The sequence below is a fragment of the Vibrio hepatarius genome, from assembly GCF_018860525.1.
Lineage (GTDB): Bacteria > Pseudomonadota > Gammaproteobacteria > Enterobacterales > Vibrionaceae > Vibrio > Vibrio hepatarius_B.
In genome coordinates this window covers 57,672-115,342 of the sequence record NZ_JAHKPM010000004.1, presented here as the reverse complement: position 1 = coordinate 115,342, position 57,671 = coordinate 57,672, and the positions used below count along the sequence as shown (strand labels likewise).

General features: G+C 39.8%; 51 protein-coding genes (2 of these 51 cut by a window edge). 30 read left to right on the top strand and 21 right to left on the bottom strand.

Annotation, left to right across the window (positions count from 1 at the left end; genetic code table 11):
* Window positions 1-531: the 5' portion of a hypothetical protein gene (locus KO511_RS00665; RefSeq protein ID WP_215985595.1), read on the bottom strand. 309 nt of this gene lie to the left of the window's left edge; only the first 531 of its 840 coding nucleotides appear in the window; it begins with the start codon at window positions 529-531; its stop codon lies beyond the left edge, outside the window.
* Between the two features lie 101 nt (window positions 532-632).
* Here KO511_RS00665 and KO511_RS00660 point away from each other — a divergent pair, with 101 nt between their 5' ends.
* The 9 genes from KO511_RS00660 to KO511_RS00620 all read left to right on the top strand — a co-directional run bounded on the left by KO511_RS00660 (window position 633) and on the right by KO511_RS00620 (window position 11,651).
* Complete coding sequence (locus KO511_RS00660; protein WP_215985594.1) at window positions 633-2,522, top strand: PAS domain-containing sensor histidine kinase; 1,890 nt, start codon at window positions 633-635, stop codon at window positions 2,520-2,522.
* A gap of 76 nt (window positions 2,523-2,598) precedes the next feature.
* The gene (locus tag KO511_RS00655; RefSeq protein ID WP_215985593.1) at window positions 2,599-3,453 is read left to right on the top strand and encodes a hypothetical protein; all 855 of its coding nucleotides are present in this window, start codon (window positions 2,599-2,601) and stop codon (window positions 3,451-3,453) included.
* A 736-nt stretch (window positions 3,454-4,189) separates the two neighbouring features.
* A complete protein-coding gene (locus KO511_RS00650; protein WP_215985592.1) occupies window positions 4,190-5,209 on the top strand; it encodes a BspA family leucine-rich repeat surface protein in 1,020 nt (339 codons plus the stop codon).
* A 332-nt stretch (window positions 5,210-5,541) separates the two neighbouring features.
* Window positions 5,542-6,657, top strand: coding sequence for a BspA family leucine-rich repeat surface protein (locus KO511_RS00645; RefSeq protein ID WP_215985591.1), 1,116 nt, complete (start codon window positions 5,542-5,544; stop codon window positions 6,655-6,657).
* Window positions 6,658-7,013: 356 nt separating this feature from the next.
* Window positions 7,014-7,451 carry a BspA family leucine-rich repeat surface protein gene (locus KO511_RS00640; protein WP_215985590.1) on the top strand — a complete coding sequence of 146 codons (438 nt, stop codon included), beginning with the start codon at window positions 7,014-7,016 and terminating at the stop codon, window positions 7,449-7,451.
* Window positions 7,452-7,489: 38 nt separating this feature from the next.
* Window positions 7,490-8,905: a BspA family leucine-rich repeat surface protein gene (locus KO511_RS00635; RefSeq protein ID WP_215985589.1), complete on the top strand. Its 1,416-nt coding sequence runs from the start codon at window positions 7,490-7,492 to the stop codon at window positions 8,903-8,905.
* A 225-nt stretch (window positions 8,906-9,130) separates the two neighbouring features.
* Window positions 9,131-10,312, top strand: a complete 1,182-nt coding sequence (locus KO511_RS00630; protein WP_215985588.1) for an amino acid aminotransferase — start codon at window positions 9,131-9,133, stop codon at window positions 10,310-10,312.
* A gap of 71 nt (window positions 10,313-10,383) precedes the next feature.
* A complete protein-coding gene (locus KO511_RS00625) occupies window positions 10,384-11,019 on the top strand; it encodes an ATP-dependent zinc protease family protein (RefSeq protein WP_215985587.1) in 636 nt (211 codons plus the stop codon).
* Window positions 11,020-11,240: 221 nt separating this feature from the next.
* Window positions 11,241-11,651 carry an NUDIX hydrolase gene (locus KO511_RS00620; protein WP_215985586.1) on the top strand — a complete coding sequence of 137 codons (411 nt, stop codon included), beginning with the start codon at window positions 11,241-11,243 and terminating at the stop codon, window positions 11,649-11,651.
* A gap of 77 nt (window positions 11,652-11,728) precedes the next feature.
* Here the strand turns inward: KO511_RS00620 and KO511_RS00615 are convergent, their stop codons facing one another.
* Window positions 11,729-12,202, bottom strand: coding sequence for an FKBP-type peptidyl-prolyl cis-trans isomerase (locus tag KO511_RS00615; RefSeq protein ID WP_215985585.1), 474 nt, complete (start codon window positions 12,200-12,202; stop codon window positions 11,729-11,731).
* Between the two features lie 18 nt (window positions 12,203-12,220).
* The gene (locus KO511_RS00610) at window positions 12,221-12,841 is read right to left on the bottom strand and encodes a thiol:disulfide interchange protein DsbA/DsbL (protein ID WP_215985584.1); all 621 of its coding nucleotides are present in this window, start codon (window positions 12,839-12,841) and stop codon (window positions 12,221-12,223) included.
* A 189-nt stretch (window positions 12,842-13,030) separates the two neighbouring features.
* Here KO511_RS00610 and KO511_RS00605 point away from each other — a divergent pair, with 189 nt between their 5' ends.
* The 4 genes from KO511_RS00605 to glpK all read left to right on the top strand — a co-directional run bounded on the left by KO511_RS00605 (window position 13,031) and on the right by glpK (window position 17,351).
* A complete protein-coding gene (locus tag KO511_RS00605; protein WP_215985583.1) occupies window positions 13,031-13,654 on the top strand; it encodes an OmpA family protein in 624 nt (207 codons plus the stop codon).
* Window positions 13,655-13,734: 80 nt separating this feature from the next.
* Window positions 13,735-14,508, top strand: coding sequence for a substrate-binding periplasmic protein (locus tag KO511_RS00600; protein WP_215985582.1), 774 nt, complete (start codon window positions 13,735-13,737; stop codon window positions 14,506-14,508).
* 428 nt (window positions 14,509-14,936) lie between these two features.
* Window positions 14,937-15,788 (top strand): MIP/aquaporin family protein, encoded by an 852-nt coding sequence (locus KO511_RS00595; RefSeq protein ID WP_125323067.1) that lies wholly within the window; start codon window positions 14,937-14,939, stop codon window positions 15,786-15,788.
* 45 nt (window positions 15,789-15,833) lie between these two features.
* The gene (gene glpK / locus KO511_RS00590) at window positions 15,834-17,351 is read left to right on the top strand and encodes a glycerol kinase GlpK (RefSeq protein WP_215985581.1); all 1,518 of its coding nucleotides are present in this window, start codon (window positions 15,834-15,836) and stop codon (window positions 17,349-17,351) included.
* Between the two features lie 67 nt (window positions 17,352-17,418).
* Here the strand turns inward: glpK and KO511_RS00585 are convergent, their stop codons facing one another.
* Window positions 17,419-17,742 carry a DUF496 family protein gene (locus KO511_RS00585; RefSeq protein ID WP_125323065.1) on the bottom strand — a complete coding sequence of 108 codons (324 nt, stop codon included), beginning with the start codon at window positions 17,740-17,742 and terminating at the stop codon, window positions 17,419-17,421.
* A 191-nt stretch (window positions 17,743-17,933) separates the two neighbouring features.
* Here KO511_RS00585 and KO511_RS00580 point away from each other — a divergent pair, with 191 nt between their 5' ends.
* The 6 genes from KO511_RS00580 (at window position 17,934) to luxQ (ending at window position 24,295) form a co-directional block, all read left to right on the top strand.
* Window positions 17,934-18,128 carry a hypothetical protein gene (locus KO511_RS00580; protein WP_171360727.1) on the top strand — a complete coding sequence of 65 codons (195 nt, stop codon included), beginning with the start codon at window positions 17,934-17,936 and terminating at the stop codon, window positions 18,126-18,128.
* A gap of 29 nt (window positions 18,129-18,157) precedes the next feature.
* Window positions 18,158-18,817 (top strand): YceH family protein, encoded by a 660-nt coding sequence (locus KO511_RS00575; RefSeq protein ID WP_215985580.1) that lies wholly within the window; start codon window positions 18,158-18,160, stop codon window positions 18,815-18,817.
* Window positions 18,818-19,141: a GIY-YIG nuclease family protein gene (locus tag KO511_RS00570; protein WP_171360725.1), complete on the top strand. Its 324-nt coding sequence runs from the start codon at window positions 18,818-18,820 to the stop codon at window positions 19,139-19,141.
* A 171-nt stretch (window positions 19,142-19,312) separates the two neighbouring features.
* Window positions 19,313-20,452 carry a conjugal transfer protein TraF gene (locus tag KO511_RS00565; protein WP_215985579.1) on the top strand — a complete coding sequence of 380 codons (1,140 nt, stop codon included), beginning with the start codon at window positions 19,313-19,315 and terminating at the stop codon, window positions 20,450-20,452.
* A gap of 178 nt (window positions 20,453-20,630) precedes the next feature.
* Entirely contained in the window at window positions 20,631-21,725 is a 1,095-nt protein-coding gene (locus KO511_RS00560; protein WP_215985578.1) for an autoinducer 2-binding periplasmic protein LuxP, read from the top strand.
* Between the two features lie 2 nt (window positions 21,726-21,727).
* Window positions 21,728-24,295, top strand: a complete 2,568-nt coding sequence (gene luxQ, locus KO511_RS00555) for a quorum-sensing autoinducer 2 sensor kinase/phosphatase LuxQ (RefSeq protein ID WP_215985577.1) — start codon at window positions 21,728-21,730, stop codon at window positions 24,293-24,295.
* 68 nt (window positions 24,296-24,363) lie between these two features.
* On the opposite strand, the gene glpD is transcribed toward luxQ, so the two are convergent.
* From glpD to yccS, 5 genes are all read right to left on the bottom strand, one after another.
* The gene (gene glpD, locus KO511_RS00550; protein ID WP_215985576.1) at window positions 24,364-25,896 is read right to left on the bottom strand and encodes a glycerol-3-phosphate dehydrogenase; all 1,533 of its coding nucleotides are present in this window, start codon (window positions 25,894-25,896) and stop codon (window positions 24,364-24,366) included.
* Window positions 25,897-26,193: 297 nt separating this feature from the next.
* A complete protein-coding gene (locus KO511_RS00545; RefSeq protein WP_215985575.1) occupies window positions 26,194-27,459 on the bottom strand; it encodes a hydroxymethylglutaryl-CoA reductase in 1,266 nt (421 codons plus the stop codon).
* An 88-nt stretch (window positions 27,460-27,547) separates the two neighbouring features.
* Complete coding sequence (locus KO511_RS00540) at window positions 27,548-27,826, bottom strand: hypothetical protein (protein WP_215985574.1); 279 nt, start codon at window positions 27,824-27,826, stop codon at window positions 27,548-27,550.
* Between the two features lie 58 nt (window positions 27,827-27,884).
* Complete coding sequence (locus tag KO511_RS00535; protein ID WP_215985573.1) at window positions 27,885-28,046, bottom strand: hypothetical protein; 162 nt, start codon at window positions 28,044-28,046, stop codon at window positions 27,885-27,887.
* Window positions 28,047-28,254: 208 nt separating this feature from the next.
* Window positions 28,255-30,411 carry a YccS family putative transporter gene (gene yccS / locus KO511_RS00530; RefSeq protein WP_215985572.1) on the bottom strand — a complete coding sequence of 719 codons (2,157 nt, stop codon included), beginning with the start codon at window positions 30,409-30,411 and terminating at the stop codon, window positions 28,255-28,257.
* A gap of 196 nt (window positions 30,412-30,607) precedes the next feature.
* Between yccS and helD the strand changes: the two genes are divergently transcribed.
* Window positions 30,608-32,683 (top strand): DNA helicase IV, encoded by a 2,076-nt coding sequence (gene helD, locus KO511_RS00525; protein ID WP_215985571.1) that lies wholly within the window; start codon window positions 30,608-30,610, stop codon window positions 32,681-32,683.
* A 191-nt stretch (window positions 32,684-32,874) separates the two neighbouring features.
* On the opposite strand, the gene KO511_RS00520 is transcribed toward helD, so the two are convergent.
* Entirely contained in the window at window positions 32,875-33,510 is a 636-nt protein-coding gene (locus KO511_RS00520; protein ID WP_215985570.1) for a DUF2238 domain-containing protein, read from the bottom strand.
* A gap of 233 nt (window positions 33,511-33,743) precedes the next feature.
* Here KO511_RS00520 and KO511_RS00515 point away from each other — a divergent pair, with 233 nt between their 5' ends.
* Both KO511_RS00515 and KO511_RS00510 read left to right on the top strand, forming a co-directional pair.
* A complete protein-coding gene (locus KO511_RS00515; protein ID WP_215985569.1) occupies window positions 33,744-34,583 on the top strand; it encodes an isopenicillin N synthase family dioxygenase in 840 nt (279 codons plus the stop codon).
* Between the two features lie 129 nt (window positions 34,584-34,712).
* On the top strand, window positions 34,713-35,330 hold the full coding sequence (locus tag KO511_RS00510; protein ID WP_215985568.1) for a DNA-J related domain-containing protein: 618 nt from the start codon (window positions 34,713-34,715) through the stop codon (window positions 35,328-35,330).
* A gap of 55 nt (window positions 35,331-35,385) precedes the next feature.
* On the opposite strand, the gene KO511_RS00505 is transcribed toward KO511_RS00510, so the two are convergent.
* The 3 genes from KO511_RS00505 to KO511_RS00495 all read right to left on the bottom strand — a co-directional run bounded on the left by KO511_RS00505 (window position 35,386) and on the right by KO511_RS00495 (window position 39,906).
* On the bottom strand, window positions 35,386-37,041 hold the full coding sequence (locus KO511_RS00505) for an ABC-ATPase domain-containing protein (protein ID WP_215985567.1): 1,656 nt from the start codon (window positions 37,039-37,041) through the stop codon (window positions 35,386-35,388).
* 96 nt (window positions 37,042-37,137) lie between these two features.
* Window positions 37,138-39,015, bottom strand: coding sequence for a bifunctional diguanylate cyclase/phosphodiesterase (locus tag KO511_RS00500; RefSeq protein ID WP_215985566.1), 1,878 nt, complete (start codon window positions 39,013-39,015; stop codon window positions 37,138-37,140).
* Between the two features lie 291 nt (window positions 39,016-39,306).
* Window positions 39,307-39,906 carry an arylesterase gene (locus KO511_RS00495; protein ID WP_215985565.1) on the bottom strand — a complete coding sequence of 200 codons (600 nt, stop codon included), beginning with the start codon at window positions 39,904-39,906 and terminating at the stop codon, window positions 39,307-39,309.
* On the opposite strand from KO511_RS00495, the gene KO511_RS00490 reads away from it, so the two are divergent.
* From KO511_RS00490 to KO511_RS00480, 3 genes are all read left to right on the top strand, one after another.
* Entirely contained in the window at window positions 39,905-40,579 is a 675-nt protein-coding gene (locus KO511_RS00490) for an ABC transporter ATP-binding protein (RefSeq protein WP_215985564.1), read from the top strand. The genes KO511_RS00495 and KO511_RS00490 overlap by 2 nt on opposite strands.
* Window positions 40,576-43,020 carry an ABC transporter permease gene (locus KO511_RS00485; protein WP_215985563.1) on the top strand — a complete coding sequence of 815 codons (2,445 nt, stop codon included), beginning with the start codon at window positions 40,576-40,578 and terminating at the stop codon, window positions 43,018-43,020. Before KO511_RS00490 ends, KO511_RS00485 begins: the two co-directional genes overlap by 4 nt.
* A gap of 268 nt (window positions 43,021-43,288) precedes the next feature.
* Window positions 43,289-44,749, top strand: coding sequence for an FAD-dependent oxidoreductase (locus KO511_RS00480; protein WP_215985607.1), 1,461 nt, complete (start codon window positions 43,289-43,291; stop codon window positions 44,747-44,749).
* Between the two features lie 91 nt (window positions 44,750-44,840).
* On the opposite strand, the gene KO511_RS00475 is transcribed toward KO511_RS00480, so the two are convergent.
* Genes KO511_RS00475 through KO511_RS00465 form a run of 3 tightly spaced genes read right to left on the bottom strand, consistent with a single transcriptional unit; the run spans window position 44,841 to window position 47,222 of the window.
* Complete coding sequence (locus KO511_RS00475; protein WP_215985562.1) at window positions 44,841-45,773, bottom strand: biotin-dependent carboxyltransferase family protein; 933 nt, start codon at window positions 45,771-45,773, stop codon at window positions 44,841-44,843.
* Window positions 45,770-46,477, bottom strand: coding sequence for a 5-oxoprolinase subunit B family protein (locus tag KO511_RS00470; RefSeq protein ID WP_215985561.1), 708 nt, complete (start codon window positions 46,475-46,477; stop codon window positions 45,770-45,772). The genes KO511_RS00475 and KO511_RS00470 overlap by 4 nt, the downstream gene beginning before the upstream one ends.
* A 10-nt stretch (window positions 46,478-46,487) precedes the next feature.
* Window positions 46,488-47,222: a 5-oxoprolinase subunit PxpA gene (locus tag KO511_RS00465; protein ID WP_215985560.1), complete on the bottom strand. Its 735-nt coding sequence runs from the start codon at window positions 47,220-47,222 to the stop codon at window positions 46,488-46,490.
* Window positions 47,223-47,446: 224 nt separating this feature from the next.
* On the opposite strand from KO511_RS00465, the gene galE reads away from it, so the two are divergent.
* Window positions 47,447-48,460: a UDP-glucose 4-epimerase GalE gene (gene galE, locus KO511_RS00460; RefSeq protein WP_215985559.1), complete on the top strand. Its 1,014-nt coding sequence runs from the start codon at window positions 47,447-47,449 to the stop codon at window positions 48,458-48,460.
* 155 nt (window positions 48,461-48,615) lie between these two features.
* Here the strand turns inward: galE and KO511_RS00455 are convergent, their stop codons facing one another.
* Complete coding sequence (locus tag KO511_RS00455; RefSeq protein ID WP_215985558.1) at window positions 48,616-49,251, bottom strand: hypothetical protein; 636 nt, start codon at window positions 49,249-49,251, stop codon at window positions 48,616-48,618.
* Between the two features lie 389 nt (window positions 49,252-49,640).
* Between KO511_RS00455 and KO511_RS00450 the strand changes: the two genes are divergently transcribed.
* The gene (locus tag KO511_RS00450; protein ID WP_215985557.1) at window positions 49,641-50,180 is read left to right on the top strand and encodes a cytochrome b; all 540 of its coding nucleotides are present in this window, start codon (window positions 49,641-49,643) and stop codon (window positions 50,178-50,180) included.
* Window positions 50,177-50,749, top strand: a complete 573-nt coding sequence (locus KO511_RS00445) for a YceI family protein (RefSeq protein ID WP_215985556.1) — start codon at window positions 50,177-50,179, stop codon at window positions 50,747-50,749. The genes KO511_RS00450 and KO511_RS00445 overlap by 4 nt, the downstream gene beginning before the upstream one ends.
* A 92-nt stretch (window positions 50,750-50,841) precedes the next feature.
* On the opposite strand, the gene KO511_RS00440 is transcribed toward KO511_RS00445, so the two are convergent.
* Entirely contained in the window at window positions 50,842-52,473 is a 1,632-nt protein-coding gene (locus KO511_RS00440) for an ATP-dependent endonuclease (RefSeq protein WP_215985555.1), read from the bottom strand.
* Between the two features lie 202 nt (window positions 52,474-52,675).
* Here KO511_RS00440 and KO511_RS00435 point away from each other — a divergent pair, with 202 nt between their 5' ends.
* Both KO511_RS00435 and KO511_RS00430 read left to right on the top strand, forming a co-directional pair.
* Complete coding sequence (locus tag KO511_RS00435) at window positions 52,676-54,421, top strand: bifunctional metallophosphatase/5'-nucleotidase (protein ID WP_215985554.1); 1,746 nt, start codon at window positions 52,676-52,678, stop codon at window positions 54,419-54,421.
* A gap of 543 nt (window positions 54,422-54,964) precedes the next feature.
* Entirely contained in the window at window positions 54,965-55,153 is a 189-nt protein-coding gene (locus KO511_RS00430) for a hypothetical protein (protein WP_215985553.1), read from the top strand.
* Window positions 55,154-55,234: 81 nt separating this feature from the next.
* Here KO511_RS00430 and KO511_RS00425 read toward each other — a convergent pair whose 3' ends face one another.
* The 3 genes from KO511_RS00425 to moeB form a co-directional block, all read right to left on the bottom strand.
* Window positions 55,235-55,948: a riboflavin synthase subunit alpha gene (locus KO511_RS00425; protein WP_215985552.1), complete on the bottom strand. Its 714-nt coding sequence runs from the start codon at window positions 55,946-55,948 to the stop codon at window positions 55,235-55,237.
* 96 nt (window positions 55,949-56,044) lie between these two features.
* Complete coding sequence (locus tag KO511_RS00420) at window positions 56,045-56,878, bottom strand: sulfurtransferase (protein WP_215985551.1); 834 nt, start codon at window positions 56,876-56,878, stop codon at window positions 56,045-56,047.
* Window positions 56,879-56,943: 65 nt separating this feature from the next.
* Window positions 56,944-57,671, bottom strand: the 3' portion of a protein-coding gene (gene moeB / locus KO511_RS00415; protein ID WP_215985550.1) for a molybdopterin-synthase adenylyltransferase MoeB. The gene runs 34 nt beyond the window's last position; only the last 728 of its 762 coding nucleotides appear in the window; the start codon falls outside the window, past its right edge; it ends in the stop codon at window positions 56,944-56,946.

Sequence of the window (57,671 nt, the reverse complement as noted above, 5' to 3'; positions counted from 1 at the left end):
ATGAACTTCTGTTGCGCCTAGTGGGAACAAATCGAACCGTTTCCCTCCGACCATTTTGATTAAAATTTCGATACGTGGCGCAGTGGTCACCTGAAGTCCTGCTGCTTCTAATATTCGTATATCTCCCCAGCCTTGACCTTGGCCTATAACGAACTGACTCAATTGTGATATATCTTTTACATTTCTAACTTTAGTTTGAGTATCTTGATGAATGATAAATAGTCTCCACCCTGTGAGACCTAAATCGATAGGGAGGTAAATGGGCTTAAATCTGCCATCGAGCGTTTCATCAAAACCAGTATCAAAAATGTCAAGTTGCCCATTTTCAACTAATTGCCGAACTCGGTTTTGGTTGACTTCATTAGAGTCAACAATAGCCGTCATATTGGCTTCTGATTTTTCAATCGCTAATTTGAGCATAGCAAGCCCAATAGATTGTTGGCCAATTCCGTCAAGGTTGGGATAACGTACTTCTCTAGCATATAGGGTACTTGAAAGGCTAAACAGTAGCATCAGGAAATACACTTTCATAATGAGTTCTCAGCGTATGAATATGAATTTTAGTATAGTTATTTGTTAGTAACCCTCCAGTTGACACTATAATTTATACACGGATTTGTAGAGATAGTTTGATGAGCAAAGGGCAGGTCAGTAGAATTGGCCGTCGTGTACTCCTTATATTGGTCGCGGTCAGCAGTATTATAACCCTAACAACAACAGGGTTGCAGTTATACTGGGACTATGATCGTGAGTTTAGCGATGTTGAGTCAACACATAGAGAGATCAGGCAGGTTTATTCTGGATTGCTTGCGACGTCTTTGTGGTTTTATGATATTCCTTCATTGCAGAAAAGGCTTGAAGAGCTGACTATGCTGCCCAAAGTCGACTACCTTGAAGTTCGCCTAGACGGTGAGGTGATTTCATCTGGTATAAAGCCTGAAGGGAGTTATGTCACTAGTGAGTTCAACATTCAATACTTAGATCAAAATACCCAGTTAGAAGCGGTGGTCGGGGAGCTTGCCGTTATGTCTAACTCAGAAAAAATCTACCATTTTTTAATTCATCAGTTTTTTATTAGTCTTTTGCTAAATACGATAAGAACCTTTTTAGTGTGTAGCATTTTATTTTGGGTTTTTCATAAGAGCATAAACAACAGAGTTATCAACATTGTCAGGCATTTACGCCATTACTCTCCTCGTTACGCCACGACCAGTTTACAAATGAATGATAAGCACTGGACAATCGAAGACAGAGATGAATTGAGTTGGGTTGCTGATGAAATCAATAAGCTTACCTGCACTTTTACCAAGTTATATCAAAGCATCAAATCTGAGCAAGAAAAGCTGCAAGATTTCACTTATGTCTCTTCAGATTGGTTATGGGAAACGGATCAAACGCATAGGCTGAGTTTTTGTTCTGAACCAATGAGAATTGCACTTGGAATTAGTGGCGATCAAATGCCGGTGGTGCATAAGATCGAAGGGTTTAAGAAGTCATCAAAACTAATTGAAAAACTTGAACAAAAGAAAAGTTTTTCAATGTGTCAAGATGAGATTGAGTTTGATGGTAAAGCTTACTATTTCGTGTTTCAGGCAATCGCCAAGCACAGTGATAATACTTTTATTGGCTTTAGAGGTACGGCAATTAATGTCACAGAACTTAAGCAAGCTCAGTTTGAGTTAGAAAAGCTTAATCATACGTTAGAAGACACAATTGCAGCGCGAACCCAAGCGTTACAAGAAAGCTTGAGAGAACTTGAGAGCACGCAAGAAAAGCTTGTTGAATCGGAAAAAATGGCAGCATTGGGTGGTTTAGTTGCAGGGGTAGCTCACGAAGTGAATACACCACTTGGCATTGCGGTCACTGCTACTTCACTAGTCGAAGACAGCTTGAATAAACTCAGTAGCAGCTTTGACAATCAGACACTAACCACAACAGAGTTTACCAGCGAAAGCCAAGTTATGGATAAAGGGCTGTCTATGCTTAAAGCAAATCTAGAACGTGCCTCTGTACTAATTAAAGACTTTAAGCGTACCGCAGTAGATCAAATTTCAGAAAACCAGACTGAATTTAATGTCCACCAGTTACTGGACACACTTTTGATTAGCCTCAAACCTGAGACAGAAACTTTCCCTGTCAATATTGACCTAGTTGGTAAACAAAATCTTATGATGGATAGTCTTCCTGGTGTTTTGACTCAGGTTATGACCAATTTGGTCCTCAACAGTATTTATCATGCTTTTGAGCAAAGTAGAGAGCTAGCAAATATTATGATCAGTTACCAGCAATCTGAGCACCAAGTCATTTTTGTTTATCAAGATAATGGTAAAGGTATCGCTCTTGATCAACAGCAAAAAGTCTTTGAACCCTTTTATACCACTAGACGTGGAAGTGGGGGATCTGGTTTAGGTTTGACTATGGTATACAATTTGGTTAACCAGAAACTAAAAGGGGAGATCCGACTGGAATCTGACATTGGCCAAGGAGTTCGCTATGTCATAACTGTGCCTATGCGGCTATAGTTTTTTGTTAGTAGATGAAAATAGGCTCTTCTGACTAAACTTAACAGTTCATACCTTAGAGAAGGAAAGCTAAATTATGATTCAGTATATATACCGAGTTGGCTTGACATTAATGCTTTGTTTAACCAGCACATTTGCTTTTGGACAAGAAATTAAATATCCCAATATTGATGGAATCGGTAAAGAATCGATAGGATTGGCTGTGCTTGAATTAGCGCTGAGTAAGTCGGGGACCAATTATTCGGTTACCGTCGATAAAAGAAGCGTAAACCAGAATCGAGCCAGAAGCATGGTTGAGTCTCGTGAGTTAGATGTCTTTGATACTGGATTTCAAAAAGATCTTGAACAGAGATTCTTACCGATTTATCTCCCTCTTGAAATGGGTTTACTCGGTTGGAGGGTGCCTATTGTTCACCGCGATACTGAAGCTAAACTGAGTAATGTAGAAAATTTAAATCAACTTACTCAATTTAGTGTTGGTCAAGGCCAAGGGTGGGGAGATATTCCTATATTAGAGAATGCTGGTTTTAAGGTGGTGACAGCGTCTAAGATAGAAAAGTTAATCAAAATGGTTGATGGGCAACGCTTTGATTTATTCCCTTTAGGTGCGACAGAAGTCTATCAATTTTTGGAAAAATTTGGTGCTGGGAGTAAAAACTTAATTGTGGATTCAAATGTGACTATTGTTTATCCCTACGGTCGATTTTTCTATGTCACCAAAGATCACCTTAAATTAGCAGATGCAATAACAACGGGGATGGAAAATGCTCTGGCTGACGGCAGTTTAGTGAATTTGTTGAAGCAACATCCATTTTCAAAGGACGCGTTTGATAAGGCAGGTCTAACTAATCGTACTAGGATTGACATAGAAAGCCCAGATACGAATGAAAGCTTTAGCCAAATCGATAGTCGGTGGTGGTATACACCCTAATTAATTAAAATTATCGTCAATACAGCAGCGAGAGGTAAGTGTATTTTTGCCTCTTGTTGCAAAGGTTACCTGTGTCAAGGTCTCTTTCCTCGCCATATTTAAATCAATCACTTCATCTTTGTGCCTACGCAAGGTGTTATTTTTATGGAAATATATAAAAAGTTGCGCTGAATAACCCCTTTCCTGTCAATTGATTGAACAATCTATCGTGATCTAACCCCACCTTTTAGTCCCCAACTGTGACAAATGTGAAATAGGACTTTTTAGCAGATTGCAAAGTTATAAATGATTGATTTATAATTAAAAACATCAATTTAACAATAATGAAACAAAAATATATTAATTTACATTGTTGCTACTAGTTCATATGTTCTAATAGATGCATAAAAGAAAGAACTGCCCTCCAACCACAAACTACCTTGTTCGGCTTAAACATAACAACTGTAGTTTGTTGCTGTGGCGCAATGGACTCTAAATTGTCCCGACAATAATAATCATAACTGCACCAATGGTGTGTAGTAGTCAGGTCACAAACATAAGTGGCTTATTCATAAAAGACAGGTTTTTAGTCAGAGCACTTCTCACCTTATGACCAATATAAAACGCACGTTTTCTGGTGCGACTCGCGTGAACAGAATTTACGACGTGTGCTGCTTAATTATTGGCGCATTGGGTGGTTTGCTTGATCCACATCCTCGTATTTTCTCAACAACGTCGATACGTACTAGGAAAAAAAATGATAAATACAATAACGTCAGTTATATTTGGCGCAGCTGCGCTTGCTAGTCACAGTGTTTACTCGATTGATATCGCCATAAAATGTCCAGACGAACCGATCAATTCTATGATGTTAGTAAACGATCAGGTGTACGTTGTGGTTGATAACGACATTATACGCAATAAAGCTTTACTGGTTAATCTGGAGCAAGGAAATATTCGATTCTGTACAACCCAAGTCACCAGTATGAAGTCTTTATTTAAAGGTCGTAAACAGTTTAATGCCAGTATTGGTGATTGGGATACGTCAAATGTAACTGATATGTCCTCAATGTTTTATTGGGCTGAAGCGTTTAACCAAGATATTGGCCATTGGGACACATCAAAAGTAACAACCATGCAAGAAATGTTTTACGGATCAAGATCGTTTAACCAAATTATTGGCCATTGGGATACATCAAAAGTGACCAATATGGACTCGATGTTTTTTTGGGCGAGTATATTTAATCAAGATATTGGCTATTGGGACACATCTAGCGTGGGAACAATGGCTTGGATGTTTTTTGGGGCAAAAAGGTTTAATCAAGATATTGGCTACTGGGATACGTCTAAAGTAAGATGGATGCATTCAATGTTTGGCGGGGCAGAGACGTTTAATCAAAATATTGGCCGCTGGGATACCTCACATGTACTTAATATGTATGAAATGTTCTATAAAGCTCAAAAGTTTAACCAAGACATCAGCCGATGGAATACCTCTAACGTGTCTTCCATGTATCGAATGTTTGTTGGTGCTGGTTCGTTTAACCAAGATATTGGTCGCTGGGATACGTCAAATGTTACTCATATGAAACAAATGTTTGATCATGCGGTTAGTTTTTCGCAAGACTTAAGCCAATGGAACGTCGCTAGGGTGAGTAATTACAGCCAATTTTCAACTGGTAGTTCATTAGCGCCAGTACAAAAACCTCACTTTATTGATTCATCTTGGCTGGATAATAAAGAGCCGGAGCCGAGATATTATACTCATAATCATTAAGAGATTTACGATTCTTCCATCATAACAGCTTCACCAATGTGAGGCTGTTTATTGTTTAAAACAAAATTCATTATATGGCATTAATAAAAACACATAAATAAATCGCCACTATTTAAATTTATAATAACAGATAACATAGTCATTATGTTCGTGTTTTGATGAGGCATAAGTTTACTTTTTTGAATAGTTAAAATTAAATGTAATAAAAAATGTATTTTTAACGGTTATAATCGATATAAATGTTTAATGATTTATATGTAATTGAAAAAAGACTTATTTAGTAGCTTTCTTCTTAATTTTCCAACAGCGTCTATTCAAACTAGGAAATAATAATGACAAAAAAAACCAATTCTTTATTTATAGGCTTATTAATTCTTATCAGTCAATATGCTTTCGCCATAGACATTGCGGTAAAGTGCCCGGATAAGCAGGTTAATTCAGTGCTAATCGAAAAAGGGCAAATGTATGTTGTCGTGGATAACGCGCTTATTCGTAACCAAACCATGCTGGACAAACTTGAGCAAGGGCACGTAGGCTTTTGCACTACCCAAGTGACTAATATGGATATGGTATTCTATGATAGAAAAACGTTTAATGCGGATATAAGCGACTGGGATACCTCTAATGTTACCAGTATGCACTCGATGTTTTTATATGCAGAAGCGTTTAATCAAGATATTGGCTTTTGGGATACGGCTAATGTTACCAATATGCTGCAAATGTTTTCTTTCGCCAAAGCCTTCAATCAAAATATAGGCCACTGGGATACCGCCAGTGTCACAGACATGCAGTCTATGTTTCATAAAGCCCAAGCTTTCAATCAAGATATCGGTCATTGGGATACATCCAAAGTGACCAATATGTTTGGCATGTTTTATCAAGCGGATGCTTTTAATCAAGATATCAGTCATTGGGGCACCGCCAATGTAACGAACATGAATAACATGTTTCAAGGCGCTGGCGTATTCAACGCGAATATTGGCAGTTGGGATACCTCCAAAGTCACTACTATGGACTACATGTTTAATGGTGCAGAAGCGTTTAACCAAGATATAGGCCACTGGAACACCTCCCAAGTCACCAGTATGCAAGGAATGTTTATGGTAGCTTATCGCTTTAACCAAGATATTGGTCATTGGGATATGTCGAAGGTGACGAATATAAACCGAATGTTTCTGGGCGGCTATGCGTTTAATCAAGATATAGGTCACTGGGATACCTCCAAGGTGACCGATATGTCAGGTGCCTTCAACGCGGCGCTTTTATTTAACCAAGATATTGGCCATTGGGATACCTCCAATGTGGTCAATATGAAAGAGATGTTCTCTCAAGCCACTCGGTTTTCACAAGACCTAAGCAATTGGAATGTTAGCCAAGTGACTGAGCATACGGATTTTGCCAAAGACAGTATATTAACTGAGGAGCAGCTGCCGATATTTACCCAGTAGTTGATAATTTTCTACGCATTATTATTTTTGCCTAAAGCCTCACATTCATGAGGCTTTGTTATTTAAATCTGTCATAGAGTAAAAAATATAAATGAGGAGCAATGTAGGAGCTAAAAGCCATAGGGGTAATAAGGTGTTCGATTAAATGTAAACTTTTAGAATGTCAATATAGTTTTCATTAAGATTATCAATTTAATGATTCATCATAATGACTTAAATAACATTAAATTACATCCCATGCGTGACATTAATATCATTATTATATTGGGAATGCATCAAGATAAAAAATAGTTTTAACTTTAATTATTTACGGCAATATAATGTTGCTACTCATTATAATAAATAATATATCAATCATGAAATTAACGTCTATTATTCTAGCCTGCATGGCTTTGGGTAGTGCAGCCAGCTTTGCCGAAGAAGATCATTCCATTCGTTGTGATGCCAATCCTCCGGGTAGTGTGGTGATAATTGATGAGCGCTTATATGTGGTGGTCGATAATGGGCTATTGCGCCAAGAAGATTACTGGCAAAACTTTATCCACGGTAAGATAGAGTTGTGCACAAGTCATGTCACTGATATGAGCGATTTATTTGCTCAATCACCCTATTTTAATTACGACATCAGTCAATGGGATACGCGCCGCGTGACCAATATGGATCGCATGTTTAAAGGAGCAAAGCGCTTTAAGCAAGATTTATCCAATTGGTCGGTGGAAAAGGTCACTCGCCATCAAGATTTCGCCCTGCAAAGCGGCCTACCTGATTATTACCTGCCGCAATTTCAATCCTAATTTCTGTTAATAATGTCTATTCAACCTAGGAACTAACCATGAAAAAAAACCTTCTGTCACTGCTTGTCGGGGCAGCAGCACTTGCCAGCCAACAGGCGCACGCCATCGATATTTCAGTCAAATGCCCAGATCAGCCCGTCAATTCCGTGCTACTGGAAAATGGTAAAGTGTATGTGGTGGTCGACAACGACCTGATTAAAAACCAAACCCTGCTCGACAACCTAGAAAAAGGCCATATTGGCTTTTGTACCACCCAAGTCACCAAGATGAATAGCGTGTTCTACGAAAGAACCACCTTTAATGCCGATATCAGCGATTGGGACACCTCTAATGTCACCTCTATGAATAGTGTGTTTTATAAAGCGAAAGCCTTTAATCAAGATATCGGTCACTGGGATACCTCAAATGTCACCTCAATGGGTTGGATGTTTTTAGCAGCGAAAGCCTTTAATCAAGATATCGGCAACTGGAACACCTCTAATGTGACTAGCATGAAGTCCATGTTTGATGGCGCAGATGCTTTTAATCAAAATATAGGTCATTGGAATACCTCTGTTGTGACTAATATGGCGCGTATGTTTTATTTGGCAAAGGCTTTTAATCAAGATATAGGTCACTGGGATACCTCTAACGTCACTGATATGGCTGCCATGTTTCATTTTGCAAAGGCTTTTAATCAAGATATAGGTCATTGGGATACGTCTAATGTGCTTAATATGCGTTATATGTTTAAAGACGCGAAAGCTTTTAATCAAGATATAGGTCATTGGGATACCTCTAACGTGACTAATATGTGGTCCATGTTTTATTTGGCAAGGGCTTTTAATCAAGATATCGGTCACTGGGATACCTCTAATGTAACTGGTATGGGGTCCATGTTTTATGGTGCAGATGCTTTTAATCAAGATATCGGTCATTGGGATACCTCTAAAGTGAGGTATATGGATCGCATGTTTACAGGGGCAAATTCATTTAATCAAGATATCGGTCACTGGGACACCTCTAATGTGACTGATATGAGGCACATGTTTCTTTCGGCAGATGCTTTTAATCAAAATATAGGGCACTGGGATACCTCTAACGTGACTAATATGGGGTCCATGTTTTATGGTGCAGATGCTTTTAATCAAGATATCGGTTATTGGGATACGTCTAATGTGACTAATATGGGGAACATGTTTTCTAGGACAAAAGCTTTTGACCAGGATATAGGTAACTGGGATACATCTAATGTAACTGATATGACAAAGATGTTTGAAAAAGCAAAAGCTTTTAACCAAGATATCGGCAATTTGGATACGTCAAGTGTCGCCAATATGAAAGAGATGTTTAAAGACAATGCCATCTTTTCACAAGACTTAAGCAATTGGAATGTTAGCCAAGTGACTGAGCATACCGATTTTGCTAAAGACAGCATATTGACTGAGGAACAGCTGCCGATATTTACCCAGTAGCGGCTTACACTATTAGATCTACTACTTAGCTTTGAGCCTCGCACAAGCGGGGCTTTTTACTTAAGGTCAGAGAAAGGGAGAATGCTTAACTGATAACCTTCATTGTACCTTGGCGGTGATTTTTCCTCGGTAATGTGAGTCGAGGTTAAAATTTTATTTCGACATTTTTAGGTTCGATGCTAAGTTGAGCGTTGCAATCAACATAGCAAAGGATTATTTCGTCACATGTTTTCTCATCTACCGACACCCGCTTTAGACCCTATTCTTTCATTATCTGGTATTTTTCGCAGTGATCCTCGCGAACACAAGGTGGATTTAGGGGTTGGCGTGTATAAAAACAGCGCTGGCCAAACCCCGATAATGCAGGCTATTTCTCAAGCGCAAGATATTGTTGTCGCATCGCAAACAACCAAAGCGTATGTTGGCCTGGCGGGATGTGAGGAGTTTAATCAAGGTATGATTGACCTGCTTTTGTCGGGTACTTCTGCTACGGAGAGAGTGGCGGCCATACAGACTCCTGGCGCAAGTGGAGCGCTAAGAATGCTGGGCGATCTAATCAAAGTTGCTCAGCCTGATACTTGTGTGTGGCTGTCTAACCCAAGTTATGTCAATCACAGACCGGTAATGGAAGCGGCGGGCTTGAAGGTTAAACAATACACCTACTTTAGCCCGCAAACCAAGCAAGTTGATACAAGTCATATGCTGGAAGAGTTGGCTCAGGCTGGTCCAAATGATGTAGTGTTATTGCATGGCTGCTGCCATAACCCAACGGGCGCAGATATTGATTTTGCTACGTGGCAAGCCATCACTGAGCTTGCACAAAAAAATGGCTTTGTGCCGTTTGTCGATGTGGCTTATCAAGGCTTTGGTGATGGCTTAGAGCAAGATGTTCAGGGGCTGCGCTTTATGTCTGATAATGTTGAAGAAATGCTGATTACCACCTCTTGCTCGAAAAACTTCGGCCTCTATAGAGAGCGAACTGGTGCCGCGTTTGTGATTGGTAAGTCGCTACAAGACGTAGGTAATGCTAAAGGAAGATTGCTGACGCTAGCTCGCGCGACATACACAACGCCGCCAGATCATGGTGCTGCGTTGGTGAAAACTGTGTTACAAAACCAAGAGTTGACTAAGCTATGGAAACAAGAACTCAGCGAGATGCAACAGCGATTGGCCAGTTTGAGACAGACCTTGTGTCAAGAGCTTCGTAATACCCATAACACGTCACAGTTTGATTTTATCGAGAGCCACAAAGGCATGTTTACTATGCTAGGATTTAGCCAGCAGCAGATGGTACAACTGCGTGAAGACTATGGCATTTATGGTGTGACGGATGGTCGAATTAATATCGCTGGTTTGGCAGAAAAAGACATTGCTTATGTCGCTGATGCGATAGTGAAGGTCTCTTAGATTTTGTGCCAAAGCCCACATTGACGTGGGCCCTTTGTTATAAATATGGTGTTAGAAAGTTAGGTGATAAAATGGATAAAATGTCAAAGGCTTTGGTAGCCATGTTATTAAGTGGAGGGTTAATGGCTTGTTCCACCACAAGTCAGCAGCCGAAAGAGCCACAAACTAAACCCGCTGTCGAGCAGCCTAAAGGCGAATCTGATAGCTCTAAAGCCGATAAAAATAGCCAAGTGGCGGAAAAACCTAAACCCGTTAAACCTAAACCTCAGCCGAAAAAAACCGCCGATGGTAAGTTGATTTTAGGCCAGCAGGAATGGGTGTATGTGCCTGGGTTTGAAGAGAATTTTAAAGCCCGTATTGATACAGGTGCTACCACTTCTTCAATAAGTGCGACTGATGTAGTTGAGTTTGAACGTGACGGGCAAGATTGGGTTAAATTTAACATTGAGCATGATGGGACAAAGAGCAAACAGATGGCATTGCCCGTTGTGCGCTGGGTTAAGGTTCGTCAGTCCAGCTCGGAAAAATCTCAGCGCCGCGCTGTGGTGGAATCTTGGGTTCAACTGGGCGATTTGAAAGAAAAAACTGAGTTTACCCTTGCCGATCGTACCCATCTCAAATATCCCTTGTTACTGGGAAGAAGCTTTGTCACGGATGTGGCGATTGTGGATGTGAGTAAAGAGTTTGTGCAGAAAAAGCACAAGTAAGCGGTTTAAAAGTAAAAGTCATCATTTAACGGCACCTCAAGGTGCCGTTTTTGTTATGGATATCGTGTTTTTTGAAGGCAGTATCAGAACTCAGTGAACTATTCCGCTAACCTTGCGGCTTGGATAACGGTGTAACATCGCAAGGGCAGCCTATTACTCGTCGTTTGTCCCCGTTTTTGTCGCTCAGCCGATAATGTCTGCTTATTCTCAAGGAGTCTTTAATGAAGTATTTATCGATGGCGGTGGTCATCAAACAAGGTAAGGTTTTGATCCAAGAACGTTATCGCTCGAACCAAGGTATGGTGTTTGAGTTCCCCGGCGGGGAAGTAGAAACCAATGAGTCGGGTACTGACGCTGCTATCCGCGAGCTATACGAAGAAACGTATATGAGCGGTTTATCTCACGTTGCAACCTATAGCGATATTAATGAATACGGTGGCCGTATCTATTATGTGGTGCTACATGCCAGTGCAGCTGATGAGCCAAGAGCGCAAGACTCAAGCCGCCAGCAGACTTTTCATTGGCTCTCTCTAGGTAATTTACCAATCGATGATTTTTATAAAGCGGACGTTAGCTTCATTCGCAAGTATTTAGCTAAACATTTACAGCGAGAAGTTGGAGAGGTGGCCTGATAAGATTTATTGCTGCCTTGATGGCCTAAATATGCCCCTTTCATATCCTTAATATGTATGAAAGGGGCATATTATCATTATTGTATCTCTATTAGCTCAACATCAAAGATCAATGTTGATGAAGGTGGGATCGGGCCTGAGCCATTTTTCCCATAAGCCAATGTACTAGGGATGAAAAGGCGAAATTTATCCCCTTCAACCATATATGTTAAGCCTTCTTGCCAACCTTTGATAACTTGGTTTAACCCAAACGAAATTGGCTCTCCGCGCTCAACTGAGCTATCAAATACGCTTCCGTCGAGTAGAGTGCCATGGTAATGCACTTTGACCTTGCTTTTTGGGCTTGGATTCAATGTACCTTCACCTTTTGACAGTACCTTATATTGCAGCCCACTCTCTGTGGTAATAATGCCGTCTTGCTTGCCATTTTCGAGCAGAAATGCTTGGCCGGCAGCAAAATTTTCCTCCCCCGCCTTACCTGTGACCAGAGTACGGTAAATCATAAAACCCGCGAGAACCAAGATGACGATAGGAATAATAATTTTAGACATGGGACCTTTCCATAATTGTTAGGGTTGTTGTATTAGATAGTTGATGGTGTTAGCAATGCCATCGAGATCTTTATGCCCAGCAAGTAGTACCATGTATTTACCTTTGACGATAAAGGCGGGTACGGCATTAATCTGGCCTTTTTGCGAGATCTGAGCGGCTTTCTGCATTTCCGTGAACAAGGCTTTTTGCTGCGATTCACCTAATTGCTCAGGACTGGATAGCCCTTGTTGTTTAAACACCTTATTGATGGCTTGTTTTTGTTGCTGAGCGGTTGAACCATTACCCATTTGCACGGCATCAAATATAGCTTTCATCATCTCATGGCTTGGTGTTGTCCCTAGCTGAATTTGTGCGCTGTAATAAATCATGGCACTGACTTGTGCGCTTTGATCAAATATGACATGCAGTTTGCCGAAAGTTTGATCGGTCATTGATTCAAGTTGCGGTAGAGCTGATTCCATATTCGCACAATGTCCACAGTTAAGTGAAAAAACTTCAGTAACGACGGGGAGCTGATATTCGGACAAATCAGCGGGTAAACGCTCAAACTGCTTTCCTTCTTGAGGAAGGTCACTCTTACTGCAGCCCACCAGTAGGGCCATCAAGCTAAAGCCAATAAAGGCCAGTATTTTTTTCATAGTGGGTACTCTTTACCATCAAGTGAGATGTATAAGTCTGAAGTGGTTGATTCTACCTTGTCATGACAGGGAAAAAAACAGTCGGTGAATAGACTTTGTGTCAAAAACAAAGTCTGCATTTATAATTAAAGTATTTCCCAATTCGCCGATATAAATGTTGTATCGAAACAAAAAAGAAATGGTGGATCGATGAGATACCTTGCTTTGCCTCTTCTCTTGTTGCTCACAGGTTGTGGGAACCTTGCAAAAGAAATGCGTTATTTGTCCGATGACATGTTAGAAACTGCGCCCAAATCAGACATGCAGGTTCGATATCCGACTTGGGGAGATGCGCCAAAAATAGTTTCACAGAGCGGTGTTATGGGACCAATGGGGCGAAGCCGAGCTGTAAGTGACAGCGATTTACAGAGCTTTTTGATGAAAAATGGTGTTGATCATGAAGTGCTACCAGGCGACCATCTGATGGTTAAGCTAACTGATACGATTAAATTTAATACTGGGTCTTCGATGGTCAAGCCCAGCTCAGCCTATTGGATTAATAAAATGGCTAGTTATTTAGCCACCCAACCAGGGATTGACATTGTAATTGATGGCCATACCGATAATACGGGTCCGCCGTCTCGTAATGACGTTTTATCGATGAAACGAGCCAAAGCGGTCAAAAAACAGCTCATTCGTAACAATGTCGCAATGGATGCTATTTTTACTCGTGGTTATGGTGAGTACCTCCCTGCATGCTCAAATAACACCAGAGCGGGGAAAGCTTGTAACCGCCGTGTTGAAGTATTGTTCATTGTCTCTAATCAGAGATAAATTCGCGCTTCATTAAAGCCACAGCTAAACTTTAATTTGTAAGCTTTAGCAACTCCTTTAGTGATTTATATGGGAAGCGGATGCCTGACTATTTAGAAAATATAATTAAATCTTTTTTGCTTCTTTTTCTACTACTTTTTTCATCTTCAGTAGTTGTCGCTAAGCCACTGATTATCACAGTCAGTGAATACCCTCCTTATCACTCAAAAGATTTGCCTGGTTTTGGCATTAATGCACAAATTGTAAGCGCAGCGTTTGAAAGCCAAAAAGTGGCGATTGAGTACCAGCAAATGAACACATGGAAGGAAGCCTTCGATTATGCAGCAGAGGGTAAAGCAGATGCTGCCGCGTTATGGGAGTACAACCAAGCACACAAGAATGATTTTTTGATCAGTGACTCTGTGTATAAAATAAATGCTCATTTTTTTTATAACAATAAACGTGAGTTTAGCTGGCGCAAAGTCAGCGATCTTAAGGGATACACTATCAGTGCTTTAATTGGTGGTTATTATGGTGATGCTTTTGAAGCCGCTGAAAAGAGTGGGGAGATCAAGGTCATCCGGGTATATGATGAGACAGAGAATGTGAAGAAGCTTGTCGATGGATCCATTGATCTTGCGCCTTTGTATATTACTAGCTTCAATTATGTGCTGAAAACACAAGGTTTAGCTGATAAAAGGGCAGAGTTTAGTTATCACCCTAAGCCTTTGTTTACCAACTCTGTACACTTGTTAATGCCAAAATCGAACCCTCAAAGCAAATACAATATGGTGTTGTTTAACGAGGGTTTAAAAGCTATAAAAGCAAATGGTGCACTTCAATCTATTCTCAATGACCACCTTAACTATCGTTAATTCATATCAAGAAATTGTTCAATCTGACTGAAATCTCTTTCGTTAATCTTCGTTTTTGTTCATTAATGGATGGTTCACGTTATAGCCATAGTAATAGACTCAATGGATCAACAAACAACAATTAGTTAATAATTGAGTCGTTAATTTTTTGATAAACCTAATACTTTGGTACCTATCTACTCGGTAAGTTTAACTTATGGCGAGAGAGCACATATAGCTAACTTTACCTCTTTACGACTAACAATGGTTGGTTAAGAGAATAAAAAGTAGAGTTAATTAACAAATCAGAGAACATAAATGCAACAAAGTGTGCTCGAACGCTCATTAATGGCTCGGGAGCGTTTCATATGGCAGTCAGGTATGCAGAATACCAATCGCAATCATAGCAAAACCAATCGTACCCATTAATATAAACAAGGACTCTTACTATGACGGATAGAAAACCCACTTTGCTCGGAGAGTGTATTGCCGAGTTCATAGGGACAGGATTGCTGATTTTCTTTGGTGTGGGCTGTGTAGCAGCCTTAGTACTAACAGGTGCTCAGTTTGGCCAATGGGAAATCAGTGTAGTCTGGGGCTTTGGGGTGGCAATCGCAATCTATTGTACAGCAGGCGTATCTGGCGCACATATTAATCCGGCAGTTACAATCGCATTGGCAGCGTTTCATGGCTTTGATAAAGCTAAGGTTGTGCCTTACATCATCGCTCAAATGCTTGGGGCGTTTTGTAGTGCTGCATTGGTGTATAGTTTGTACAGCAATTTGTTTATCGATTATGAAATCACCCATGGTTTTGTTCGCTCTAGCCAAGAGGCTCTTGCGACTGCTGGTATTTTCTCAACCTATCCTCATGCTTCTTTGTCATTTTCTGGGGCTTTGGCTGTTGAATTTGTGATAACGGCCGTACTCATGTTTGCGATTTTGGCGTTGGGTGATGAGAATAATGGCGCTGCTCGCGGCCCTATGAATCCATTATTGATAGGTGTACTTATCGCTGTGATCGGGAGTTCATTAGGTCCGTTAACTGGGTTTGCCATGAATCCTGCACGTGATTTTGGGCCAAAGCTATTTGCTTACTTTGCTGGATGGGATTATGCGCTGACTGGTGCTAAAGACATCCCATATTTTATTGTTCCTATTCTTGGCCCAGTTGCTGGCGCGTGTTTTGGTGCTTGGGCATACCCTAAAGTTATCGCACAATATCTACCGAATACGGGCACTGGCTGCACAATCCCTAATCAGTGTGATGATACTGAAGAGAATCAAGAAGCCCACGTGTAACACTAAAATCTATTGATATAAGTATTGAAATAAAAGGAAATTATCATGACTGAGCCAAAATATATTGTCGCGCTTGATCAGGGAACGACGAGCTCCCGTGCAGTGGTACTTGACCATGATGCTAACATTGTCAGTGTTTCTCAGCGTGAGTTTACTCAAATATACCCTCAGGCGGGTTGGGTTGAACATGACCCTATGGAAATCTATGCCACGCAAAGTTCAGTTTTAGTTGAAGTCTTGGGCAAATCTGGGATCCGCAGTGATGAAGTGGCGGGTATAGGTATTACTAACCAGCGTGAAACCACCATAGTTTGGAATAAAGACACAGGCAAGCCAGTCTACAACGCTATTGTTTGGCAGTGCCGACGCACAGCGGCTATATGTGAAGACTTGAAAAGCCGAAATCTAGAAGAATACGTCCAGGAGAATACAGGTCTGGTGTTAGATCCCTATTTTTCTGGCACAAAAATTAAGTGGATTTTAGATAACGTTGAGGGTGCTCGTGAAGATGCGAATGCCGGTAAGCTCTTGTTCGGAACAGTAGATACGTGGTTATTGTGGAAGATGACTCAAGGGCGTGTCCATGTAACGGACTATACCAACGCTTCTAGAACCATGCTGTTTAACATAAATACACTTCAGTGGGATGAAAAACTGCTGCAAGAAATGGACATACCTTTATCTATGATGCCAGAAGTTAAGACATCATCAGAGGTTTATGGACAAACCAATATTGGCGGTAAAGGGGGAACTCGAATTCCGATTGCGGGGATCGCAGGAGATCAGCAAGCAGCACTGTTTGGACAAATGTGTGTCAATGCAGGGCAAGCAAAAAATACCTATGGTACAGGTTGCTTCTTGTTGATGAATACTGGCCAAGAAAAAGTGACATCTAAAAATGGACTACTGACCACATTGGCTTGTGGACCAACGGGTAAACCTGCCTATGCACTTGAAGGAGCAGTGTTTATGGGTGGGGCATCTATTCAGTGGCTAAGAGATGAAATGAAGCTGCTAGCGGATGCTAAAGATTCAGAATATTTTGCCACTAAGGTTGATACGTCTAATGGTGTTTATGTTGTGCCTGCGTTTACTGGACTTGGTGCTCCTTACTGGGATGCTTATGCCCGTGGAACCATTGTTGGTTTGACTCGAGGTGTTAATTCAAACCATATTATTCGAGCAACATTAGAGGGGATTGCTTACCAAACACGTGATGTGCTAGATGCAATGCAAGCAGACTCTGACATCAAACTCGAAGCTCTTCGTGTCGATGGTGGTGCGGTTGCCAATGATTTCTTAATGCAGTTTCAATCTGATGTTCTTGATACTCAGGTGCTTCGTCCAAAGGTCACGGAAGTAACCGCATTGGGCGCTGCGTACCTTGCTGGTTTAGCGGTAGGTTTTTGGGGTAGTCTAGACGAAGTTGCTGATAAAGCTGAAATCGATAAGACTTTTGTACCTCATCATGACGAAGAGAAACGCAGCCGACGTTACAAGGGTTGGAAGCGTGCTGTGAAATGTGCTCAAGTGTGGGCAAAGATGCATGATGAAGACGATTAAACTATTGAAAAGATTATAATATAAATGATGCCCACGGTGTAAATGGGCATCATTTAAATAAGGCAATTTAAGCCTTCTTTTTACCCTGTAATACTTGCTTGTCTTCTTCAGTAAGTTCACGGATACGTCGACTAATATCACGGCGCTCTTTGGAGATTTCCGCACTTTTGATAATGTGGTCGTCTACGCGATCTTCATAATCTGCTTTCATATTATTGATGATGGTGATAATTTCATCAGGTGTCATATTAGGCTTGATGTAATCCATCAAGTTATCCAAAAGGTCAACCCTCTTTCGGTTATCACGAACTTTTTTCTCATTGTCGAGCAGTTCACGCTTTAGCTTATTTTTTCTGCGAGCCTGAGCTACGATTTCAAATACTCCACTCATAAGTGTCATTCCTGCTTTTGCTTACCTTTAACTGTCGATGATTAAACCACAACATTTCTGCCGATAACAGGGTTAAGATCAACAACTCTATAATGATGACTAGTTTAACACCAAAAAGCCAATACAGTGATTGAGCATAAGTGGTAGTCAGGATATGATTTCGTTATTAATAAAAATAAAAGCTAACGTTTATGCGAATGTCCAGTATTGTAGTCCCGAAAGTTGAGAAGGCTGAATTGTCCCCGCAAACAAGTAAGATTGTTGAGGCATACCGTAAAGAACGTCGGTGTCAGGAATTGACAGAAGTTGAGTTAAATCGTAGAAAAATCATTATGATTGATGAGTATGGTAATATAAAAAAACCATCGGCTCTTTCCGAACACTAAACTAGGAAGATGTGACTAAGGATATGATAATGAATATAGATTTAAGCGATATAGAAGCTCGAGTTATTGGCTGTTTAATCGAAAAGGAAGTTACCACACCGGACTATTATCCATTGACCCTCAATAGTTTGACCAGTGCATGTAATCAAAAAAGCAATCGTGAACCTGTTATGACATTATCTGAAGTTGATGTTCAACAAGCTGTTGATGGGTTGATTGCTCGCAGGCTTGTTAGTGACGAAAGCGGGTTTAATAGTCGAGCTAGTAAGTTTCAACACAGGTTCTGCAATACCGAATTTGGCGACTTAAAGCTAACAGCTCAAGAAAAAGGGATTGTCTGCTGTTTGTTGCTTCGTGGAGCTCAAACACCTGGCGAGTTACGTAGCCGTACAAATCGATTAGCAGATTTTAGTGATGTAAAAGAAGTCGAGTCAATCTTAGAAAATATGGCATCACCAAGTGACGGATCCTTAGTTGTTAAACTAACACGGGAAGCCGGCAAACGTGAATCTCGTTATATGCATTTGTTTAGTGGAGAGGTTGATATTGAAAGTTTTGTAGTGTCGAACTCTCATTCCAGCAATGTTGAATCTGATATAAAAAGGATCGACGCACTGGAACTTGAGGTTGCTGAATTAAAAACGCAGTTAGAGGCATTGCGTCAACAAGTGGTAGGTTTGTCCTCCTAAATGCCATCTAAACAAACAACTAAGCCGTGTTCTATATGGTTTGTATACTTGATCCGGACACGCTTAAATGCTCTATATTGCGGCATAACAACAGATGTTTTCCGTCGTTATGCACAGCATTGCCAAGGTACTGGCGCTAAATCTCTCAAAGGAAAAACACCTTTGATACTTGAATGGTATCAAACCATCGGTAAAAGCCGTTCAATGGCATCTAAATATGAATATCGTATTAAGAAATTATCAAAATCTCAGAAAGAGCAACTGATAAGTGGAGCAGTATTGCTAGATGATATTATCGATATTGAAGAGGGTCCAGTTAGCTAGAGTCCGTTCACCCAGTAATGAAACAGAATTGTAATCTCGATAATTTATCAATCAATTTTTTATCTTTACCACAAATTTCATGTCATGTAGTTGATATTAAATAGATTGCCCATCAAATAGTTTAAATCTGTATTAACCTTGAAATAGAACTTAAATAAGGTTGGTATGGATATGAAACTTTTAATGAAAGCCATTTTAATGTGGTCGATAGCTTGGATTGCTATTGTGGTGAATGCGGCAACGGTTGTCCCAGATGGACGTGGAAATGGCATGGGCAATACCGGTGTTACGTCGGCAGATTATCTGTTGGCCCCTTTTTATAATCCTGCATTGGTTGCTATTCATAGAGATTCAGATAAATTTGGCGTACTTTTCCCTGGTGTGGGTTTAAGACTGAGAGACACGGATGAAACCTTAGATACCGTGGATAAGCTTCAAGATGAGATCAAAGCTTTTAAAGTAAACTCCTCAGACTCTGCTGCAGAAGCGAGGTTGAATAGTTATTTAGATCAAATTTCGGATGATAAGCCGTTGGGAGTTAACGGTGGTGTCGTTGCCGCAGTTGCATTGCCTGTTGATGTTCTGTCGACCAATATATTTACTCGTGGGTACGCCGAAGTTATCGCGAAGAGTGATATTTCAAGTTCGACGGATACTCAAACTCGTTATGAGAACTCGAGTGTTGATGTAATCGCATTTGGCTACGGTGAGTTTGGTGTGGCGATTGCTAAACGGGTGAACTTTCTAGGACAGGATGTTTCTGTTGGGATTTCTCCTAAGTTTCAAACCATGCGAACATACAAACAAGCAATTACTGTTGAAGACTTTGATATCAAAGACTACGACAAAAGTGAAACGAAAAAAAATGCCTTTAACATAGACCTTGGTGCAGTATGGTTATATGAGCAGTTACGTGCCGGAATTGCTGTGAAAGATTTATTCTCGCAAGAACTTCAAACGTTAGATATTGGAGGTGTCAGTACATATAAGTTGAACACTCAGGTTACGGTATCTGGGGCCTATGCACTAGAATATTTTACAGCCACCACCGATTTCGATCTCACTAAGCAAGAAAGATTTACCGATCAAAATGATGATACTCAATTTTTACGCTTTGGAGTGGAAGGTAACGCGATGGGTTGGGCTCAACTCAGGGTAGGCTATGAAATTGACCTAGAAAATACACTTGATAATTCAGTAACGCTTGGGGTTGGTATCAGCCCAGGCGATCTAGTGAGCTTTGATTTAGCAGGTAGCTATGCTGGTGATAATCAATATGGCTTATCAGGGAATTTGGCATTTACTTTCTAGTCTTGAGTTGTTAATGCAGAGATTATGTGGCTAGTTATTCAATTTGTATAAAATATTTGCCGCACATTCTCTGCTTAAGATAAAAACTTACAAACAGTGGTTAAATCAGCTCGAAAGGTAGGGGCACCCTATGTAAAATACGAAGTAATAAAAATATTTTTATGAGAAAGGATAATTGATGCTAAAGGTGATGCTTTTGTCAATGACTCTCGTTTTAACTTTGCCGAGTTACGCACACACGACTCAAGTCCTCAATGGGTACTGGCAATATGATGAGTATCTAGACGCTAATCCAGAAGAAAAGGTTCTGACTCAGGCTTTGGCTGATGCAGTAAGAAGGCAAGCTGTACCAATTTCTGCTAAGCAATCGACCCCCCTTTCTATTTCAGTCGTGTATCCCGGACAGCAAGTGTCAGATTATTGGGTAAGGAATATTAAAGCATTAGAAGCGCGTCTTACCGAATTGGGTATCAACTATGAGATAAAACAGGTTTTTACTCGACCTAATCTAGATGTTAGACAGCAAAGTCTATCACTTCTTGAAGCAATACAAAATAAAGCGGATTATTTAATTTTTACTTTAGATACCACTCGCCATCGCAAGTTTATTGAAAATGTTCTCAGCTCAAGCGACACTAAACTCATTTTACAAAATATCACTACACCTGTAAGAGCTTGGGGTGACCAAAAGCCATTTATGTATGTTGGTTTTGACCATGTGAAAGGGACGCGCTTACTTGAAGATTACTATAAAAAACGTATTCCAACTGGTAGTAGATACTCTGTTTTATATTTCTCTGAAGGGTATGTCAGTGATGCTCGTGGTGATACGTTTATTGAAGAGATGAGCCATCATGATTCTTACAAACTCTCTTCATCTTTTTATACGACAGCGACCAAAGAATCTGGATTCAATGCTGCGATCAAAGCCGTAGAAAAAGATCCTGAGATTTCATTTATTTATGCGTGTTCGACTGATGTTGCTCTTGGCGCTGCAGAAGCACTTAAGGAGTTAAATCGGGAGGATATTATCGTCAATGGTTGGGGAGGAGGTAGTGCAGAGCTTGATGCACTCGCTAAAGGTGATTTAGATGTCACTGCAATGAGAATGAATGATGATACTGGGGTTGCTATGGCTGAAGCAATAAAATGGGACCTTGAAGGTAAAGAGACACCCAATGTTTATTCTGGGGACTTTGAACTTGTGTTAAAAACAGATAGTCATTTTAAAATAGACAAATTAAAGCAAAGAGCTTTTAGGTATTCGGATTAATAATGTCATTTTTAGCTCGGCGAGGGACTAAAAAACGTCTAGCCACATTACTTACACGCTCCATCTTTCTTACCATAGCGGTTTTGTCTTTGGTTGTAGTGCTTCAGAACTACCAAGTTAATCGCCAGGTTGTTTCTCAAGAAGTGGCGCGTTCTAAATTACAGACCCAAAGTTTAGTACAACAGATTTTGAACTTTAGGCTCGAAGCTCTGGAAATACAGCAAGATAGTTACAGTAGAAATGGCTCTTTGGTTGAAGCTTTTGTTACTTCAGATACCAATCGATTGGCACGCTTTTTTAACGGTATTGATCAGGGTTCTCCGGAACTCGCTCCTGACTTTCGTTTTATTACTGAACGCTCTCAAATTTTATGGGACGACGCAAACTATCAGTTCTATGGTTTATCAATGGAGCAGTTATCGCACATCAGTCAAGATATGACTACAGGAGGAAGCTGGCACTTATCACAAACTCCTTCGTTACTTGGAACTCGATACCTGATGGTGCGCCGTGTCCCTATTATAAATATGGGTTCAGGAGAAGTGCTAGGTTTTTTACACATTGCGGTTGTATTGAACAATAATTTTTCTTTAATGAATGCAGTGCTTCGAGGGAGTAATGCTGATCAAGTTCTACTTGCAGTAGGATCAGAAGTCATTGCATCGAGTACGAAAGATATTGACTTAAGCCATATTGAGTGGCTGGAAGAATCTGCAGTGGATTTTACTGCAAGTAAATACATGGTTTCTAAAACGGATTTAACAATTAGTGATGTGCCTACTTTTTTGTCTATTTATACCATTCAAGACAATAAACCTATCGTCATTTTAGTTCGGAGCCATTATATGTGGGTTGCAATCGCTGTGGTATTGCTTTTTTTGATTGCGGTATACGGCCGTTTATGGCTTGGTAAGCGAGTTTCAAAAGAGCTTTTAAAACTCATGAATTACACTGAGAATTCCGTCGAAACGAAAGGGATGAACCGTTTCCCAGGGTCTCATATAGAAGAATTTGATCAGATTGGTTCTTCTTTTGAATTGTCTTTTCAACGTTTTCACGAACAGGAAAAACAATTTGCTGACTTATTCAACTTCTCTCTTTCACCAATGACTTTGTGGGATTCCTGTGGTCAGCTTTTGAGGAGTAACCCTGCTGCAGAAAGAAGCTTTCTCGTTAATAATGATATTGAAAAAGGGGATTACCATCTCTTAATTGAAAAACTTGGCCCCCATATACGGTTGTGTGCCAAAGGAGCCGCGTTAAAGGGCATTAACATATCTATAAGAGAGAAAACATATCGCTGGAACTTGTCACCGATCTTTATAGACAAAGGAACCAACAATGTGTTGGCTCAAGGACAAGATGTGACGAGCTTTGTCGAAGCAGAAGTGCAAAGTCTTGCTGCGAGAAGGGAAGCGGAAGAAACGGCTAAAGCGAGATCTGATTTCTTAGCTAAAATGAGTCATGAACTGAGAACCCCGCTTAATGGTATTTTAGGCGTTTCACAGTTACTTAAAGGTAAATTATCTGATACTCAAGATGTTGAGCACCTTGATGTGCTGTGTAACAGCGGCGAACACCTATTGGCCGTATTAAATGATATTCTAGATTTCTCGAAAATAGAACAAGGTAAATTTCATGTGCAGTCTGTTGATTTTCGTTTAGTAGAGTTAGTGAGTGCAGTAGAGAAAATCTATACTCCACTCTGTGAAGAGAAAGGAGTTAGCTTTGAGGTTATTACTAATCTGAGTGACACGACTTTTGCCCATAGTGATCAAGTTAGGCTTAATCAAATATTATTTAACTTGGTGAGTAATGCTATCAAGTTTACCCATCAAGGTAGTGTAACGGTATCAATAAAGTGCCTTAAACAGGTAACTGGATGCTATTTGAATATAAGTGTAGTAGATACTGGTATCGGTATAGAACAGGAGCGAATAACTCATATTTTTGAACCTTTTGTGCAAGCCGAATCTACAACAACTCGTGAATACGGTGGTAGTGGTCTTGGCCTTGCTATTGTTCATAGCTTAGTCGAAATGTTGGATGGCCAAATTGAAATAGAGAGCGCTATAGGTAAGGGAACGTGTTTACATCTATCAATTCCTATCGAATTGGTTGTTTCTACAGAGCAAGTTGAAGCCAATATATTAGTTGAACCTTCAACCTTGTTTGAAAGAGCGCTTAATGTTCTTTTGGTTGAGGATAACCACACTAACGCATTTATAGCCAAAGCGTTTTGTGAAAAATACGGTATGAAAGTGATATGGGTTCAAGATGGTTACAATGCGATTGAAAAATTAAAACAGCAGCATGATATTGATTTGATCCTAATGGATAATCAGTTACCTAACTTGGGCGGTATAGAAACGACGAAAATAATTCGTGAAGATATGAAATTAGGCACACCTATTTTCGCCTGTACAGCCGATGGAATGCAAGATACAAAACGCGCTTTTTTAAATGTGGGTGCAGACTATGTTATTATTAAACCTATCAAAGAGTTGGCGTTAAATCAGGCTTTCATCCATTTTAAGGAAAACCATCTCAATAAGATTGAACAATATTGAAACCGATGGTTCAAACAAAGGCTCAGGGGGATACCCGTGAGCCTCTTAAAATCTCTTGCAAAATGCAGTTAAGCACATTGCCTTTCGATACTGTAGTGGTTTGCTTCCAGATACTTAGCAATGGCAAGATAGCATTGGCTATCGCATGATAGGTGTAGTTTACTTCGGCGCATAAGGATGTCTTCAGCATTGGCCGCCAGCTCTTGTTTAACCATATAGTCAATTTCAATTTGGTAGATCCCTGAAGAGAAAATAATACCTAAGTCTTGTTTGGTTCTTACACCCTCAAGTAACTGATTTACTCGACTACCATATGATTGAATCCATCGCGTGCGTGTATCGGGATCAACAAATGGAATTTCGCTGGCTAATTTTGCTTGTAAACTGGTCCATGAAAAATGTTCACCACCGGGTAAAGGAGCTTCTTTAGTCCAAGGCTTGTTTGGGTCGAAATAGGGTGAAAGATGCTGCATGGCAGATTCAGCCAACTTCCTATATGTGGTTAACTTACCGCCGAAAATTGATAGTAGCGGCGCCTCGTCAGTTTGACCGTCTAATGAAAGTGTGTAATCACGAGTGATCGCTTGTGGCGAGTCAGATTCATCATCACACAGAGGGCGAACACCACTGAAGTCAGCAATAATATCATCCATTGCGAGTTGCTTGCGAAAGTGGCTGTTAGTCACTTTAAGCAGGTACTGTTTTTCTTCATCACTGATCGATACATGACGTGGATCACCATGAAACTCGACATCAGTTGTTCCAATAATTGAAAATTGATTGAGATAGGGGATAACAAAAACAATTCGATTATCTTCATTTTGCATTATATATGCTTGTTCTTCGTCGTGGATTTTGGGTACGATAATATGTGAGCCTTTAATTAATCGAATACCATAAGGAGAAACCAGTTGGGTATTTTCGGTCAGAAAATCTTTTACCCATGGCCCAGTGGCGTTAACCAGGGCTTTTGACTTTCTGATTAACGTTTGCCCTGTGCGTAGGTCATTTATTTCGACATGCCAAAGTCCGTCAATACGACTTGCTTTAGTTACTTGGCAGTAGTTGCTGACTTCTGCTCCTAGTTCCCGAGCTTGAATGATATTGAGCATGACTAACCTTGCATCATCAACCCAGCAATCAGAATATTCGAAACCTACGTTGAGCTCAGATTTCATGACATTTTCATTATCAAGTTTGATTTTTTTACTGCTAGGAAGAGAAGTTCGTTTACCCAAGTGGTCGTATAGAAATAAGCCTGCTCGTATCATCCACGCGGGGCGAAGAAATGGGCGGTGAGGCAATCTAAATCTCATTGGGAATGCAATATGTGGTGCTTTTGCAAGAAGCACTTCACGTTCAGCGAGCGATTCACTCACTAGGCGAAATTCATAGTGTTCCAAATATCTCAATCCACCATGTATAAGCTTAGAGCTCGCTGAAGAAGTAGCGCCAGCAAAATCTTGTGCTTCATAAAGGCCAACTTTTAGTCCACGCCCTGCTGCATCTGCAGCTATTCCAGCACCATTTATACCTCCGCCGACGACAATTATATCTAGAAATTCTTGTTCTTTTTGTTCATCTAAGTAACTTACGGTCATGTAATTGCCATCCAAATGTTCGTTCGAGCACATTATTTTCGTTATGTAATCATATTGTAGCCTTGATTGTTAGTGTTTGTCCGGTTAAACATGATCGAGATCATCAAATAATCATAATACGAAACTTATACGAGCTTTGATTGTTTATAAAAGAACAAGAAACTGGAGACGTTAAGCTGATATATGGCTGTGCATATACCATGCAAGGCCTATGGCACAATATTGATATATAGGCGGATGGGTATAATTGCGGGGTAATGTACGCACGCTAATTTTAAATTAGCGTGGTAACAGGTCTTAGGATGACCGGGCGAGCTTTTGGTGTGCTTTCGAAAAATGACCCGCACTGAATGCGCCAACAATAGAAAGTTCACCCGCAAGGCATACTGCTGCGACTACTTCGGAAAGTATTCTTGCTTTTCCTGAACCGTATAGACCCATGATCTCGAGACATGCTCTTTGGCTTGGTAGGTGAGTGCCACCACCGACGGTTCCTACCATTATATTGGGTAAAGTGACACATGCATATAAGCCACCTTCTTTGTTAACTTCCATACGTGTAATACCAATTGCAGACTCCGCTACGCATGCGCTGTCTTGTCCGCAAGCGGTATAAAGAGCAGCAAGAGCATTTGCATAGTGTGCATTAACACCGATTCCGCCACTAATTGAAGCACCTGTTGTCGTTAGTTGTCCAAATTTAGCCATTTTCTCAGGTGTGGTGTGTAGGTATTTTTCGACGAGTTCTTTTGAAAGGTTTACCTCAGCGGATACCTTTTTGCCCCTAACGTGCCTTAGCGTATGTGCGTTGGGTTTTTTGTCCCCTGACAGGTTACCATCAAGAAAAGCCTCTTGAGGTTGGGTTGGCGTCTGGGCGCAGATGTAATTAAACACCTCATTGGTCGCAATGGTAACCATGTTTTGCCCTGATGCATCGCCGGTATGAAACTCAAATATTAAATATACGCGGTTACCCTCAATATTAATGTTTATATCATTTAATTGCCCATGCGATGTCGTTGACTCAGCAATTTTCTTAAATTGGTCATATTGTGTTACAACCCAGGCAACAAACTGACCTGCTTGTGAGAGTCGCTGGAACTCAAAAACTGGAGTCCTTGTTACTCCTTCATTAATCAGTATCGCACTGGCACCACCACCTGCGGTAATAAGTTGTGAACCGCGGTTATACGAGGCAACTAATGCGGCCTCTGTTGTCGCAAGGGGGATAAAATAATCCCCTTGAGCATGTAAGCCATTAACACGAAGAGGCCCTGCGATGCCAACAGGTACTTTTACTGTGCCGATAAAGTGTTCGATGTTCTTATTGTATATATCAGAGCCCTGCAGCGTGTATGGATCAAGCAGGTGCTGTTTTTGTGTTAGCTCAGCTAATATCTTCCAGCGTTTATCTAAATTTTTGATAGACACATAAGGGCTCGATGTTAGACGTTGCTTTGGTGGTTCAAAGTTAGGTTTGAGCCTTTCCTCTAAGGTATCTGAGCAAGGACCTTGGTCAAAAATCGATTTTCTGTCACGGTGAGATAAGTTGAGTTTGGGCATGGTGATGAAAAAAATGATGTTGTCGGGAGATTCTAGCGACTATTGAGCGGAAGGCAACACTTGTTGTTGTGTTGGTATGAAATTTAACCTACACATGTACATCAAGCAAGGTACCGATCATTTCTTGGTCTCTTTGCAAAACATTAGTACCAACTTTACTGTACTTTTCTGCTTGAGTCAGTTTAACAATAGGTTCTATATGGGAACTATCTGGTAGCTTGAATTCAACTTTGTTGAACTGATAAGAATCGTCTTTCTCAATCGGGTTTGTGACTTGAGCTTGATGAATTTCGTGCGCTGCTTCTTCAGCCATCTGAGATGACTGCTCGATAATTTGATAGCCGGGCTGGATTGCAGACACTGTCATATATCACCCCCCTTTATTATTAAATCTTAATTCGAGTTTGCTTTTTTTGCAAGTTATGCTATTTGAACAAGCTTGCAATAAGCTGCTGTTCTTCGTCAGTTAATAACGCGCGATTAGGCTCAGATAAAGTTTGGGATATTTCAGTTTTCAATGTACGTAGCTGACTGGGTGTCAGACTTTTTAGTTGTTTTTTAAATACTTCAAACTGTTTTGAATTCATACTACGTTGCCTCCGAATCAATTCATTTCTCTGGTTCGAATAGCAAGACATGTCTCCTTTCATCGCCTTACCCACTAAGAAACTTCAACCACCATTTTATGTAATTTTGTTTAAAAAATGTCCGAACAATGTCAGGTGGAGTTTAAATAAAAGTGAAGTATGCCATAGTATCTATCAAATTTGTTGTTTTTATTGTCATTAAAGATGGTCAGTTTTTTGCACGAATAGTGAACTTACCTGCTAGAGAATGGAGTTCTGGCAGCATTCTATAAATGAGGTAGAGCTGTTGTAAGATCATTTTGGTGGAATTATCGTCTTGATCCCGCCATTCTTCAAGCCTAGCTTTGAGAGCAAGGTCAATATTATGGTTGGTTGTACTCCACCTTTCTGGTTCATTAAGCTGAGAGCACAATGTTTCAAGATGGTGATGAATAACTCTGTGGGTTTCTAGAATAAGTTGATGGGTATTCGCTTCGTTGATTCGAGTTCTATGTGCACCGAGCGCTGATACATAGCCTAACAAAGCGTGAGTTAATGTTAAGAAGCGAAAACTTTCATCAACAGCAGATCGATATCGCCCAGGTTCCACTAGCATGGCACTGATCGCATTATTTAGATTCGCATCATGATTATGAGCGTTTCGTCTTGCTATTCTATACGTCAAGTTGTCTTTCTTGCCAATCCTGTATTGGCCAATGATTTGTGCGAGATACTCACGGTGTGCTTGAATGGTTTCTGCCATTACTTTATGAAGACGCTTTGATTGCCAGTCTGGTAAAATAAATGTGACAGATAAAGCTGCCAATCCACATCCAATGAGTGTATCGGTCAATCTTGGAAGCACGATGGAATAACCATCACCAATCTGGTGGAAACAAAACAACACTAAAATAGTGATAAATCCTGTCGCGTAACCATAATTAGCGAGTCGAAGGGTAAAGAATGCGACCCCTGAGATGACAATAAATAGTAATTGGCTTTCCTGAGAAGGGAACACCATAAGAAGTGGAACACCGACTAATATGCCGATGATTGTTCCTACTACTCTAGCGACAAGTTTGCTTCGAGTAGCACTGTAGTTGGGTTGGCAGACAAATAGTGTGGTCATTAAAATCCAAAAGCCTTGATTTATATCAAATATCTTTATCAGGCCATACCCTAAAGTTAGGGCAGTGGACAATCGAATCGCGTGGCGAAACAGCATCGAATCTATGGTAAAATGTGATGTGATTCTTTGCAATTTCTCCTTGAAGGTATAAACCTCAGTGTCATCAAGTACATCTGCACCAAATTCGTTTGAATGAGGTTGGCTAATACTTGTTAGCTGTTTTTCGACGGTAGCCAGGTTATTGAACAGGTAATGGAGTTGGTTGAGTAGAGACTTTTTTACTGGCGCTGTTTCTTCATGTAGATCTTCTAATGATCTTACTAATTCATCAAGCGCAATCAGAGAGTTGCCAGTATGTTGGTAGTCCGAGCCCAATTGAATCGACCGCGCCACCGACCGGCAGGCTTGTGCCTGTGTTTCCAGTAGATATTTAAACCTAAACAAAATGTCTGAGCGTTCAAAGTTCTTACAAAGCTCTTGGTAGCGGTAATGACTAGAGCTAACACGTTCATGTATATCTTGAGCGAGAAAATAAATATTAAGAAATTGATCGCTAGTAGCGTGAACATAGCCTCGTTTAGAACGGCTCAATAATGTTGCTTTGCAGTGGTTCAATGCTGTAACCGTCGCTGCATTAAGTTGTGCCTGCTTAATTCTTAAAGGTTGAGGGTCAAGGTCTGTTACTGGGTGGAAGAGCTGACTTCTTGAATCTAGATAATTTCCGAGATTAATAAAAACGGCGGCTAAGCTTTGTTGAACAGGTTGCAAAGGCCACAGCGCAGACCACAAAATCGAGAGTAAAAAATACCAGCTTGCACCGGATAAAAGCAAAAGGGGCTGTAGCCAGACATTGACACTTTGTTCGGCACCTAACATGGTGTAAATGGCAATCAGTAATGAACCGAATGCGATGCTGGCATATCTGGTCCCAATCGCTCCAAGCATAATGAACCCAAAAGTGGATACACACAGTCCAATGGCAAATAAAAAAGGAGTAGGGAAAAGTAATTCTATCGAGAAGGACGCAACAGCAAAGCAAAATAGAGTTAAACAAGTCGCCTTAATTCGGCCTATTGCTGTGTCATCTGTTTCTGCTAAGGCTGCTGCGATAACCCCTAATATAAGTGGGATGACAAGTGACTTTGTAGCACCAAACCAACTGAGGCCTACGATTCCTAATAATGCGATTAGAATTAGTAAGCCGTAATTAATGGTTTTGTTAGCCCAATATAGGCGAAGTCGTCTCAAAGGTTGCACGGTATTTGTTTTGATTGCCTTTTTTAATAATTATAGTATCTAATAATACATGTTAAATTTATGATGTAGATAAAGAAACGTGTCTATTGACGAGATTTTAACGTGAAGTGTTCTCATTCAACTATTGACAGGATCTTTTCATTGTTGGGTTTGGGTAAGTTATCATGTATGTAATTAAGCTTTAGGAAGAATAAATATGCAGCTGAGAGTGACCAAGACTGCACAATACCTTATTCAAGATGAGTATAATCGCGTGTCTTTGGATTCTGACTTTATCATATTGAGTTCTAAGCGGTGTGAAGAGCGAATTCCCTTTAGTGTTTGGAGCGGTAAAGTTAACTTAAAGCGAGGATTGATATGGGGGGGGCTGCAGTTTTTTGCACACCCTAAAAATGGACGAAGACAATCCTGGCTTATTGAAGGGCTTTCTTGGCAAAGTTGCCGTCAGTTTGCTCGCTTAGCGGTTTCATTATATCAAAAGTGGCATCGTCATCAATGCCAACAACTGTTCGCATTTATTCCCCAATGGGAAGCTGCTCTGCTAGGGCTGGAACGTCAACCTGCTTACCTCACACATTCCACTGTTGATATTCTGCTAAATCAGATATTAACAGACTTAAGTACCATGGAAATGACTTTGGATGATGCCGTATTGATGGTGCCAGATCGAATGGCAAATATTGTACCATGGGTTTTAGATACTGAACGAAATCTTGCTGAGCGTAATCATCGGTGGATGAAGATTGAATTAGAAAACTGGAAGGTACTTTTTTCACAAATTGAATCTTCTCCTTTAAATATGTCTCAGCAACAAGCTGTATTACTTAATGACGACAATAACTTGGTTCTCGCTGGAGCAGGATCTGGGAAAACCAGCGTCTTAACTGCGCGAGTAGCGTATCTTCTTCAAGGCCACTTAGCTCAGTCTGAAGAGATTCTAATGTTATCGTTTGGGCGCGATGCAGCTAGCGAGATGCGTCAACGTTTAGAAAACAAAATTGGTTTGAGTGCAGATCAAATTACGGTTAATACGTTCCATCAACTTGGGCTCTATATTTTGAACCAGGTTGAGCAGGAGCCAGTCACTATTTCACCTATTGCTACAGATGATAGTTTAAAGACAGCTTGGTGTATGGAATGGCTAAAAAATCACTGGGTTACTCCGACAGCATTTAAGCGTTGGCAAAAGCATCTCAATAAATGGCCAATAGCCTATATTACAGGCGATGATGAACTTGGTTGCCATGTTGAAAACCCTAAATTGATCGCTTGGTTAAACAAACAGCTTAACCAACTATCGGCAGTCGGCGGGACGAAGAAAGATATTCAAGAAAGTTTGGTTTCCCATGCGGATTATACTCGTCTAAATAGTGAGCTTTCCTTAGTTTGGCCTTGCTACCAAGCGTGGATCGCTATGCTCAATGAGCAGGGTCACATTGACTTTAATATGATGATTAATAAAGCGACGGAACATGTGGTTAAAGGAAGATATAAATCGCACTGGAAATATATCATGATTGACGAATATCAAGATATATCACCTCAGCGTTTGCAGTTAGTAGAGGCTTTGTGTAAACCAAATAATGGCCATAACTGTGTTTTGTTTGCTGTTGGTGATGATTGGCAATCTATTTATGAATTTGCAGGTGCTGATGTTGATTTGACAACGGGTTTTACAATGCGTTTTCGTCATTCAACAGTTCATAAGTTAGACACCACGTATCGTTTTAGTAATCAACTTGGTGATGTGGCTAATCAGTTTGTTCAGCGCAACCCAGCTCAAATAGAGAAACGTTTACATAGTTTTAAGCAGAAGAAATCAAAATCCGTTACCTTATCTGCAAGTGGCTCGATTGAAAAAATACTTGATGAATTAAATCGCAGGGCAAAAAATACTCAAACTGTGCTTTTGCTCGCTCGAAATCATTACCACAAACCAGAGCTTCTTACTCAATGGCAAAAGCAATTTGCGCTACTATCAATTGAATTTATGACTTGTCATGCTAGTAAAGGTCGTGAAGCGGACTACGTCATCATACTGTGCGTAGATGAAGGCCAATTTCCTCCAAGGGTAAAGACATTGCATATTGATGGTGCTTTGTCTCAATCTGATGATAGTTTTCCTTATGCTGAAGAGCGTCGTTTATTTTATGTGGCTTTGACGAGAGCGAGAAATCATGTATGGGTGACGTATTCAGGTGCGGGTTCTAGCTTTATCCATGAACTTAAAGATCAAAATTACCCAATTATTATCAAAAAAAAGGGTATTTAAAATAATGAAAGGGCAATTTTTATGGTCGATACGCCCACAAATAGTTAGGAGTTTTTACAAAAAACAATAACTACAGTATTAGAGCAGAGGTAGTGACAAGTATCTAAGCGACTCCAATGTGCATCAATTATTGGTAGAATGGCCAAGTGTGAGTATCGACAATGAACAGCCTGAGGTAGTTCACATTCCTATTACAAAAGGCTTTGATCTTTTTTAGCATGGGCTGATGAAAGAACCCCAAGCTGAAATATTAACAGTATTAATGATGTTATCGCTCCCAATGTGTCCATTAACATATCTTTTTGTGCATCCCAGATATCTCCTTGAGAGCCCAAAAAAGCAATGCCTTCGTCACCGCCAGCAAGTGCAGCATACCACCATTCAACCATTTCATATCCAGCCGCCAGTGACATGATTGAAAATAGGGCAAAGCACATTGCTAGTTTTGCGGTCATCCACTGTTTTTTGATCATATATTCGGCAATGGGGTAGGCATATAAACCAATAGAAAAATGGGCGACACGGTCAAAATTATTTCTCTCAGAGTCTATAGCTTGATTAAACCAATCGAATGGTACCTCTGAAAAGGTATATTTTGCGCCTATGGTATGAAGTGTTAGCCATATGAACATAAGAAAATAAGCGGTATTAGAAAATCGAAATCGTCTCGAGATTAGCCAGATTAATGACAATATAATCAAAGCTGGAATGATTTCAGCAATCCATACAGCCCGAGAGGAAGGAGCAAAAGCAGAGAATACAAACACGGTTGCGTAACCTAAAGTTAACCAAAATAAAAGTGATAGTGTGGTTCTGTTTGTATCCATTAAAAGGTCTCCTTAAATCTTTCATAATATAATAATGATATTAAATAAAACATTGTACAATTGTCGTTTGGTGATGTTTTGGTCACATTTAAACCACCATTTATGTTGAAAAATATAAATATAGCGCAGTAAAAGCAAAAACTGACCTCTTCTAGCTCACCAAAGTTTGATTTAGCCTCGGGTGAGATTTAGAATCTTGCTTCAACCATAGCATAACGAAATAAAGTGAAGTCATGAAACTCGAAACTGTCGATTATCAAGCCAAAGATGCGGCTCAACAATTTGTAACCTCACTGCATGAGACAGGATTTGGAGTGCTTAAAAACCACCCAATACCTAAAGAGCTTGTGGAGTCAATTTATGAGAACTGGTATCAGTTTTTTATGACTGGGCGCAAAAATGAATTTACATACAATATCGAGACTCAAGATGGATACTTTCCACCTTCTATATCTGAAGTTGCTAAGGGGCATACTGTCAAAGATATTAAAGAGTATTTTCATGTTTATCCTTGGGGACAAATCCCACAAGAATTGAAAGAGCAAATTTTGGACTACTATCAGCGAGCGAACGACTTTGCCGAGGAATTATTAGGTTGGGTTGAGGAATACGCTCCAGTCGAAATTCAGGACAAGTTTTCCATGGCACTTTCTGAGATGATTACTAATAGCGAAAAAACACTTTTAAGGGTTCTCCATTACCCTCCAATGACTGGTAACGAAGAGCCTGGTGCTATTCGGGCTGCTGCTCATGAAGATATTAATCTTTTAACGATTCTTCCCGCCGCAAATGAACCTGGATTGCAAGTATTAGCTAAAAATGGTCAATGGATTGATGTTCCATGCGACTTTGGTAGCTTGATTATTAATATTGGCGATATGCTTCAGGAAGCGTCAGGTAGCTATTTCCCATCGACTACTCATCGCGTTATCAACCCAACAGGTGAGCGTCAAGAAACATCACGGATCTCATTACCCTTATTTCTTCATCCAAAGCCTGAGGTGGTGTTATCTGAGCGTCATACAGCAGATACGTATTTAACAGAAAGGCTAAAGGAGCTAGGAGTTTTGTAATTAAAGTCTCTGTTAAAGAGCCAGTCATCGCTGGCTTTTTTTGGGTGATGATCGTTAATTCTTCGGTATAAACTCGACAAATCGGTAATTTTGTCTTTGTATTAAAAATAAAACCAAAATAAATCGGATATGAACGAACATCAGGAAGTTGCCGCACAATTCCAACAGTATATGGAAAACCCTCTACTGTGGCCAATTATGGAAATTTTAAAACAACAACCTTCAGGTTGGAAAGTCCACACTCTTTCCTCTCACCTTTGTGATCTCGAACTTTTACCTGTACTCGATGCTTCTCCAGATAAGGATCTGTTTAAACGTAACTTTCTTATCATGAATGCTTTATACCAGCTGCAAGAAACACTTTACCCAGAGAATTGGCTACAAGTGCAAGCAATGGATATCGTTTTGATGCCTCAGCCTCAAGTCTTCGGTCATGAAGTGGACCATGAAGACCCTCTTAGGGATTATTATCTAGATTGGCATAATTACGAGGCAGAAGAAGGTGAGGTGAAACGTTTGCTTAACGAATTTTGGACTCGATATCGAGAGTTTGTTGGTAGCACAGATGTCGGTGATATGGACAGAAGTAAAGCGTTATCTCTTTTCGAGTTACCTTTAGACGCTAGCCCGGCTGAAATTCGCAAAACCTGGCGTAAATTGGCACTTAAGTGGCACCCAGATAGAGAAAATGGTAATAGCGAGCGCTTTCGAGTGTTATGTGAAGCGTGGCATGTATTGAGGCATTAACAAGTGCACAATGCGCACTTGTATACCACATCTTTTAGGTCAATCCATGCGAGATTTATTCTGCTGGTTGGAATTTTGCTTTTCTCATACGATTTAAAGCGGCCACAACGTCAAGAGCTCTAGGTTTAGCAAGGTCACCTTGCAAGGGCATGTTTCGTGCCCAATCCTCATCAAGTATCTTCTGTATTTCTTGAGCTGGGTTGTGAGAATACCCAGAGCCCTGCGCCAATTGAAACCATACCCATCCTATGGCATTAATTTCAGAACTTGATTCAAGTTGCTCTAAGGCTGTTAAGTCGGTGAACTCTTTTCCAAAGCGAAGAGAATTTGTGCCTTTCGCTGCGATTCTGAACTTACCATCCGATAGTACCTTTTGCAGTATGGTGCGGTTTAGAGTTCGTGGCCGAAAGGTTGAGAGAGCGCCTTCTGATTCATTATGGCGTTGAGTTGGGTGCTGTTTTATAACGTCTTTAGCCTTATCGGTAACATTTATAGGCAAATAGTCATGCATTTGAATCACGCAATCAGCAATATCAAAATAGTCACCTGATCCTCCCATAACGACAATTGATGATATATCGAGGTCATCTCTTAGTTGCCCTATACGGTCAACTAATGGTGTTATCGGTTCAGCACCTTTGTTCACAAGAGCTTGCATCCTTTCGTCTCGAATCATGAAGTTGGTAGCGGATGTATCTTCATCAATTAATATTCCTAGGGCACCAGCCTCTATAGATTCTTGTAACCACGCGGCTTGAGAAGTGGATCCAGAGGCATCCTGAGTAGAGAAATTGGTAGTGTCTCTCCCCATTGGTAAATTATTAATATAATTAGATAAATTTAGATTATGAACACACCTTCCATCTTCTGCGCGTATTTTTCCTGCATTTACATTAGTGACAATGTACTCGCGTCCATCTCCTGGGATATGGTTATAAATAGAGCGCTCAATAGCACTTAATAATGTTGATTTACCGTGAAACCCGCCGCCAATTATCAAAGTAACGCCTTTTTTGATTCCTAGTCCGCCAATTTCGCCTTGGTTGGGAGTTATGATGCTTACAGACATTGACTTGGGAGCCATGAAGGGTATCGCGTTTTCCATTGGCAAGTCACAATTGCCTGCTATTCTTGGAAGTATTGAGCCGTTTCCTATGAAAGCTATTAAGCCTAACTCATCGAGTTTATTTCGTATAAATTCCTGATCTTCTATTACTTCACAATGGTGTATTAATGCTTTTATATCTAGTTCACGTTCTAGTGTGGCACGTCTGATATATTTCGGGAGGTGAAAAGTGAGTAAATTATTGGCCTTCTTTCCAAGAATAGAACGCCCTTCAGCTGGTAGGTTAACACGAAATCTGAGTTCAATACCTATATCGGTAAATAATACGGCTGTAGAGTCAAGAACCGTCTGGCCTGTTAAAGAGATATCAAGGCTATTTTCTTGCTTTGATAGGTGTGCAAATTCGCGAGCGATGAAATCGCGAGCAGCTATCTGATAAGCCTGAGATTTATTCTGGAGCCACTGCAGCCCAGTTACTGACCAAGGTCTTATAGCTCTAACTCTAGAAGCTGAGGCATAAGGGTCGGCCTGAACTTGATCAACTAGGAACATATAATCGCCGAAATCATACTCACCTTTTAGTTTTTGGTAAGCACGGTAGTTTTGTTTTTCAATTTTTTTTAGTGTCGCGGTTAACTGTTCCATAGGGCATTCTCAGGCGAGGTAGAATAAGGCGAGGATTATATGAATCGTTTGCCACAGAGTAAAGGGACTAAGCCATAATCAGTAACTTTGAAGTGATCATTGGTTAAATAAACTGGATTCAAATTCATCATATGGCATTGGTTTGGCATATAAATAACCTTGCGCAAAATCGCAACCCTCGTTTGTAATGAATTTTTCATGCTTCTTATTTTCGACGCCTTCTGCTGTAACTTGTAAATTAAATTTTTTAGCTATATCAATGATAGACTTTACAATTTCTTGATCCTCTGAATTCTCGTCTATTTTTTTAATAAAGCTTTTATCTACTTTAAGCACATCGAATGGAAATTTCTTGAGATAATCATAAGTAGAATAGCCAGTACCAAAATCATCCAGTGACAAGGTCACCCCAAGTTCATGTAAACATGACATAGTATGACTCATCACTGCTTCATCAATAACCAAACCACTTTCAGTGATTTCGAGCTCAAGGTTTTTGGGTGACAGTTGATATTTAGTTAGTAGTCCTTTGATATGATTAACAAAATTTGGGCTATTAAGCTGTATCACTGAAATATTGATAGCGATTTTAAATTCTGAATTCCGTTTTACCCACTCAGAACCTTTTTGAATCGCGTTCTTTAATACAAAGCTCCCGACTTGGAAAATAAGACCATTTTGTTCTGCTATATGTATTAATGTTTCACTAGATATGTCACCGAGAGTAGGGTGCCTCCAACGCAGAAGTGCTTCGGCGCCTATCCAGTGATGACTTTTCATACAGATTTTAGGTTGAAAATAAACTAGCAATTCATCGTTTCGTACCGCCTGAAGTAAGTAGGCTTCTAACTTATGGTGATCTTGGTGCTCGTTTGTAAAAACTTGAGAGAAATAACTAAAGTTGTTTCCGACGTCTTTGTTTGAATAAGACGCTTTAGAAGCGTAATGCAGAAGATTTTTAGAACATAGCGTGTCATCGGTAGTACTAATTCCTATGTAAGCATGAAGGTGAAATTGTTCGTCATCTATTTCAAATTCAGACTGGCATACTTTGGTTAGGCGCTGACACAGGTTGTCGAGCGTACTTAGGTATCGAGGTGTTTGAACCAGTAAAACTAAGTCTAGTGACGACGAGCGAATTGTAACGATTTGACACTTATCGACATCCCCCACTTTTTGTCGAAATCTTGTCAATAAAGTTTCCCATACATTACAGCCATAGTGTGTCTGAATTTGTTGCCCATTGGTAAAAGTAATATGGATAGCAGCACCGAGTAAACCACTATTTTCAGAGCATTTTATTAATCGTCTAGATTCATTCTCAAGGGCTAGATGATTTAAGAACCCAGTTCCAATATCGTGTTTTTGTTGATAATTAATCGTATCTTCTGCTTGCTTTAGCTTTGATTTTTCCTGATCAAGATAATTATTAACATAAACTAAATCTTGATTACGCAAATCAACTCTATAGTTGAGCTCAAGATTTAGTTTCTTGAGCTTTTCGAGTTGATAGAGAGTAGTTAGCTGTGATTCTATAGAATTTCGAAAGTTTGTAATAAGTTCATTATAACCATATTGGTAGGAGCAATGGCCATCGTCTGAAATACATATTGTGCCGAAGGTGCGGCCATCAGGCCATTTCACAGGTAATCCACGACAATGTTCTATTGACAAATGTGAGCTGTTGTTTGCTGGTAATATCATCAACTTATTTACGTTTCTTATTAGCATATGCGCGTGGTAATTATGCGGTAATCTACAACTTATTTTACGATCTATTTCCTTAGCGCTTGAAGTATGATGAACCTCCTGTGTCACTACACTTGATGAAAAAATACTCGTATTTTCAACGTTGCTATTAATAATGAAAGTGATGGGAATGGACATGGATTCTGCGATTGAATTGAGAATATTTTGCCAATTATCCGAAATATCTTCGGGTATGAGTAAGTTGGCAGTATTAATTTGTGACATTTTCACCGAATCCTTTGCCATTAACCCCTATCACTAAATTGAGACAAGATAAGTTTACTGGCTTTAATCCACTATGTGGTTGTTGTTTTAGTTTTTGAGAAGGTGTGAAGATATTATCCGCTTCCAAGTTCTTATTATTAAGAAACGCCAATCCTACTCATTTATTTATGAGAGGTCAGCCATATTAGACTTTAGTCATATGCCGTCTCAAAATTGATACAAATTGCAGTGACAAGTCTTAACTATGAGATTGAATTTCAGGATGAGTAATTATTTATGCTAAAAAGTAAATTACAAATAATCCAGTAGTTCTTTTGCAACAAATTCTGCAATCCAAGGTTGAGCATTTTCGTTGGGATGAATGCCATCCGCCATCATCCATTCTGGACGGGTGATCACACCTTCTAAAAAGAAGGGGATTAAGGGTGTATTAAACTGTTGTGCAGTTGCAGAATATAACTCAGTAAAGGCTTGTGTGTAACGTTTTCCATAGTTTGGAAGGATATAGATCTGCATTAATAGAGCTTGCGCATGTTTAGATTGAACTAATTGGATGATTTGACGTAAATTATCTTGTATTAGTTTGGGTGAAAATCCACGTAAGCCATCGTTTGCACCAAGCTCAATAAGTACTATGTCGGGATTATGCTTTTTCAGTAATTCAGGTAATCGAGCCAGCCCATTTCCAGTCGTATCACCGGAAACACTGGCATTTATTACTGCGAAATCTTTGTCCTTTTGGGAGATGATGTTTTGTAACAATGTAGGCCAAGCTTTATCAATAGGCATTTGATAGCCTGCACTTAGGCTGTCACCTAAAATTAACAGCTTTGTGGCGCTCAATGGATTCACATAGAATATAAAAAACAATAAGGAAAGTAATCGAACCATGCACCCATCCATTATAAAAGCAGAATCATTGTCGAAACTAGTTTCTACTAATCAAGAGCAATTGACAATCTTAGAAAATATAAATTTGGATATCAAACAAGGTGAAAGTATTGCAATAGTGGGTACCTCTGGAGCTGGTAAGTCGACATTAATGACGCTTCTCGCTGGTCTTGATACACCAAGCTCTGGGAATATTTCCCTGTTAGGAAAGTCACTTGTCAGTATGAATGATGAAGAAAGGGCAGCAATTCGAAGTGAATCAGTAGGGTTTGTTTTTCAAAGCTTTCTTTTAATACCGAGCCTGAGTGCATTGGAGAATGTTACATTACCCTGTTTGATAAAAGGTGAAGAAGAAGATATAGAACGTGCAAAAGTGTTGCTTGATTCAGTAGGACTTAGTAATCGAATGCACCACTTTCCTACGCAACTATCAGGTGGAGAGCAACAGCGTGTTGCGTTGGCTCGGGCATTTATGATCCAACCTAAGGTTCTATTTGCAGATGAACCAACAGGAAACCTTGATCAAATTACCGCAGAGAAAATAATACAGCTGTTGTTTGAACTCAATACACAACATGGCACAACATTGGTCCTAGTGACTCACGATATAAAACTGTCTGAGTTATGTGATCGCCGATTACATATTCAGGCTGGTCACTTGGAGGAGTTATGAGAATAACTAGAAAAGCCTCAAGTAACAATATTAGGATGGTGTCTTGGTGCTTTAATGAGATACGTCATGCTCATTTGTGGCCTGTAATGGCAGCGCTTACTCTTATCATTGCGAGTGTATTTGCAATTACGGCTCTAGCTGAGAGAGTTGAGCAGGCGGTTGTAAAGCAAGGAAAGGAAGCATTAACAGCAGATAGTATTTTTGTATCCGCGAACCCGATTCCTGAAAACCTTTATGAATTGACAGCATCAGCTGGGCTGAATACATCGACTCAAACACGTTTCGCTACTATGGCCTTTAGTGATACGAACATGAAATTAGTGATGGTTAAATCAGTCGATAGTACTTATCCCCTTCGTGGGAGCTTTATCCTTACTGATGACACACAAAATAGGAATAGGGTCAAACCGGGAGAGCTATGGTTGGACGAACGTCTATTCTCGATTCTTAACATTAACATTGATGACGATGTTACGATTGGAGATGCAGACTTTAAAGTTACAGGTCGTATTATTGAAGAACCTGGTATGAGTTTTAACCCTTTTCAACAAATGCCCTCTGCATATATTCATAGTTCAGACTTAGATAAGACGGGGGCTATTCAGATTGGAAGTCGAGTTCGCTATAGCTTGTTTATTAATGGAGAAGACACCACGATTGAACGTGTGAAGCAAGAAGTGAGTTTAACTCCAAGCGACAGGTGGAAAGATCAAAATACTGCCAGTCGTGCTAATGAGATCTATAGTCGAACTGAGCAATACCTTTCTTTGACTGTCGCTATCGTGGTAATTATGGCTGCGACGACATTAGTATTTACCTGTCAGCATTACGTGTCTTCTCGCCGTAAAACTATCTCTATGTTAAAAAGTTTGGGTGCAAGTAAGCTGTGGCTAAGCCGCTGGATATTGATCCAAATTGTAATTTTATTTACCAGTGCCATAGTTTCAGGTGTATTTATTGGGACCATTCTTGAATATTTGCTTCGTATCCCTCTGGCTGACTTACTTCCAACTCCACTTCCTGATTACGGCTTACGCCCTGTTTTTATTGCTGTTTTGACTAGCATACTCATTTCGATACCGGCGCTTGGAATTCCTTTACATCGTCTTTTGAACGTCAGTGCTTTGGAAATCATGCAACCTAATATCGAAGCGAGAAAAAATCGCTTTATCTTAGGGCTACTATTAGTCCCGAGTATCCCTATGCTATGGATTTATAGCGACAATACACTTGTATGGTTGGTATTAGGAGGTGTTCTGGCGTTATTTGCCATATTGGCAGTAGTCAGTATTGGCACAATACGATTTTTAGCGTACTTTTCATTACCTACGTCTCTGAAGCTCGCTTTAAGGAGAATGAACCGTTCGCCGCTGACGACAGGTATGCAGTTTGCTGCACTAGCGCTGTCTTTAATGCTGCTATCAGTGTTATGGCTCGTTCGTAGTGATTTATTATCTGATTGGCAGAGAACGCTTCCTGAAAATGCCCCTAACGCATTTGCACTTAATATCGCTCCTTATGAAAAAGAAGCCTATCTGAAAGTACTTGATGATAATGGTATTGAACGATCAAAAGACTATCCAATTATTAGAGGTCGCCTTAGTGAGATTAATGGCTTGAAAGCAAAAGAGGTTGCTCAAGGCCGAGAGGGGACTGATGTACTTCGCCGAGAAATCAATTTCACTTTTTCGGATGAACTACCTAAACACAATGCTCTGCTCAGAGGGAAATGGACGCGAAATAATGGAGTCTCTGTGGAGTCTGATGTTGCAAAGGACTTGGGCCTCAACCTTGGTGACAGTTTGACGTTTGTTATTAACAGCCAAATAGTCACTGCTAAGGTCAACACTATACGTACAGTTGAATGGCGAGATATGAAACCAAACTTTTATTTTATATTTACGCCAGATGTACTTAACGATATATCAGCTACTTATTTGGTTAGCTTTAGAGTCAGTGAACACCAAGATAGTATGCTAAATGCTCTGTCTAGAAACCACCCAACGGTGAGTTTAATGGATATTAGACAGATGGGAGCAAAAATTCAGCAATTGCTAGAGCAAATGGTATGGTCAATCACATTGCTTGCTGGATTGGGTGTTTTTGCCGGTATTATGCTCATTTTTACTTTATTGCGTCTTAGTTTGGGTCAACGCCAGTCAGAAATCAGATTGTACAGAACCTTAGGGGCCAGTAAAAATCGTGTGGTAAAAACCATTTGGGCTGAATATGGATTAATGTCAATAATTGCAGGTTTCATTGCCGTTGTGGGGGCTGAAATCGTTGTTGCAGGTGTGGTTTTTTTTGGCTTCGAACTGTCTCCAAGGCCACACGTTTTGCTTTGGTTTGTCGTGCCTATGTTGACTTTTTGCACACTTTTATTGGTGATAAACAGTTTATTAAAACAGCTGTTAGCCCCGATAAATAAAGAATTTAATTAGTATTGTTCAGGCTAGGTTGTTCAGTTATCCACAAAAACAGTGGATAAACTTTGGGATAACTTAGCCTGTAGATAAGTGGCCATTACTCTCCAAGCCAATGACCGTAATGTGTCAAGATGTTTTGGTGTTCATGTGAGTGATTTGCCTGAATTTCATGGGATATAAGTCAAGTGCTTTTTTTTACTTTTTTTACTTGAAATTACCATATTTATCCCCTTCAAAAATTGTGTTTTATTTGAATGAATAAACTCAGTAAAATATAATGACAATGAACAAATTAGCGGCAAATATGTTAGTAGAAAATAAAAACTCAGATGTACCTACTATTGCAGTTATAGGAGGAGGTATTGCTGGAGCAACCTCAGCTTTGCACCTTGCCGAAATTGGTCTTAATGTAGTGTTGCTTGAAAAATCGTCTTCATTAGTTAGCGGGCCTCCTATTTGTCATTTGCATGCTGGGGGAAACTTATACAGAGAAATCACTACTTCTCAGTGTATCGATCTGTTAAAACAATCTATAGACTCAGTTCGTCTTTACCCTCATACCATTAACCGTCGTCCGTCAGTTATAGCCGTTCCAAAGGGTGACCATGGAGAGGTAGCAACAATCATCAATCGTTTGGAAAAGATACAGTCTTGTTATCAAGGTTTGGTTAACTCCGATCCCAAAAATGAAGTCCTTGGTCAACCTTCTGAATATTACAAATTGTATAATCGTCATGAACTTAATCATTTGGCTACGTGTCATCAGGAAGGGACGCCAAAATCAATGGACGATTGGGTAATTCCATTCGCAAGATCTGTTGACTTAGATTCTTTAAAGTTTCCAGTTATAGTTGTGCAAGAATATGGTTGGAGTGTTTTCCGTATAGCAGCATCCGCAACATTGGCCTTAGAATCGTTAGACAGCTGTCAACTACTAACAAAAACTCAGGTTATTGGTTTAGAAGAACTAGTTTCTGGTTGGCGCCTAGAGTGCTTAACAGCTGAGAAGGAAAAGGTTTATATTTCAGCAGATTATTTGGTTAACGCTTGTGGTTATGAAACGGGTAATATTGATGACTTAGCGCACACCCCTCGTGAAAGATTAGTTGAGTTCAAAGCGGCTTATGTTACTCGTTGGAAAGAATGTAATGAGCTTTGGCCTGAAGTTATTTTCCATGGTCCACGAGGTACACCAAATGGGATGGCGCAATTAACACCATATTCTAATGGTATTTTCCAGATCCACGGGATGACTAAAGACATCACACTATTTGATGATGGGTTAGTATCATCCGATGAGAAATCCTCACAACCTAAATTACCTCTAAGACTAAGTCGTAAAATTGAAGCTGGATGGGATGAATCGATAGCCTTCACTAGGACATGCCGAGCCATTGAACATATGGCTCAATATATTCCTTGTTATAAAGCTGCTCGTGAGTACGGTACGCCTTTATTTGGAGCACAGCAAATACCTGGAACAGATAAAACACTTCGCACTGCGGACGTGACGTTTGAAGGCGACCGCTACGCAAGAATTGAGGTTGTTAAAGGTTCCTCCGCTCTAGAGGCTGCTGTTAAACTTGTTGAAAAATGGCAACTTTTTGACTATACGGGCACGAGCATTGAATCTTTACATCCGGTCAGTATGTCTTTGGCTGCTAGTGATGTGGAATTAAAGGCTGAACAACTTACTAAATTACGAAATTATCCAGTAGAACTTGCTACCATTTATGGCGGTTAGAACATAAATAGAGCTACGACAATATTCAATGTGTCCAATGAACTAAATATAAAGATGCCGCTAATCACTCCTTGTACGGATATTTTTAGTGCTAGTACCCAAAAAATTTTGCCCATTGACACCAAACTTCTTGTAAACCAAGTAAATCACCTCTGACAAACCTAACTTTTTGCCCAGGTCTTGCTTGGGCTAATCTTGGAAGATCGATCCGTGCCACGCAACCAATTTTAGGGTAGCCACCAATGGTTTGCCTATCATTGAGTAAAATAATGGGCTCACCATCCGGGGTGATTTGAATTGAGCCTAGAGCGATGCCTTCACTCAAATACTCTTTTTTAGGTGGTGATATGTGGCCATTACATAGCCTGTAACCCATTCTATCAACAAGTTTGCTCACGCAGAATGTTTGGCTGTACATAGAACTTAAAGCGTCTGCTGAGAAGTCGTTTGCTTGATAGCCTTCAATAACTCGTAGTTCAAGAGGTAAGTTATAATCCGGTTTGTACCTGAAGGTCATTTGCCTAGTTTTGTTAGCTAAATCATGGTGCTCAAAATGAATTTTGTCACCAGAAGAAATGGGACTGCCATTATTGATTCCACCAAGCTGGTCACGAACAACCGTTGACGTACTTCCTAATTGGGTAGGAACTTTAAATCCACCTTTTACTGCCAAATAGCTTCGTAATCCATTTTTTGGTAATGAAAAAGTGATAGTTTGTCCTTGTTTAGCAAAAAACGTCGACCAATTTTCAAGGATGTTCCCGTCTAGCTGAGCTTGTAGATCGCCACCAGCTATTGCCATCTCACAATCGGCGTGAATTTGGAATTCCGCTTGTCCAAGCGTGATTTCAAGTGATGGGCAATTTGTTGTGTTGCCTAGTAGGTGATTTGCCCAGCTGTATGCATAATCGTCGATTGGCCCACCTTGGGTAATACCCAAATGAGCGAGCCCAAAGCGTCCAAAGTCTTGAATAAGAGTCTGTTGACCTGGTTTAATTGCACTGATTGCACTAATACTCGTCATTGCCATCCCCTTACTATACGTCCACCCAAGCGGAGAAATTCGTCGCTGGAAATAGGTTTAAAACAAACTTTTGTTCCTATAGAAAATGGAAGAATTGGTGTTTTTTCAGGTGTATATAAGTTAACTGGGCAGTTGCCAATGATATTCCATCCTCCAGGAGAGTCTGATGGATAAACAGCCGTATTAGTGTCTGCTATACCTACGCTGCCTTTCGGAAGTTTGAGCCTAGGAGTTGCTCTTCTGGGTAAGCGAAGTGTTTCAGAAACCGAAGATAGAAAAGCGAAACCTGGGGCAAAACCAATTGCTTCAACCGTATATTCATTCTTGCTATGCAATCCGATAACATCATCAGCACTCAGCCCTTTTTCGTTGTATTGGTTAAGTTCGGGGCCAACATCTTGGTGGTAGTAGACAGGTAACTCTATAGTTTGAGGATCTGTGTTCTCAGGCAAGGCTCTGATAGCTTCTGTTACTAGTTTTTCTAAATAGGGAATAAACTCGAAAATGGATACTCGATGAGGGAGATAATCAATCAATATAGAATCTATCGAAGGGGTCACATTCATAATTATCGTACCAAGCTGATTGGCTAAGTATCGGCTAATTTCACCTATCAATAGAGACAGTTTTTGACAACATTTGGTTTCAAATCGAATCAGTATTGAGCATTCAGCGACTGGATCAACTGATGTTTCTATGTTCACTTTCAACCTCCTAGAGGACAGCTCTAATTTTATGAATCATCCGTATAGCGTTGTGATTATCTCCATGGACACAAATTGTGTCGGCTTCTATGGGGATCAGGAAACCATCGATAGTTCTTACTTTTCCGTAGTGAGCGATTTGTTTGACCTGGTCTAGAATGTCGTTTTCTGTAACCAAAACTGATCCGGGCATAGAACGTGGAGCGAGCTCACCACTTGATAGATAAGCCCTATCTGCAAAGGCTTCAAATAAAACAGGTAATTCGTACTTTTCGGCTATTTCAAGATACTTTTCATTGTCAGTTACGGCAAGCATCATTAGTGGTACATTAAAACAAGCGACAGCATCTGCAACTGCATCGAAGATAGATATTTCATGCATCATGTTATTGTACAAAGCACCATGTGGTTTTACATAGCTAACTTGAGTATTTTGGCTTTCTGCTAATGCCTTAAGCGCTCCGACTTGGTAAATAATCATATTAGTGATAGATTCTTTTTCCATCTCTATCTTGCGTCTGCCAAAACCTTGAAGATCGAGATAGCTTGGATGTGCTCCTATTTGAGTACCATGCTCAATTGATAGCTTGATGGTTTGTGACATGATATCGGGGTCAGAGGCATGGAATCCGCAAGCAAGGTTTGCCATATCTATCCATGGTATTACTGCTTCATCATTCCCCATTTCCCACAGTCCAAAGCCCTCACCCATATCGCAATTGAGAGTTATAGATCGCTTTGTCATTTATCACCCCCAATACTTAAACATATTCAACATGTTATAAAAGTAACAAACATTCAGTGATCCGTTTCGTTATTTGTTCAGTGTAAGCGAATTACAGCCAATTACATTAGATCAAGTTGACGGAATTCATATCATTTAAGGATATGTAAGAGCATATAAATACGCTATATTTTGGTAAAAGTATCCGTTAATATGTAACCGGAAATGATAATAAGGTTTTTAGTATGAACGTGTTAGTAACTGGTGGCCTAGGGTATATTGGTAGTCATACCTGCATACAAATGCTTGATGCAGGCATGAAGCCCATAATTTATGATAATTTATACAACAGTAAAAAATCTGTTTTAAAACGTATAAAAGAGGTAACGGGTACAGCTCCTTTGTTTGTTGAGGGAGATGTTCGTGATAAAGAAAAACTCATAAATGTTCTTAAAGATCATCAAATCAGTGCTGTGATACACTTTGCTGGTTTAAAAGCGGTGGGAGAATCGGTAGATAAACCGCTTGAATATTATGATAATAATGTTAATGGCACCTTAGTGCTTGTGGATGCAATGCGTCAATCCGGTGTGAAATCTTTGGTTTTTTCCTCATCAGCCACGGTATATGGCGATCCTGCTAGCGTTCCTATCACCGAAGAGTTTCCAACCAGTGCCACTAATCCATACGGTCGAAGTAAGTTGATGGTTGAAGAGTGCTTAAACGATTTTCAGATAGCCAATCCAGATTGGAGCATCACACTGCTGCGTTATTTCAATCCTGTAGGTTCTCACCCTTCAGGTCATTTAGGTGAAGACCCATCGGGTATCCCGAATAACCTTATGCCTTTTGTGTCTCAAGTTGCTGTGGGTCGTAGGGATTTTTTGTCTGTATTTGGCGATGACTATCCTACGATCGATGGTACTGGTGTACGTGATTATATTCATGTTATGGATTTGTCCGATGGCCATGTAGCGGCGCTGAATAAAGTTGGGCAATTGGATGGATTACATATCTATAATTTGGGTACAGGTAATGGTTATAGTGTTTTAGAAATGGTCAAGGCTTTTGAAATAGCTTCTGGAAGACAAGTGCCTTATAAAATTGCTTCTAGGCGCCCTGGAGACATTGCCGAATGTTGGGCTGATCCTAGCAAAGCGAAGAAAGAGCTTGAATGGCAGGCAAAAAGGACGCTAGAGGATATGACTGCTGATACTTGGCGTTGGCAGTCAAATAATCCTCAAGGGTACCCAGAGTAAGGAACTGATACATTTGTACTCAGGTATTTTTAGACTCTAAGCAAGATTAAATAAGATCAGATTGGTTGGATTGAAGAAGAGTACTTTAATCTACGCCAATTTTTGAAGAAATATAATATATAAAAATTTGAACTAGATTAATAGATTGCAGCTTTTTAACTTAACTGGGCTACACAATAGAGTTGGACATACTTGAGTACGGTTTGATTATCGGTTGAACGTTTTAGTGGGTGAGTACACTTTAAGAAATATGGGCTTAGAGAAAAGTACTTCTCTAATAGATGACTAAGCAAAGTTTCACTTTTCGATAATTTTACACCTTGTATTTGATATTTCTCAACATCGTCAGGAAGCTGTCCGGTCCACCAATAAAGTAATTCTCTACTTTGTCTGTTGCGAGAAAACCAGTGATCACCCACCAGTAACAATAAATCATTCGGTTGAATCGCGAAGGAATACTCTTCTTGCCAATGAGTTATGGCTTGAAGAAACTTTTGCCTGCAGTTAATCCCACCTGTTACCAAGTGGGATGTTAATACCCAAACCGTACCAACATCGGATGTGACCCTATAGCCATGGCTTTGAGTAGAATCTATATCAGAATCTAAAGCCACATACTCGCAATTATGGCCAAACTCGATGAGAGTACGCGATAGTCTTCGAGAGAAAGCCAGACTCAAATGATTTTTGCTCATACCTTTATTATGAATAGTAGGATAATTTTTTTGACAAAGTTTCATACAATCCACTTGAAACTCATTGACACTTTGGATCAGTACATCTAGAAGCAAGAGGTCTCTCCGAAAGTTTACAGTGCTACTTAAAAGGTTAGCATGTTAAATCCTTATCTAGTTACACTTAAATAGAAAAATCAGAAACATACCTAAAATTTTATGCCTAAGATTGAATTTGTGTCACAACAAGAAAAGTATTGTAATATGCCTTGTTGCTATATCTAAAATATCAACTAAACATTTAAAATTATCCAATATACGAGTGATGGTAGTTGAATAATTCTTGAGACTTTTATGCAGACGAATGTCTTTCAGAATTTTTGAATAAGTCGAACAAGTTACACCTGTTTTGTGAATGTAAAGAAGGGTAAATAATCTGTGCTGGGAATACGCTAGGCGATAGTCTAGTCGATAAAAAGACGCAATTTAATATTGAGTAGAACAATATGACCTCAGAAGTGAAAAATTATAACCCAGTCGCTCGCGCGCTTCATTGGATATCAGCCATTTTTATTATTGGTATGTTTGCAGTAGGCTTGTGGATGGTCGATTTAAGTTATTACAGCGAATGGTATAGAACGGTACCCCACTGGCACAAATCTATAGGGATCTTATTGGCGGGTTTAACTTTATTTCGTATCGTTTGGAAAAAGTTCACCCCATCCCCTGAAATTGAAGGTAAACCATATGAAATCTTCGCAGCTAAACTCGTTCATTTTCTCATGTATCTAATTTTAATAGTAATTTTTAGTTCTGGTTACCTGATTTCTACAGAAGATGGTCGTAGTATTGATGTATTCAATTGGTTCTCAATTCCTGGCCTTGGTGCTCTATTTGAGAATCAAGCAGACCTATCTGGGGATATTCATTTTTATTGTGCTTGGGCACTAATTCTAATGGCAGCAGCACATGCAATCGCTGCTATCAAACACCATGTGATAAACAAAGACAATACTTTACGTAAGATGATAGGAGCTTCAAAATGATAAAAAAGGTATTCGCTACTGGACTGACGGCTTTAGTTTTGGCGTTACCGTTTGGTGCTAGTGCAGCGGACTACGTTATTGATTCTAAAGGTGCTCACGCATCAATTAATTTTAAAGTAAGCCATTTAGGGTACAGCTTTATAAAAGGGAGATTTAATAAATTTGAAGGTGGTTTTTCTTATGACCCCAAAAATATAGCTGCTTCCAAGATTTCTGTGACTGTTGATACGCAAAGTCTAGATTCAAATCATGCCGAGCGAGATAAACATATACGCAGTGGTGACTTTATAAATGCTTCAAAATTTTCTAAAGCTACATTTAATAGCACCAGTATTGTTGATAAAGGCGATGGTGAACTTGAAGTTAATGGGGAGCTTAACCTCCATGGTGTCACTAAACCCATTACAATAGCGGCTAAATTTATTGGACAAGGTCCTGATCCTTGGGGTGGTGAAAGAATTGGATTTGATGGAACTGCTCGACTTGAACTGGCTGATTTTAAAATCCCAGTGAAGGGTTCGTCAAGTTACGTTGATATGGAACTTCACGTCGAAGGTATTAAGAAATAATAAAAAGTAAGCCTCTGACATGTTTCAAGAGGCTTACTTTACCGCTACATATTCTAAGCCTTTTAGTCGGCATAGCTTCAAGATTTTACTTATTACGTATTGCCATTAGCCATGGTAATTACCCGCTTTAATGTCCATCTAATTAGTAACGGTATACACTCCATTCCCTTACCTTCACAATAAGAAACAATAGCAAGTGCTAAATCTGGCTTGGCAAACTTCTTAAGTACCCTAGTTACTACTTTTTTAGCTGGGATTGGATGATCTAATGGGATACGAACCATATCTTTAAAAAAAGCTTCAAAGCCATTGTTGTATAAATAATGCTCGATATCTCTGTCGGGAAGCTCTGTTAGGCGATGCCGTTCTTGATCATTGCCAAGTTGGGCACGGACCGCTGACGCATATTTTTTCCCAGCAGCATCCCCGTCAGTGACAACATGCCAGTCAATACCAAATGCTTTAGCTATTTTTACCAATGACTTTAAACCTGATTGGGCAAACTCAATTATTTGCACTCCCTCAGCAGCTAAGTTGTAACCACATTGGTTAGCCAACTCATTAAAAAGCCATACTTCAGTTTCACCTTCAACTAGAAGCCAACATCTAGCGAAAAGTGCACCAGAACGATGAAAGCGTATATGGAATCCAATACGCCTGAATTCATCTTTGGTAAATCCTTGTGCAGGTAGGTAAGTAGTAATCGTTTTGTCCGATTGCCTTACTAAGCGGCGGATACTATTTAATGGAACTTGTCCAAGTAGATCACCGCTGTTTGTCGTGAGAATCTTTTGCATTGGAAGAAGCTGGAGTAAGCTCCAAGCCCGTGCTAAATGAGTGGGATGAAGACGACCCTCTGGGTCTTCTAGAATTAACAGAGGTCTGGCACAGCGACGTAACTTTTTAGGGCCTTTTGCTTGCAAATATGCATTAAGCAAGCCCATGAAAAGTAATCTGGTCTGTTTACTTTGAGTTTCTTCAACAACCTGTGAAATACTCTTGTTGTTAGGAGAGCTACTAAAAAAAATACCATCCCTTTGTTTTCGTAAGTTTTTACGTGTATTCGATTTAAATGAAAAATAGTGTTCAACTAAAACATTCATAGAGTTTAGACTACTTTTCATTTCACCTTTATTCACATGGCCAGGTACTGCCATTAAGCGTCTACACGTATTGTTTATTCTTTTTTCAATCCTGTCATTGTCATTATCGCCGACCTTAATAGACCTTTCGAATCGGCGAGAGTCTTTTAGTCTAATAACAGGATGAAGTGTCATTAGTTCTTGTGCAAGCTTTTCAGAGTGATGTAATGGAAGCGGGTTACCTTGGTGATCAAGAAATATATAGCGAGTTTTTACCTCATGTCCATCTCGACTGGCACTTAGTGTATAAATTATCCTATTGGTTCCTTGTGAGTTTTGAGTCCAAACGGGTCTGATTTTACGATACCGACCGGAGTTTATTTCTTTTTTATCGGTAGAAATTAGGCTTAGTACAATCTGTAGATGCTGAGATTGTGGATGAGCGTCTGAGTAATCGACATGGAAGTCAGCCATTTCAAATTGATATGGAGTCCCTTCAGGTGGTAAGGCCACAGCGAGCGCATCTAGGAGTGACGATTTACCCCAGGTGTTTTCCCCGATGAGGGTTGTGAGCTCTTCAAATGCGATGGATAGTCGCTTGATCCCACGAAAGCCGGAAATTTCAATCCGCTCTAGCAGCATTGACTGACTCCAAGTGAGCTATTGTTAGTTAAAGCATAATAGAAAAGCCTTACACAGGCGGAAGGTTAGTTCACAAAGTTACTAATTTGAGTGAAGATGCTGCTAAAAACATACTGAAAGGTGTTCTTCAAAGAAATAATAATGCTAAAAGTAATGATTTTGTCACAAAGGATGAGTTACGATGTGAGAGAAGAGAGGCATTATGCGTTATAAAAATAATAAAATGGTTAAGATAAGACTTGTCCACATTAATGATACCCATTCACACTTCGAACCTACCTCATTGCAGCTATCAATCAATGTTACAGGCCAAACTTTTACACCTTACGTTAGCGCAGGGGGGTTTGCTCGAATTGCTACTCGTAAAAATCAGCTAGAAGCAACATTGTGTCAATCCAGAGAAATGGTATTTCTCCATGCTGGTGACTGTTTTCAGGGGACGTTATATTTCTCTTTGTTCAAAGGTGAAGCTAACGCTGAAATGCTAAATGCGCTAAACCTTGATGCCATGGCGTTAGGTAACCATGAATTGGATATGGGTAACTTACCTGTGGCAAAATTTGTTAGGGAAATTAATTTTCCTCTATTAGCAGGTAATTGGGATCTTTCACAAGAAGACAAAAATAAAACACTGACATTAAGTGATAATGACAATGTTCATTCATTTAATCCACAGTCTCAAACTGCCCAATGGATAGTAAAGCAGGTCGAAGGAGAGCCTATAGCGATATTTTCTTTGGCCATAGATCAAATGCTCGGAATTTCGAATCCTGATCATGATACGCCTTTTGTTAGCTCAATTAGCACAGCAAAAAATACGGTTGATGCAATTCGAAATAAGGGGATCAATAAAATCATTTTATTGAGTCATATGGGGTATGAAGCAGATTTTGATTTAGCTGAGAAGGTAGATGGTATAAGCGTTATCGTAGGTGGACATAGTCATCGCCTACAAGGTGATTTTAGTGCTTTAGGACTAAAAAAAGATGATCATTACGGAATGAAAATTAATGATACTTATATTGTTCAAGCAGGCTATCATTCGCTTAGTATGGGGCATTGTGATATTGACTTTGATGAAAATGGTAGAGTCATAAGCTTTAACGGTAAAAATGAACTCTTATTAGGACGACGCCTTTTTCTCGATGCCAGTATGACGAAAGCAACAATTCAAGTACCTTATAACCATGCTCGTCAGTTTATCGATAGTCACCCAAATGTTATTGTTTGCAAAAAAGATCAACAAGTTCAGTCAATATTAAATAATAAGTATTTGCCTAGAGTTCGAGAATTGCAGCATCAGATTGTTGCAACAGCAAAGCAGCCTATGAGACATGTGAGAGTCCCTGATGATATTGGTGCCAGTGAATTGGCTCCGATTGTCGCTGAATCTTTTGCTTACTCGATGCAGAAACTTGGTTATGCTGTGGAATTTGCTATTCACAACGCTGGTGGTGTCAGAAATTCACTTCATCAAGGTGATGTTTCCGTAGCTGATATTGCCGGAAAATTACTTCCGTTTGCCGTTCCCGTCGGCGTTTATAAAGTCAAAGGGAAGGATATTGCCGCTGCACTTGAAGGTTCAATAAATAATGCTATCAATAATGGTGTGAAAGGTACTGGTGATGGTTCTTACCCTTATACCTATAACCTTAACTTTAAGTACTTAAGTCATGCCGATATAGGGCAGAGAATTGTGGATCTAGAAATATATAAACCTAATTTTGGCTGGCAAGCAATTGATCTTGATGAATTTTATTTAGGCAGTTCTTCAGCTTATACGATGAAAGGGAAGGAGGGGTATGAGGCCTTGTTAAATATGTATGGAGAGGAAATCGTGACGGATAAGTCCATGACAGATTGTTTTATAGCTCTCCTTACAGATAGACCAGATGCACTTAATAGTCCTCAATTAACACAACAAAATTGGTGGCACAAAGGTTGCTAACGTTTGATTGAGCTAATGTTATTTGGGGGAGCCTATGTTAAAGAGAAATTGGTTCGATATTGTGGTTGTAGTGAGCTGGATAGGCGTCTGGTCTGCCCTAGTGTACTTTATTCCGTCTGGGGTAGTATGACAACCAAGCATAAGTTTTAATGGGGAGAAGCAGTCCCCATTAAGCTTTCATTTTCAGTAGTCCTTTATATTGTTACTATTTAGTAACTTTTCTTATTTTTCTTCAAACAAACTTCTATTATCTTCAATAAGAAGATTTATCGTAACACTACAAATTTATTTAATATTTATCATATGTAAATGGTTTGTAAACCAAGCTGTTTCTTGGTGAGTCTGATGATGTTTTATGCACTTAATGTGTCTATTTACTCGAAGTTTCGCAATTTATCTGCATTTAATTAATTTGTTATGTTAACGAATTGTTCCATTATAAAAACTAATCTGAACATTTAAAAATTGTCATTTTTTGAACATCAAAATATTGCTTACTATTTATCCATCGAAACAAATTATACGATTTATAGAGAGGCAATCATGACACAAGCAATAAGTATTGAAACTATTGAAGCTCCTATCTCTATGGACAGAAAAACCTATTCGGTAACTTTCAAAGGATTGATGGCACACCTAGTAGATATACTTTTTACAGACAATACACCTCACGCTTACTTTGTGGGTGATATGTCTGGTCATATGCAAAAAGATATCGGCTTATACCGCTAGATAGCCAGATAGCTAGATAGCTTTTTCATGGCAAAGATAACAAGCGCTAGCATTACTGCTGGCGCTTTTTAGTTGTGGAGTTTATTTTTTAGCTAGGTGGCGAACTGTAGCACCTGCAAGTGAATCAATATCGATATTTTTAGTATTTAGGTAACGTTCAAAGTCAGGTAGGAGAGAGCCTAATGCATCATTCAGCGTGTCTTTGATCGTATCGACGACAACTTGAGTACCACGTTCTATCTCTACATTGACGTAATCACCCACGGTTTTTTCTCCAATTGTCGTTTGGCGTCGGGTTTCAGGAATGAGCCAAACTTCAAACCAATTGGCGGACTTATTAACTTCTGAGACCGTAAGACTCGCACCATTAATAGCAATATACCCTTTTGAAAAAATATAGGGTTTAAGTCGTAAAGGCAAATCCAACCTAAGACGGTAGTTCTCTTCTAATACTTCTATTTGGTTAACTGCAGCTATACCATCAATGTGTCCTGAAAGAGGGTGGCCACCAATCTCGACGCCGTCTTTGGCCGCTCGCTCAACATTCACTCTTGCACCAGCCTCACAAGTTCCAAGCGTGGTGATCTTAATGCTCGGTAGCATTACATCGAATGCGACTCTCGTTGGTGACTGTTGCGCAGTCACGGTTAAACATACACCCTCAACGGAAATACTTGCACCTATGTTGAGATCTTGGCAAAAGTCTTGTTCAAACTCTATCTCAAATGTTCGAATCCCACCATGATCTTCGATATGCTGGATCACTGCTACTGAGGAAATAATCCCGGTAAACATGGTTGTTTCTCCTGTTGACCTAATACGATAATGTAATCGCAGTTAAAATTTGAAAAGTTGCGTTGGAGGAAGCTTTAGGTCTGACTAATGTAACATTTAGCCTTGAATCGGCAAATCTGTATTTGCCCCCCATTCAGTCCAAGAGCCATCATATACAGATAGGTTTTGATAACCTGCAATTTGCGCTGCAACTAAAATAATAGCGGCTGTGACACCTGAACCACAGCTAAAAACATATTGTGTTTTATTGGGGTCCATCGAGTTGAACAGGATCCGCTTGAGCTCTGCGGGAGACTTGAGCTTATGGCCATCAATTAACTCCATAAAAGGCAGGCATATAGAATTTGGAATATGGCCAGAGCGGATACCACTTCTTGGTTCAGCAACCTTTGCATTAAAGCGGTCATGTGAGCGAGCATCAAGGATCTGACAACTTGAATTATCTATATTGTTCAAGACAAAATAAGAGTCTACAAAATAATCTATCTGTAGTTGTCCACTGAAATTACCCTTAGAGGAAGTGTTTTGGTACGATGTTACTGTCGCTAGGCCTTCATTCTTCCATTCAGTCAGGCCACCATCAAGGATATACACCTCGGTATGCCCTAGCGCTTTAAACATCCACCAAGCTCTAGGTGAAGCAAAAGTGCCACTGTTATCATAAATAACAATAATGGAGTTTTGATTTATGCCAATATCACGAGCAAGTGTATTAAACCTTTCCTCTGAAGGCATCATATGTGGGAGTGAAGAACAAGGATCGCAAAAGACTTTATCGTAATCAAAACGAATAGCGTTAGGAATAATATTATGCTTATCATTTGGTTGAGTTGATGGGATCTGAAAGTCGATACTTGCGTCCAAGATAACCAGTCTTCCTGTATCACGTAGTTCTTGTACCTGTTTTGGTGTGACAATTGGTGACATCAATATTCCTTTTTAAAATCGGATTATTTTCTGTTGTTTAAAGAGTTAAACCAAGCAGGCTGTGTGATTTAAGTAGACTCAGTTCCACATACAATACAATGAGCTACCTTACTTAAATTCATCTCTCTCCACGACATACTCAAACCATCCAAATGAAAAATTTTTCCTTGTTTTGATTGGCCAAATTTTGCAATGACTTTAATGGCTTCTAATGCTTGTACTGCACCTATAATACCAACAATAGGAGGCATTACACCAGATTCTACACAGCTCAAATCAGTGTTTCCGATTAGTGAGCTGAAGCACTGATAACATGGTTGGTTATCATCTTTATAGGTAAAGACGCTAACTTGTCCTTCCATTCTTATTGCAGCGCCCGACACCAAAGGTACTTTGAGCTTATAACAAATGCTATTAAGATGATTTCGTGTTTCAAGGTTATCTGAACAATCCAAAACCAAGGTATGTTGTATGATTTCAGATTCAAGTTCTTGGCAGTCTAAGCGCTTAGCAATAGGGCGGATATTTAGATACGGATTGAGTTGTTTGAGTGAATCCTTAGCAGAATGAACCTTGTATTGTCCTTGATTTATATCCAGATGTAAGACTTGCCTATGTAGGTTAGACAGTTCAACAATGTCATCATCTACCAACGTTATTGTGCCGATGCCTGCGGTCGATAAATATTGGCTAGCAGCGCAGCCAAGGCCACCAATGCCTATAACAAGAACTCTGCTTTTTTTTAGTGCTTCCTGGCCGTCAAAATCAAAATCTCTAAGCATGATTTGACGGTTAT

Excerpts from the sequence above, each read along its gene's own strand:
- KO511_RS00660 (WP_215985594.1), top strand. The coding sequence starts at position 633 with ATGAGCAAAGGGCAGGTCAGTAGAATTGGCCGTCGTGTACTCCTTATA.
- KO511_RS00655 (WP_215985593.1), top strand. The coding sequence starts at position 2,599 with ATGATTCAGTATATATACCGAGTTGGCTTGACATTAATGCTTTGTTTA.
- KO511_RS00650 (WP_215985592.1), top strand. The coding sequence starts at position 4,190 with ATGATAAATACAATAACGTCAGTTATATTTGGCGCAGCTGCGCTTGCT.
- KO511_RS00645 (WP_215985591.1), top strand. The coding sequence starts at position 5,542 with ATGACAAAAAAAACCAATTCTTTATTTATAGGCTTATTAATTCTTATC.
- KO511_RS00640 (WP_215985590.1), top strand. The coding sequence starts at position 7,014 with ATGAAATTAACGTCTATTATTCTAGCCTGCATGGCTTTGGGTAGTGCA.
- KO511_RS00635 (WP_215985589.1), top strand. The coding sequence starts at position 7,490 with ATGAAAAAAAACCTTCTGTCACTGCTTGTCGGGGCAGCAGCACTTGCC.
- KO511_RS00630 (WP_215985588.1), top strand. The coding sequence starts at position 9,131 with ATGTTTTCTCATCTACCGACACCCGCTTTAGACCCTATTCTTTCATTA.
- KO511_RS00625 (WP_215985587.1), top strand. The coding sequence starts at position 10,384 with ATGGATAAAATGTCAAAGGCTTTGGTAGCCATGTTATTAAGTGGAGGG.
- KO511_RS00620 (WP_215985586.1), top strand. The coding sequence starts at position 11,241 with ATGAAGTATTTATCGATGGCGGTGGTCATCAAACAAGGTAAGGTTTTG.
- KO511_RS00615 (WP_215985585.1), bottom strand. The coding sequence starts at position 12,202 with ATGTCTAAAATTATTATTCCTATCGTCATCTTGGTTCTCGCGGGTTTT.
- KO511_RS00610 (WP_215985584.1), bottom strand. The coding sequence starts at position 12,841 with ATGAAAAAAATACTGGCCTTTATTGGCTTTAGCTTGATGGCCCTACTG.
- KO511_RS00605 (WP_215985583.1), top strand. The coding sequence starts at position 13,031 with ATGAGATACCTTGCTTTGCCTCTTCTCTTGTTGCTCACAGGTTGTGGG.
- KO511_RS00600 (WP_215985582.1), top strand. The coding sequence starts at position 13,735 with ATGCCTGACTATTTAGAAAATATAATTAAATCTTTTTTGCTTCTTTTT.
- KO511_RS00595 (WP_125323067.1), top strand. The coding sequence starts at position 14,937 with ATGACGGATAGAAAACCCACTTTGCTCGGAGAGTGTATTGCCGAGTTC.
- glpK (WP_215985581.1), top strand. The coding sequence starts at position 15,834 with ATGACTGAGCCAAAATATATTGTCGCGCTTGATCAGGGAACGACGAGC.
- KO511_RS00585 (WP_125323065.1), bottom strand. The coding sequence starts at position 17,742 with ATGAGTGGAGTATTTGAAATCGTAGCTCAGGCTCGCAGAAAAAATAAG.
- KO511_RS00580 (WP_171360727.1), top strand. The coding sequence starts at position 17,934 with ATGCGAATGTCCAGTATTGTAGTCCCGAAAGTTGAGAAGGCTGAATTG.
- KO511_RS00575 (WP_215985580.1), top strand. The coding sequence starts at position 18,158 with ATGAATATAGATTTAAGCGATATAGAAGCTCGAGTTATTGGCTGTTTA.
- KO511_RS00570 (WP_171360725.1), top strand. The coding sequence starts at position 18,818 with ATGCCATCTAAACAAACAACTAAGCCGTGTTCTATATGGTTTGTATAC.
- KO511_RS00565 (WP_215985579.1), top strand. The coding sequence starts at position 19,313 with ATGAAACTTTTAATGAAAGCCATTTTAATGTGGTCGATAGCTTGGATT.
- KO511_RS00560 (WP_215985578.1), top strand. The coding sequence starts at position 20,631 with ATGCTAAAGGTGATGCTTTTGTCAATGACTCTCGTTTTAACTTTGCCG.
- luxQ (WP_215985577.1), top strand. The coding sequence starts at position 21,728 with ATGTCATTTTTAGCTCGGCGAGGGACTAAAAAACGTCTAGCCACATTA.
- glpD (WP_215985576.1), bottom strand. The coding sequence starts at position 25,896 with ATGACCGTAAGTTACTTAGATGAACAAAAAGAACAAGAATTTCTAGAT.
- KO511_RS00545 (WP_215985575.1), bottom strand. The coding sequence starts at position 27,459 with ATGCCCAAACTCAACTTATCTCACCGTGACAGAAAATCGATTTTTGAC.
- KO511_RS00540 (WP_215985574.1), bottom strand. The coding sequence starts at position 27,826 with ATGACAGTGTCTGCAATCCAGCCCGGCTATCAAATTATCGAGCAGTCA.
- KO511_RS00535 (WP_215985573.1), bottom strand. The coding sequence starts at position 28,046 with ATGAATTCAAAACAGTTTGAAGTATTTAAAAAACAACTAAAAAGTCTG.
- helD (WP_215985571.1), top strand. The coding sequence starts at position 30,608 with ATGCAGCTGAGAGTGACCAAGACTGCACAATACCTTATTCAAGATGAG.
- KO511_RS00520 (WP_215985570.1), bottom strand. The coding sequence starts at position 33,510 with ATGGATACAAACAGAACCACACTATCACTTTTATTTTGGTTAACTTTA.
- KO511_RS00515 (WP_215985569.1), top strand. The coding sequence starts at position 33,744 with ATGAAACTCGAAACTGTCGATTATCAAGCCAAAGATGCGGCTCAACAA.
- KO511_RS00510 (WP_215985568.1), top strand. The coding sequence starts at position 34,713 with ATGAACGAACATCAGGAAGTTGCCGCACAATTCCAACAGTATATGGAA.
- KO511_RS00505 (WP_215985567.1), bottom strand. The coding sequence starts at position 37,041 with ATGGAACAGTTAACCGCGACACTAAAAAAAATTGAAAAACAAAACTAC.
- KO511_RS00500 (WP_215985566.1), bottom strand. The coding sequence starts at position 39,015 with ATGTCACAAATTAATACTGCCAACTTACTCATACCCGAAGATATTTCG.
- KO511_RS00490 (WP_215985564.1), top strand. The coding sequence starts at position 39,905 with ATGCACCCATCCATTATAAAAGCAGAATCATTGTCGAAACTAGTTTCT.
- KO511_RS00495 (WP_215985565.1), bottom strand. The coding sequence starts at position 39,906 with ATGGTTCGATTACTTTCCTTATTGTTTTTTATATTCTATGTGAATCCA.
- KO511_RS00485 (WP_215985563.1), top strand. The coding sequence starts at position 40,576 with ATGAGAATAACTAGAAAAGCCTCAAGTAACAATATTAGGATGGTGTCT.
- KO511_RS00480 (WP_215985607.1), top strand. The coding sequence starts at position 43,289 with ATGAACAAATTAGCGGCAAATATGTTAGTAGAAAATAAAAACTCAGAT.
- KO511_RS00475 (WP_215985562.1), bottom strand. The coding sequence starts at position 45,773 with ATGACGAGTATTAGTGCAATCAGTGCAATTAAACCAGGTCAACAGACT.
- KO511_RS00465 (WP_215985560.1), bottom strand. The coding sequence starts at position 47,222 with ATGACAAAGCGATCTATAACTCTCAATTGCGATATGGGTGAGGGCTTT.
- galE (WP_215985559.1), top strand. The coding sequence starts at position 47,447 with ATGAACGTGTTAGTAACTGGTGGCCTAGGGTATATTGGTAGTCATACC.
- KO511_RS00450 (WP_215985557.1), top strand. The coding sequence starts at position 49,641 with ATGACCTCAGAAGTGAAAAATTATAACCCAGTCGCTCGCGCGCTTCAT.
- KO511_RS00445 (WP_215985556.1), top strand. The coding sequence starts at position 50,177 with ATGATAAAAAAGGTATTCGCTACTGGACTGACGGCTTTAGTTTTGGCG.
- KO511_RS00440 (WP_215985555.1), bottom strand. The coding sequence starts at position 52,473 with ATGCTGCTAGAGCGGATTGAAATTTCCGGCTTTCGTGGGATCAAGCGA.
- KO511_RS00435 (WP_215985554.1), top strand. The coding sequence starts at position 52,676 with ATGCGTTATAAAAATAATAAAATGGTTAAGATAAGACTTGTCCACATT.
- KO511_RS00430 (WP_215985553.1), top strand. The coding sequence starts at position 54,965 with ATGACACAAGCAATAAGTATTGAAACTATTGAAGCTCCTATCTCTATG.
- KO511_RS00425 (WP_215985552.1), bottom strand. The coding sequence starts at position 55,948 with ATGTTTACCGGGATTATTTCCTCAGTAGCAGTGATCCAGCATATCGAA.